Origin of the sequence: Streptomyces verrucosisporus (assembly GCF_017114865.1) — a bacterium.
Taxonomy (GTDB): domain Bacteria; phylum Actinomycetota; class Actinomycetes; order Streptomycetales; family Streptomycetaceae; genus Streptomyces; species Streptomyces fenghuangensis.
In genome coordinates this window covers 393,746-451,416 of the sequence record NZ_JADEYH010000001.1, presented here as the reverse complement: position 1 = coordinate 451,416, position 57,671 = coordinate 393,746, and the positions used below count along the sequence as shown (strand labels likewise).

Annotated in this window: 44 protein-coding genes, 1 tRNA gene and 3 pseudogenes (1 of these 48 cut by a window edge); 19 read left to right on the top strand and 29 right to left on the bottom strand. The window is 72.2% G+C overall.

Features of this window, described 5'->3' with window-relative positions; all coding sequences use genetic code 11:
* Positions 1 to 75: 75 nt before the first annotated feature.
* On the bottom strand, positions 76 to 840 hold the full coding sequence (locus tag IQ279_RS02065) for an HNH endonuclease family protein (protein WP_372445060.1): 765 nt from the start codon (positions 838 to 840) through the stop codon (positions 76 to 78).
* A gap of 168 nt (positions 841 to 1,008) precedes the next feature.
* Between IQ279_RS02065 and IQ279_RS02060 the strand changes: the two genes are divergently transcribed.
* On the top strand, positions 1,009 to 1,797 hold the full coding sequence (locus IQ279_RS02060; RefSeq protein WP_206346492.1) for a hypothetical protein: 789 nt from the start codon (positions 1,009 to 1,011) through the stop codon (positions 1,795 to 1,797).
* A 111-nt stretch (positions 1,798 to 1,908) separates the two neighbouring features.
* On the opposite strand, the gene IQ279_RS02055 is transcribed toward IQ279_RS02060, so the two are convergent.
* From IQ279_RS02055 to rpsA, 4 genes are all read right to left on the bottom strand, one after another.
* Positions 1,909 to 2,280, bottom strand: coding sequence for a tetratricopeptide repeat protein (locus IQ279_RS02055; protein WP_206346491.1), 372 nt, complete (start codon positions 2,278 to 2,280; stop codon positions 1,909 to 1,911).
* A gap of 255 nt (positions 2,281 to 2,535) precedes the next feature.
* Positions 2,536 to 3,141: a dephospho-CoA kinase gene (gene coaE / locus IQ279_RS02050; RefSeq protein WP_206346490.1), complete on the bottom strand. Its 606-nt coding sequence runs from the start codon at positions 3,139 to 3,141 to the stop codon at positions 2,536 to 2,538.
* Positions 3,142 to 3,266: 125 nt separating this feature from the next.
* A complete protein-coding gene (locus IQ279_RS02045; protein ID WP_307792034.1) occupies positions 3,267 to 4,253 on the bottom strand; it encodes a PAC2 family protein in 987 nt (328 codons plus the stop codon).
* A 278-nt stretch (positions 4,254 to 4,531) separates the two neighbouring features.
* Entirely contained in the window at positions 4,532 to 6,037 is a 1,506-nt protein-coding gene (rpsA, locus tag IQ279_RS02040) for a 30S ribosomal protein S1 (protein WP_093655322.1), read from the bottom strand.
* A gap of 423 nt (positions 6,038 to 6,460) precedes the next feature.
* Here rpsA and IQ279_RS02035 point away from each other — a divergent pair, with 423 nt between their 5' ends.
* Positions 6,461 to 7,282 carry a class I SAM-dependent methyltransferase gene (locus tag IQ279_RS02035; RefSeq protein ID WP_206346488.1) on the top strand — a complete coding sequence of 274 codons (822 nt, stop codon included), beginning with the start codon at positions 6,461 to 6,463 and terminating at the stop codon, positions 7,280 to 7,282.
* Positions 7,283 to 7,322: 40 nt separating this feature from the next.
* A complete protein-coding gene (hrpB, locus tag IQ279_RS02030; protein WP_206346487.1) occupies positions 7,323 to 9,872 on the top strand; it encodes an ATP-dependent helicase HrpB in 2,550 nt (849 codons plus the stop codon).
* A 354-nt stretch (positions 9,873 to 10,226) separates the two neighbouring features.
* Here hrpB and IQ279_RS02025 read toward each other — a convergent pair.
* Together IQ279_RS02025 and polA are read right to left on the bottom strand one after the other, a co-directional pair.
* Positions 10,227 to 11,474 (bottom strand): annotated as a pseudogene (locus IQ279_RS02025) (lytic transglycosylase domain-containing protein); the annotation flags it as partial.
* A gap of 329 nt (positions 11,475 to 11,803) precedes the next feature.
* Positions 11,804 to 14,548 carry a DNA polymerase I gene (polA, locus tag IQ279_RS02020; protein ID WP_206346485.1) on the bottom strand — a complete coding sequence of 915 codons (2,745 nt, stop codon included), beginning with the start codon at positions 14,546 to 14,548 and terminating at the stop codon, positions 11,804 to 11,806.
* Between the two features lie 92 nt (positions 14,549 to 14,640).
* Between polA and IQ279_RS02015 the strand changes: the two genes are divergently transcribed.
* On the top strand, positions 14,641 to 16,941 hold the full coding sequence (locus IQ279_RS02015) for an FdhF/YdeP family oxidoreductase (protein ID WP_206346484.1): 2,301 nt from the start codon (positions 14,641 to 14,643) through the stop codon (positions 16,939 to 16,941).
* Between the two features lie 79 nt (positions 16,942 to 17,020).
* A complete protein-coding gene (locus tag IQ279_RS02010) occupies positions 17,021 to 17,494 on the top strand; it encodes a PaaI family thioesterase (protein WP_206346671.1) in 474 nt (157 codons plus the stop codon).
* A gap of 448 nt (positions 17,495 to 17,942) precedes the next feature.
* Here IQ279_RS02010 and IQ279_RS02005 read toward each other — a convergent pair whose 3' ends face one another.
* The 6 genes from IQ279_RS02005 to IQ279_RS01980 all read right to left on the bottom strand — a co-directional run bounded on the left by IQ279_RS02005 (position 17,943) and on the right by IQ279_RS01980 (position 24,466).
* Entirely contained in the window at positions 17,943 to 18,707 is a 765-nt protein-coding gene (locus tag IQ279_RS02005) for an ABC transporter ATP-binding protein (protein WP_206346483.1), read from the bottom strand.
* Positions 18,704 to 19,693, bottom strand: coding sequence for an ABC transporter ATP-binding protein (locus IQ279_RS02000; RefSeq protein ID WP_307792031.1), 990 nt, complete (start codon positions 19,691 to 19,693; stop codon positions 18,704 to 18,706). The genes IQ279_RS02005 and IQ279_RS02000 overlap by 4 nt, the downstream gene beginning before the upstream one ends.
* Complete coding sequence (locus IQ279_RS01995) at positions 19,690 to 21,081, bottom strand: branched-chain amino acid ABC transporter permease (RefSeq protein ID WP_206346669.1); 1,392 nt, start codon at positions 21,079 to 21,081, stop codon at positions 19,690 to 19,692. The genes IQ279_RS02000 and IQ279_RS01995 overlap by 4 nt, the downstream gene beginning before the upstream one ends.
* A gap of 2 nt (positions 21,082 to 21,083) precedes the next feature.
* Positions 21,084 to 22,007, bottom strand: a complete 924-nt coding sequence (locus tag IQ279_RS01990; RefSeq protein ID WP_206346482.1) for a branched-chain amino acid ABC transporter permease — start codon at positions 22,005 to 22,007, stop codon at positions 21,084 to 21,086.
* A gap of 176 nt (positions 22,008 to 22,183) precedes the next feature.
* Positions 22,184 to 23,344 carry a branched-chain amino acid ABC transporter substrate-binding protein gene (locus IQ279_RS01985; protein ID WP_206346481.1) on the bottom strand — a complete coding sequence of 387 codons (1,161 nt, stop codon included), beginning with the start codon at positions 23,342 to 23,344 and terminating at the stop codon, positions 22,184 to 22,186.
* Positions 23,345 to 23,812: 468 nt separating this feature from the next.
* Positions 23,813 to 24,466 carry an ANTAR domain-containing response regulator gene (locus tag IQ279_RS01980; protein WP_206346668.1) on the bottom strand — a complete coding sequence of 218 codons (654 nt, stop codon included), beginning with the start codon at positions 24,464 to 24,466 and terminating at the stop codon, positions 23,813 to 23,815.
* A gap of 123 nt (positions 24,467 to 24,589) precedes the next feature.
* Here IQ279_RS01980 and IQ279_RS01975 point away from each other — a divergent pair.
* Both IQ279_RS01975 and IQ279_RS01970 read left to right on the top strand, forming a co-directional pair.
* A tRNA-Leu gene (locus tag IQ279_RS01975) sits at positions 24,590 to 24,664 on the top strand.
* Positions 24,665 to 24,775: 111 nt separating this feature from the next.
* Positions 24,776 to 25,557: pseudogene (locus tag IQ279_RS01970) on the top strand (transcriptional regulator).
* 97 nt (positions 25,558 to 25,654) lie between these two features.
* On the opposite strand, the gene pyk reads toward IQ279_RS01970, so the two are convergent.
* A complete protein-coding gene (gene pyk, locus IQ279_RS01965; protein WP_206346480.1) occupies positions 25,655 to 27,088 on the bottom strand; it encodes a pyruvate kinase in 1,434 nt (477 codons plus the stop codon).
* Positions 27,089 to 27,331: 243 nt separating this feature from the next.
* On the opposite strand from pyk, the gene IQ279_RS01960 reads away from it, so the two are divergent.
* Genes IQ279_RS01960 through IQ279_RS01950 form a run of 3 tightly spaced genes read left to right on the top strand, consistent with a single transcriptional unit; the run spans position 27,332 to position 30,664 of the window.
* On the top strand, positions 27,332 to 27,787 hold the full coding sequence (locus IQ279_RS01960; RefSeq protein WP_206346479.1) for a hypothetical protein: 456 nt from the start codon (positions 27,332 to 27,334) through the stop codon (positions 27,785 to 27,787).
* A gap of 25 nt (positions 27,788 to 27,812) precedes the next feature.
* Entirely contained in the window at positions 27,813 to 30,131 is a 2,319-nt protein-coding gene (locus tag IQ279_RS01955) for a DUF6571 family protein (RefSeq protein ID WP_206346478.1), read from the top strand.
* Complete coding sequence (locus tag IQ279_RS01950; RefSeq protein WP_206346477.1) at positions 30,128 to 30,664, top strand: hypothetical protein; 537 nt, start codon at positions 30,128 to 30,130, stop codon at positions 30,662 to 30,664. The genes IQ279_RS01955 and IQ279_RS01950 overlap by 4 nt, the downstream gene beginning before the upstream one ends.
* Before the next feature lie 54 nt (positions 30,665 to 30,718).
* On the opposite strand, the gene pepN is transcribed toward IQ279_RS01950, so the two are convergent.
* From pepN to lgt, 6 genes are all read right to left on the bottom strand, one after another.
* Positions 30,719 to 33,235: an aminopeptidase N gene (gene pepN / locus IQ279_RS01945; RefSeq protein WP_206346476.1), complete on the bottom strand. Its 2,517-nt coding sequence runs from the start codon at positions 33,233 to 33,235 to the stop codon at positions 30,719 to 30,721.
* Between the two features lie 115 nt (positions 33,236 to 33,350).
* On the bottom strand, positions 33,351 to 33,656 hold the full coding sequence (locus tag IQ279_RS01940; RefSeq protein ID WP_206346475.1) for a chorismate mutase: 306 nt from the start codon (positions 33,654 to 33,656) through the stop codon (positions 33,351 to 33,353).
* Positions 33,657 to 33,839: 183 nt separating this feature from the next.
* Positions 33,840 to 35,303, bottom strand: coding sequence for a glutamate synthase subunit beta (locus IQ279_RS01935; protein ID WP_206346474.1), 1,464 nt, complete (start codon positions 35,301 to 35,303; stop codon positions 33,840 to 33,842).
* Positions 35,296 to 39,864 carry a glutamate synthase large subunit gene (gene gltB / locus IQ279_RS01930; RefSeq protein ID WP_206346473.1) on the bottom strand — a complete coding sequence of 1,523 codons (4,569 nt, stop codon included), beginning with the start codon at positions 39,862 to 39,864 and terminating at the stop codon, positions 35,296 to 35,298. Before gltB ends, IQ279_RS01935 begins: the two co-directional genes overlap by 8 nt.
* Positions 39,865 to 40,241: 377 nt before the next feature.
* Positions 40,242 to 40,988, bottom strand: a complete 747-nt coding sequence (locus IQ279_RS01925) for a VIT1/CCC1 transporter family protein (RefSeq protein WP_206346667.1) — start codon at positions 40,986 to 40,988, stop codon at positions 40,242 to 40,244.
* A gap of 196 nt (positions 40,989 to 41,184) precedes the next feature.
* Positions 41,185 to 42,168, bottom strand: coding sequence for a prolipoprotein diacylglyceryl transferase (gene lgt, locus IQ279_RS01920; protein WP_206346472.1), 984 nt, complete (start codon positions 42,166 to 42,168; stop codon positions 41,185 to 41,187).
* A 338-nt stretch (positions 42,169 to 42,506) separates the two neighbouring features.
* On the opposite strand from lgt, the gene IQ279_RS01915 reads away from it, so the two are divergent.
* The 6 genes from IQ279_RS01915 to IQ279_RS01890 all read left to right on the top strand — a co-directional run bounded on the left by IQ279_RS01915 (position 42,507) and on the right by IQ279_RS01890 (position 48,569).
* The gene (locus tag IQ279_RS01915) at positions 42,507 to 42,896 is read left to right on the top strand and encodes a DUF485 domain-containing protein (RefSeq protein WP_307792024.1); all 390 of its coding nucleotides are present in this window, start codon (positions 42,507 to 42,509) and stop codon (positions 42,894 to 42,896) included.
* Entirely contained in the window at positions 42,893 to 44,593 is a 1,701-nt protein-coding gene (locus IQ279_RS01910) for a monocarboxylic acid transporter (protein ID WP_206346470.1), read from the top strand. Before IQ279_RS01915 ends, IQ279_RS01910 begins: the two co-directional genes overlap by 4 nt.
* 187 nt (positions 44,594 to 44,780) lie before the next feature.
* Positions 44,781 to 45,887 carry a sensor histidine kinase gene (locus IQ279_RS01905; protein WP_307792022.1) on the top strand — a complete coding sequence of 369 codons (1,107 nt, stop codon included), beginning with the start codon at positions 44,781 to 44,783 and terminating at the stop codon, positions 45,885 to 45,887.
* Entirely contained in the window at positions 45,884 to 46,672 is a 789-nt protein-coding gene (locus IQ279_RS01900; protein WP_206346469.1) for a LytR/AlgR family response regulator transcription factor, read from the top strand. The genes IQ279_RS01905 and IQ279_RS01900 overlap by 4 nt, the downstream gene beginning before the upstream one ends.
* On the top strand, positions 46,669 to 47,100 hold the full coding sequence (locus IQ279_RS01895; RefSeq protein WP_206346468.1) for a hypothetical protein: 432 nt from the start codon (positions 46,669 to 46,671) through the stop codon (positions 47,098 to 47,100). Before IQ279_RS01900 ends, IQ279_RS01895 begins: the two co-directional genes overlap by 4 nt.
* Complete coding sequence (locus IQ279_RS01890; RefSeq protein ID WP_206346467.1) at positions 47,097 to 48,569, top strand: sodium/solute symporter; 1,473 nt, start codon at positions 47,097 to 47,099, stop codon at positions 48,567 to 48,569. The genes IQ279_RS01895 and IQ279_RS01890 overlap by 4 nt, the downstream gene beginning before the upstream one ends.
* Before the next feature lie 119 nt (positions 48,570 to 48,688).
* Here the strand turns inward: IQ279_RS01890 and trpA are convergent, their stop codons facing one another.
* The 8 genes from trpA to hisI all read right to left on the bottom strand — a co-directional run bounded on the left by trpA (position 48,689) and on the right by hisI (position 55,071).
* Positions 48,689 to 49,507 (bottom strand): tryptophan synthase subunit alpha, encoded by an 819-nt coding sequence (gene trpA / locus IQ279_RS01885; protein WP_206346466.1) that lies wholly within the window; start codon positions 49,505 to 49,507, stop codon positions 48,689 to 48,691.
* Positions 49,507 to 50,757: a tryptophan synthase subunit beta gene (gene trpB, locus IQ279_RS01880; protein ID WP_206346465.1), complete on the bottom strand. Its 1,251-nt coding sequence runs from the start codon at positions 50,755 to 50,757 to the stop codon at positions 49,507 to 49,509. The genes trpA and trpB overlap by 1 nt, the downstream gene beginning before the upstream one ends.
* A gap of 218 nt (positions 50,758 to 50,975) precedes the next feature.
* Positions 50,976 to 51,128, bottom strand: a complete 153-nt coding sequence (gene trpM, locus IQ279_RS01875; RefSeq protein ID WP_206346464.1) for a tryptophan biosynthesis modulator TrpM — start codon at positions 51,126 to 51,128, stop codon at positions 50,976 to 50,978.
* A gap of 16 nt (positions 51,129 to 51,144) precedes the next feature.
* Positions 51,145 to 51,951, bottom strand: a complete 807-nt coding sequence (gene trpC, locus IQ279_RS01870) for an indole-3-glycerol phosphate synthase TrpC (RefSeq protein WP_206346463.1) — start codon at positions 51,949 to 51,951, stop codon at positions 51,145 to 51,147.
* Between the two features lie 237 nt (positions 51,952 to 52,188).
* Positions 52,189 to 52,431 carry an HGxxPAAW family protein gene (locus tag IQ279_RS01865; protein ID WP_206346665.1) on the bottom strand — a complete coding sequence of 81 codons (243 nt, stop codon included), beginning with the start codon at positions 52,429 to 52,431 and terminating at the stop codon, positions 52,189 to 52,191.
* Between the two features lie 47 nt (positions 52,432 to 52,478).
* The gene (locus IQ279_RS01860; protein WP_206346462.1) at positions 52,479 to 53,147 is read right to left on the bottom strand and encodes a TIGR02234 family membrane protein; all 669 of its coding nucleotides are present in this window, start codon (positions 53,145 to 53,147) and stop codon (positions 52,479 to 52,481) included.
* On the bottom strand, positions 53,144 to 54,691 hold the full coding sequence (locus IQ279_RS01855; protein WP_206346461.1) for an anthranilate synthase component I: 1,548 nt from the start codon (positions 54,689 to 54,691) through the stop codon (positions 53,144 to 53,146). The genes IQ279_RS01860 and IQ279_RS01855 overlap by 4 nt, the downstream gene beginning before the upstream one ends.
* On the bottom strand, positions 54,688 to 55,071 hold the full coding sequence (hisI, locus tag IQ279_RS01850) for a phosphoribosyl-AMP cyclohydrolase (RefSeq protein ID WP_206346460.1): 384 nt from the start codon (positions 55,069 to 55,071) through the stop codon (positions 54,688 to 54,690). Before hisI ends, IQ279_RS01855 begins: the two co-directional genes overlap by 4 nt.
* A gap of 159 nt (positions 55,072 to 55,230) precedes the next feature.
* Here hisI and IQ279_RS01845 point away from each other — a divergent pair, with 159 nt between their 5' ends.
* The 3 genes and pseudogenes from IQ279_RS01845 (at position 55,231) to IQ279_RS01835 (ending at position 57,584) form a co-directional block, all read left to right on the top strand.
* The gene (locus IQ279_RS01845) at positions 55,231 to 56,073 is read left to right on the top strand and encodes a hypothetical protein (RefSeq protein WP_206346459.1); all 843 of its coding nucleotides are present in this window, start codon (positions 55,231 to 55,233) and stop codon (positions 56,071 to 56,073) included.
* A 51-nt stretch (positions 56,074 to 56,124) separates the two neighbouring features.
* Positions 56,125 to 56,757, top strand: coding sequence for a TIGR03085 family metal-binding protein (locus IQ279_RS01840; RefSeq protein WP_206346458.1), 633 nt, complete (start codon positions 56,125 to 56,127; stop codon positions 56,755 to 56,757).
* A gap of 117 nt (positions 56,758 to 56,874) precedes the next feature.
* Positions 56,875 to 57,584, top strand: a pseudogene (locus tag IQ279_RS01835) (MBL fold metallo-hydrolase).
* 52 nt (positions 57,585 to 57,636) lie between these two features.
* Here the strand turns inward: IQ279_RS01835 and hisF are convergent.
* Positions 57,637 to 57,671: the 3' end of an imidazole glycerol phosphate synthase subunit HisF gene (hisF, locus tag IQ279_RS01830; protein ID WP_206346457.1), read on the bottom strand. The gene runs 736 nt beyond the window's last position; the window shows 35 of its 771 coding nt (coding positions 737-771); its start codon lies off the right edge, out of view; it ends in the stop codon at positions 57,637 to 57,639.

Below are 57,671 nucleotides of genomic sequence, written 5' to 3'. Positions count from 1 at the left end.
CCCATGCTGGGGAAGACCGGCCCTCTCCACCAGACCGCCCTGTCCACCCCGCCGCCCGCCCGGCGCCGGGCGGTCTCAGCCTCCGCACTGCCGCAGCATCGTCTCCTTGTCCGGTCCGGTGACCGGCATCCCGTACTCCAGGGCCACCTGCGCGAAGCGCACCGCGTAGGCACACCGGATCCGCTTGTTCGGCGGCAGCCAGGAGGCCGGGCCGGAGTCGCCCTTGGCCGAGTTGGCGCGGCCCTCGACCGGCAGCAGGTTCAGCGGGTCGTTGGCGAGCCGCTCGCGCTTGTCCTCCGGCCAGCGGGACGCGCCCATCTGCCAGGCGTACGACAGCGGCACCACGTGGTCGATCTGCACCTCGGCGGCGTCCTGCTTCTTCCAGGCGATCTCCTCGCCCGTGTAGGGGTCGGCCAGCGTCATGGCGACCACCACGCAGTCGGAGCCGGAACGGAAGCGCAACTCCTCGCCGTCGCGGGCCAGCAGGTCGTTGCGGGTGTCGCAGCCGTTGCGCGCCAGCGGCACCCCGTCGGCGGTGTCCATCCACGCGTAGCCGAACTCGTCCCGGTCGTAACCCGTTTTGGGCCCGCGTCCCTTGGCCGCCAGTTCCGACACGACCTCGCGGGCCCTCTCTCGGTCGGCCGCGGAGGACACCGGCGCCAGCCCCGGCTCGGTACCCTCCTCGTTCTCCAGCGGGCTGACGGCGCGTCCGGCAGGCGCGCCGGACTCCGTCGCCGGGGGCGGGACTTCGAGGTCGATCGACTCGCAGCCCGTCAGGAACAGGGCGGCGCCCAGCACGAGGGCGGTGGCGGAAACCGGGCGGAGGACTGATATCGGCACGGGCTGTCCAGGGGTCGGGGCGGGTGCGGGCGGCGGACCCGCCGCCGCGGACGGGGCCGGTCCGCCGTCCATCCTTCCCCGGCGCCCGGGGCGAAATCCGATTGCCGCCCCCGGTCGGACGGAGGACGGTAGGTGGCTGTCGAAGCCGATCGATCCCACGGGGGCATCATGACCAGTCACTTCGGAGCCATCGGCCTCAAGGCGGGCAGCAGGCAGGAGTACGGCGAACTGCTGCGGCGACTGTACGCCCTCGGCCGTGCGGAGCCGGTGGACGGGGGTTCGATGCGGGTGGTGTGGACCGGCTCGGGCGGCGCCCGGGTCGAACTGGAGATCGACTGCGAGGGCTCGCTGACGCACGTACTGCCCGCCCTGGTCCCCCGGGGGGCGCCGGTGCCGGTACGCGGCATCGCCCTGGCCCCGGACGGGGTCGCGCACATGGAGCTGCTGGACGGCGTGGGTGGCCGGACACTGTGCCCGCTGCCGGTGGAGCTGACCGACCGCGTGGAGTTGCGTGCGCTGGGAAGGCGGCAGGGCGGCGCGCCCACCGAGGGGTTCGTGCGGCTGAGCGCGCTCGCCGAGCGGATCGACCTGTACGAGGACCGGGCGGCGTACGACGCGGCGCAGCGGGGGCGCGAGCCGGCGTTCGCTCCGGAGTACCTCATCCCCTCCGGGCTGTTCCGCCCCGACGACTCGGGCCGGGATTGGGCGCCCGCGGCGCAGGCCCTGTTCGCGGGCGGTGTGGTGACCGCCGAGCGCGTCGAGAACGAGATCGGCGGCGGGGCCTTCCACCGCCTGAGGGTGCGCACGCTCGGCGGGATCGAGGTGGACGTCGCCGTCTCCGACGCTCAGCTCCCGCACGCCCCGGCACCGGACGGTTGGGCGGGCCGCTGGGTGGAGGGGGCCTTCTTCATGACCGGCTCGCTGGGGCTGGGGACGCCCCGGGGCGCGGCCCGGTGACAGGACGCGGGCCGACCGCCGCGACACCGGGGACCGGGCGCGGCGGTCGGCCCGTGCGCCTTCACGACAGGAAGCCGCCCGGGCGGGCTCGGGGCCGGGGCCGGAGGACTGTCAGGCGGCGCGGTCGCCGAAGCGGGCCGCCTCCCAGAAGTCCGGCCGGGGGTCCAGTGCCGCCGCCAGGCGGAAGTGGCGCAGCGCCTCCTCGTCGCGGCCCGCGCGCTCCAGGGTGCGGCCGAGGGCGAAGTGCGCGAAGGAGTTGTCCGGCTCGCGCTCCAGGACGACCTGGAACTCCTCCTCGGCGGCGCGCAGCTGGGCGCCGAGGAAGAACGCGCGGGCACGCAGCAGTCGGACCGACGTCTTCTCCGGGAAGGCCTCGACGACGGACTCCAGGAGCTTCAGCGCACCCCTGGGGTCGCGGGCGGCCAGCAACTGCTCCGCGGCGCGGTACTGGATGACATGGGTCTCGGGCGTGGTCTCGGGCACGTCGACGCCTCCTCGACCGGGATCGGCCGCGTCGCACTGGCCGCGGGATCACGGGTCCTTCGGGTACGGGGTGTTCACGGGGGCGTCGCGGAACGTCCGGGGACGTCCCGGGACGCCTTGGTGTACCGACACGGCAACGCACCCGTCGCGCGGGCATATTCCCGCTGCCCTTGTGCGGGGATTCTTCCCGGCGCGGGGGGCGGTCAAGCACACCGCCGCGGCCGCGGACGGCCCGCCGCGCCCGGCCGGCCCGCCTCAGGCCCGTCCGCCGGCGCGTTCCCTCAGCCGCCGCCAGACCTCGGCGACCTGGGGCTCCAGCTTCTCCAGGGGGCCGTCGTTGTCGATGACGATGTCCGCGACCGCCAGACGCTGCTCGCGCGTCGCCTGGGCGGCCATCCGGCCCCGGGCGTCGTCCTCGTCCATGCCGCGCAGCCGCACCAGCCGGTCGAGCTGGGTGGCCGGGGAGGCGTCCACGACGACCACCAGGTCGTACAGGGGCGCCAGAGCGTTCTCCGTCAGCAGCGGTACGTCGTGCACGACCACCGCGTCCTCGCCGGCCGCGCGCTGGAGTTCGGCCGAGCGCGCCCCGACCAGTGGGTGGACGATCGCGTTGAGCGCCTTCAGCTTCCCGGGGTCGCCGAAGACGATCGAGCCGAGCTTCGGCCGGTCCAGGGTGCCGTCCGGGGCGAGGACCTCCTCGCCGAACTCGGCGACCACCGCGGCGAGCCCCTCGGTGCCCGGCTCGACGACCTCGCGGGCGATCTTGTCGGCGTCGACGATCACGGCGCCGTACGTGTCGAGCAGCCGCGAGACCTCGCTCTTGCCCGCACCGATTCCGCCCGTCAGCCCCACGGAGAGCATGGCCGCGCCTCCACATGTGTCCGTGCCCGCACCGCGTCCCGCGCCGGGCGGCGGGGCCGCGTGCCGCACACGGGTTCGCCCGCGGCGGCTGCCGCCACCCTACCCAGGAGCGGGCGGGGTCCCGGTCAGGGCAGGGGGCCTCCGGCTTCCCCCGAGCCCCCGTCCCCGGTCCCGCCTCCGCTCTCGCGCTCGGCCAGGAAACGCTCGAAGACCTCTCCCAGCTCCTCCGCCGAGGGCAGTTCGACGGGCTCGGCGACCAGACTGCCGCGGGTCTCGGCCCCGGCCACGGCGTCGTACTGCTGCTCCAGTCCGCGGACGACCGCGACCAGTTCGCCGTCCCCTTCGGCGAGCTGCCGCTCGATCTCCTCCCGTACGCGGTGTGCGTCCGTGCGCAGCGCCCCGGTGATCTCCGGCAGCACCAGCCCGGTGGCCGCGGTGATCGTCTCGACCACGGTCAGGGCGGCCTCGGGGTAGGTGGAGCGGGCCACGTAGTGCGGGACGTGCGCGGCGAAGCCCAGTACGTCGTGGCCGGACTCGGCCAGCCGCAGCTCCAGCAGAGAGGCGGCGCTGCCGGGGACCTGCGCCTCGTCGAAGGGCGTCTGCCGCACGGGGGTGAGGTCCAGGCGGTTGCCGTGCGGGGTGAGGCCGACGGGGCGGGTGTGAGGCACGCCCATGGGGATGCCGTGGAAGCCGACGGACAGCCGTACGCCGAGCCTCTCGACGATCTCGCGCACGGCGGCCGTGAACCGCCCCCACTCGACATCCGGCTCGGGGCCGGCCAGCAGCAGGAAGGGAGTGCCGGTGGCGTCCCTCAGCAGCCGCAGGTCCAGCCGGGGGGTGTCGTAGGACGCCCAGTGGTCGCGCCGGAAGGTCATCACCGGCCGACGGGCGCGGTAGTCGACGAGGCGGTCCACGTCGAAGCGGGCGACGGTCGTGCGCGGACCGCCGTCCAGCAGCCCCTGGACGATCTGCCCACCGGTCTCACCGGCGTCGATGAAGCCCTCGAAGTGGTAGAGCATGACGGGCCCTGCACTGCCCGGCTCGCCGATGACCGCCTCGGCCTCCGCCAGGCCGGTCGGATCCCATGCGTACAAACCCTGCGGGTCCAGCACCTTCGCCGCTCCTCCGTGTCGCTTCCGTCTGTCGGCAACATCCGCCGCCGCGTGCGCATTCCCCTGATCGGGTGATCGGCAGGCCTTTCCGGCAACGCATCGTGCCATCTTCGGCACGGCCCCGGCACCGGGGGGTCGCCCGGCGTCACCCGCGAGGGGCCGGTGCGGGGGCGGGAACACCGCATGGCCCCCTCCCCGGGCGGGGAGGGGGCCATGCCTTGTGCGCTCTACCTCGGGTCACCGTGCGCCGGCCTGCCAGCCGCGGTGGACCCTACGGGTCAGCTCTGGCCGCCCGCGAGCTTCTCGCGAAGGGCCGCCAGGGCCTCGTCCGACGCCAGGGCGCCGGAGTTGTCGCCCGACTCCGAGGAGTACGAGCCGCCGCCACCGCCGGCCCCGCCGCCCTGCGGGGCACCGCCGCCGGCACCCTCGGCCTCGGCCTGGGCGTCGGCCTCGCGGGACTTGAGGACCTGCGCCTGGTGCTGCTCGAAGCGCTGCTGCGCCTCGGCGTACTGGCGCTCCCACTCCTCGCGCTGCTTCTCGTAGCCCGGCAGCCAGTCGTTGGCCTCCGGGTCGAAGCCCTCGGGGTAGATGTAGTTGCCCTGGTCGTCGTAGGACGCGGCCATGCCGTACAGGGTCGGGTCGAACTCGACCGCCATCGGGTCGGCACCGAAGGACTCGTTGGCCTGCTTCAGCGAGAGGCTGATGCGGCGGCGCTCCAGGTCGATGTCGATGACCTTGACGAAGATCTCGTCGTTGACCTGGACGACCTGCTCCGGGATCTCCACGTGGCGCTCGGCCAGCTCGGAGATGTGGACCAGGCCCTCGATGCCCTCGTCGACCCGGACGAACGCGCCGAACGGCACCAGCTTGGTGACCTTGCCGGGCACGACCTGGCCGATCTGGTGGGTCCGGGCGAACTGCTGCCACGGGTCTTCCTGGGTCGCCTTGAGCGACAGGGAGACACGCTCGCGGTCCATGTCGACGTCCAGGACCTCGACCGTGACCTCCTGGCCGACCTCGACGACCTCGGACGGGTGGTCGATGTGCTTCCAGGACAGCTCGGAGACGTGGACCAGACCGTCCACGCCGCCCAGGTCCACGAAGGCGCCGAAGTTGACGATCGAGGAGACGACGCCGGACCGCACCTGGCCCTTCTGGAGGGTGGTGAGGAAGGTCTGGCGGACCTCGGACTGGGTCTGCTCCAGCCAGGCACGGCGGGAGAGGACCACGTTGTTGCGGTTCTTGTCCAGCTCGATGATCTTGGCCTCGAGCTCCTTGCCGACGTACGGCTGGAGGTCGCGGACGCGACGCATCTCGACCAGGGAGGCCGGCAGGAAGCCGCGGAGGCCGATGTCGAGGATGAGACCACCCTTGACGACCTCGATGACGGTACCGGTGACGATGCCGTCCTCTTCCTTGATCTTCTCGATGGTGCCCCAGGCCCGCTCGTACTGGGCACGCTTCTTCGAGAGGATCAGGCGGCCCTCCTTGTCCTCCTTCTGGAGGACAAGGGCCTCGATCTCGTCACCGACGGCGACGACCTCGTTCGGGTCGACATCGTGCTTGATCGACAGCTCTCGGGAAGGGATGACGCCTTCGGTCTTGTAGCCGATGTCGAGCAGGACCTCGTCCCGGTCGACCTTCACGATGACGCCGTCGACGATGTCGCCGTCGTTGAAGTACTTGATCGTCTCGTCGATCGCGGCGAGGAAGGCTTCCTCGGAACCGATGTCGTTAACCGCAACCTGCGGGGTGGTCACGGTGGTCTCGGTGCTGCTCGTCATGTGGAAAAGGGCTCCGGTACGGACATTGAAGTCGTAGGTACTGCTACGCCGAGAGCCCGTATCGCACTGCCGAAGCCGGACAGCCTGAGAGGTGCTTCACCGAAGATCTCCGAGGAAACCACGAGCACCTCGACAACCGAGGGGACATACAACAGATGCGAGCGCGACCTGCTCCGTCCGAGGCGCGCAGGCCCGCAGCGCAACTTGTAGCATACGGGGGCAGCCGGTCAGGGTCAATGCGCGAACGAGGACATACGGGACTTTGGTCCCAAATCCGGCACAAGTCGCCGGTCGCACGTCCCGTTCCCGCCTCCTCCGAGGCCCACCGGCGCCCGGAGGCCGGGGCTCCAGGAGCCCGCACGCACCTCTCCGGCGCTCCCCTCCGGCCGCGTGCCGGAACCGAAGGCTACGACGACGGGCGAGATGAACCAAGAGAGCGAACCAGAGCCGGAGGCCGCCCGCCGCGACGCGGGCGCCGCCGAGAGCAGCCGGGCCAGCCGCGGCTGGTGGGACCGGAACGCCGACGAGTACCAGCGCGAGCACGGCGGCTTCCTCGGCGACGACCGCTTCGTGTGGGGTCCGGAGGGCCTGGACGAGGAGGAGGCCGGTCTGCTGGGCCCGGTGGACCGGCTGGCCGGCCTGCCGGTGCTGGAGGTCGGCGCGGGGGCGGCGCAGTGCTCGCGCTGGCTGGCCGCGCGCGGGGCGCTCCCGGTGGCCCTGGACATCTCGCACCGGCAGCTCCGGCACGCGCTGCGCATCGACGGCGCCGCCCCGGTGTTCCCCCTGGTGCAGGCCGACGCCGGGGCGCTGCCCTTCGCCGACGGCTCCTTCGACCTGGCCTGCTCCGCGTACGGGGCGCTGCCCTTCGTCGCCGACCCGGTGCGGGTGCTGCGCGAAGTGCGCCGCGTCCTGCGGCCGGGCGGCCGGTGGGTGTTCTCCGTGACGCACCCGGTCCGCTGGGCGTTCCCCGACGAACCGGGGACGGAGGGGCTGACGGTCGCCGCCTCCTACTTCGACCGCACGCCCTACGTGGAGCAGGACGAGCGGGGGCGCGCCGTCTACGTCGAGCACCACCGCACCCTCGGCGACCGCGTGCGCGACCTCACCGCCGCCGGGTTCCGCCTGGTGGACCTGGTGGAGCCGGAGTGGCCCGAGTGGAACCGGCAGGAGTGGGGGGGCTGGTCGCCGCTGCGCGGCCGGCTGATCCCGGGCACCGCGATCTTCGTCTGCGAGCGGGACCGGTGATCTCGCGGGGACGCCTTCGGGGCGCTGCGAGGATGGGGGCATGCCCCTGCGGACCGACGCCCTGAGCCGACTTCCCGTACGCACCGTCCTGCCCGCGCTGGAGGAGGCCCTCGAAGCACGCGGGGCGGCCGTGCTGTGCGCCCCGCCGGGCACCGGCAAGACCACCTTGGTGCCGCTCGCCCTGGCCGGGCTCGCCGGTCCGCGGGAGGAGGCCCCGGCGCGGCGCGTGCTGGTCGCCGAACCGCGCCGGATCGCGGTGCGCGCCGCGGCGCGGCGGATGGCCTGGCTGCTGGGCGAACCGGTCGGGGCGAAGGTCGGGTTCACCGTGCGCGGGGAGCGGGCGGTCGGCCCGGGGTGCCTGGTGGAGGTGGTGACCACCGGGGTGCTGCTCCAGCGACTCCAGCGGGACCCGGAACTGCCCGGGGTGGACACGGTGGTGCTGGACGAGTGCCACGAGAGGCATCTGGACGCCGACACCGCCGCCGCCTTCCTGCTGGACGTACGCGCCGCGCTGCGGCCACAGCTGCGTCTGGTCGCCGCCTCGGCCACCACCGACGCCGACGCCTGGGCCCGGCTGCTGGACGCGCCCGTGGTGGAGGCGCCCGGCGCCTCCCATCCGGTGCGGGTGGTGTGGGCGCCTCCGGCCCGCCCGGTGCGCCCCGCCCACGGCACACGGGTCGACCCGGCCCTGCTGGAGCACGTCGCGGACACGGTGCGCCGGGCCCTGCGGGAGGAGGAGGGCGACGTGCTGTGCTTCCTGCCGGGGACCGGGGAGATCGCCCGGGTGGCCGCCCTGCTGGACGGCGGCGCCGGCACCGAGGTGCTCCAGGTGCACGGGCGGGCCCCGGCCGCCGTCCAGGACGCGGTGCTGGCGGGTCCGGCCGGGCGGCGGCGGGTGGTGCTGACCACGTCGGTGGCCGAGTCCAGCCTGACGGTGCCGGGAGTGCGGGTGGTGGTGGACGCCGGACTGTCCCGCGAGCCGCGCACCGACCACGCCCGGGGGCTGAGCGCGCTGGCGACGGTGCGGGCCTCGCGGGCGTCGGCCCGGCAGCGCGCGGGACGGGCCGGGCGCGAGGCGCCGGGGGTGGTCTACCGCTGCTGGCCGGAGGCCGGGCACGAACGGCTGCCGCGCTTCCCCTCCCCCGAGATCGCCGTCGCCGACCTCACCGCCTTCGCGCTGCGGGCGGCCTGCTGGGGTGATCCGGACGCACGCGGGCTGGCGCTGCCCGACGCGCCACCGCAGGGCGCCATGGCCGCGGCCCGCGAGGTGCTGCGGGCGATCGGCGCCGTGGACGCGCGGGGACGGGCCACGGAACGCGGGAGGGAGATGGCCTCGCTGGGCCTTCACCCCCGGCTGGCACGCGCCCTGCTGGACGCCGCTCCCCTGGTGGGAGCGCGGCGAGCGGCCGAGGTGGTGGCGCTGCTGAGCGAGGAACCGCCCCGGGAGTACGGCGACGAGGTGGCGGCGGTGTGGCGCACCGCGCGCCGGGGCCGGGACGCCTACTGCGCCCGCTGGCGCAGGGAGACACGCCGGCTGGAGGGCGCCCTGCCGGGCGGGCACGGCGGGCAGGGCTCCGCCGGAGCGGCCGACGACGCGGCCGCCGCCCTGGTGGTGGCGCTGGCCTTCCCCGAGCGGGTGGCGCGCTCACGCGGCGAACGGGCGTATCTGATGGCCTCCGGCACCCGCGCCGAACTCGCCCCGGGTTCCGGGCTGCACGACGCCCCCTGGCTGGCGGTCGCCGTCGCGGACCGGCCCGCGGGGGCCGCATCCGCCCGTGTACGGCTGGCCGCGGCGGTCGACGAGGAGACGGCTCGGAAAGCGGCCGGGGCGCTGTACTCGAAGGACGAGGAGATCGGCTGGTCCGCCGGGCGGCGCGACGTGGTGGCCCGGCGCGTGGAACGGCTGGGCTCGATCGAGCTGTCCTCCCGCCCCCTGTCCGAACCCGGCCCCGCAGCGGTGCGGGCGGCCCTGCTGGAGGGGCTGCGGCGCGAGGGCGTGGGGCTGCTGCGCTGGACGCGGGAGGCCGTGTCGCTGCGGCAGCGGCTGGCCTTCCTCCACCGGGAGCTGGGCGAGCCGTGGCCGGACGTGTCGGACGAGGCACTGCTGGCGCGTGCGGACGAGTGGCTGGACGGGGTGCTGGGTACGGCGCGGCAGCGGGCCGATCTGGAGCGCGCGGACGCCGGCCGGCTGCTGAACGCGCTGCTGCCCTGGTCCTCCGGGGACGCCGCCCGGCTGGACGAACTGGCGCCGGAGCGGATCGAGGTGCCCTCGGGCTCGCGGATACGGGTGGACTACGGCGGAGAGCGGCCGGTGCTCGCGGTCAAGCTCCAGGAGCTGTTCGGCCGGCAGGAGGCCCCCCGCCTGGCGGACGGCCGGGTGCCGCTGCTGGTCCATCTGCTGTCACCCGCGGGACGGCCGGTGGCCGTGACCGCGGACCTGGCGTCGTTCTGGCGCGACGGCTACCGCTCGGTGCGGGCCGAGCTGCGCGGCCGCTACCCCAGACATCCCTGGCCCGAGGATCCGGCGACCGCCCGGCCGACCGGGCGTACGGCCGCCGCGGCGCGGAGGGCTTCCGGGCGGGGGAGCTGAGCGGCGGCCGCGGGGTCCGGCGCGGCACCGGACCCCGCGGCCGCCGCCGGTTCAGTCCTCCTGGCGGGCCTGGACGGTGGCGCCGGCGGTCGGGGCGGGTGTCTGCTCCCCGTCGTCCTGACGCCCGCTGCCGTCCTCGCCCTCCCCGGGCTCGTCCGTGTCCTCCGGCTCCTCGTCCCCGCAGGGGTCCTGCGGGTCCTCCCCGGGCTCCTCCGGGTCCCCGGGATCCACGGAGTCATCGGGGTCCTCGGAGCCCTCCGGTCCGTCGGAGTCCTCGCCCGGTTCCCCGGCCGGAGTGGGAGAGGGGGAGTCGGCGGGCTCCTCGGTGCTCCCGCCGGGCTCCTCCGGGTCCGTCGGCTCCTCGGGGTCCTCCGGATTCACCGGGCACTCCGGGTCGTCCGGGTCGTCCGGCTCCTCCGGGTCGTCCGGCTCCTCGGGCTTGTCTCCGGGCTCCTCCGGGTCCTCGGGCTCCTCCGGGTCGTCCGGCTCCTCGGGCTTGTCTCCGGGCTCCTCCGGGTCCTCGGGCTCCTCCGGGTCGTCCGGCTCCTCGGGGTTGCCCGGCTTCTCCCCCGGCTCCTCGGAGTCCTCGGGCGGGACAGGGGTGACCGTACCGTCCTCGGAGACGGGCGGCTTCGGCGAGGGCTTCCCGCCCTCGTCCTTCCCACCACCGTCGCCGCCCTTGTCGTCACCGCCCTTGCCGTCGCCTGCCTTGCCGCCCGGACGCCCGGTGGGGTCGCCGGCGGGCTCGCCGCCCGGCCGTGCGGGCCTCGACTCGTTGCCCGCGCCGGGGCTGTCGGGCAGCGTTCCCTCGCCGTCGGGGACCTCGTGGACGCCCTTGCGGTAGAAGTCCAGCCAGGACAGCACCGTCCGCAGGTATTCCCGCGACTGGTTGTAGCTGAGGACGGCCCGTTCCAGATCGGCCGGATCCGACAGGTTCCTGCCGCCCGCGCACAGGTAGCGCCCTGCGGCGAGGGCGGCGTCGTAGATGTTGTTCGGGTCCTTGCGGCCGTCGCCGTTGCCGTCCGCACCCCAGCCGGCCCAGGTGGACGGGATGAACTGCATCGGCCCGACGGCCCGGTCGTAGCGGGTGTCGCCGTCGTACTCGCCGCCGTCGGTGTCCGAGATGTGCGCGAAGCCCACGCCGTTGAGCGCGGGCCCCAGGATCGGCTTGTGGGTGGTGCCCTGGGCGTCCACGGCTCCGCCGCGCGCCTGCCCGGACTCCACCTTGCCTATCGCGGCCAGGAGTTGCCAGGGGAGGTTGCAGCCGGGCCGCTCCTCGCCCAGGGTCCGCTCCGCCCGCTTGTAGGCGGCCAGAACGGTGGCGGGTACGCCGGACTCGGCGGGGCCGGTGACCTCCGGCAGGTCGCTGGAGGATTCGGGCTCGTCCGGCTTGACCAGCGGCGGAAGCTCTGTGTGGTAAGGGGAGTTGCCGTCCGCGGGAAGGTCGGGGGACTCCGGGGAGCCGGCCGCCTCCCTGCCGCCGGGCTGCACCAGTTCCAGGCCGGGCCCCTGGGACGCGGTGAGCGCGGCCATCGCCGCCGCCGCCACCGCGGTGCTGGTAACGCCCCTTCGGACCCTGCCCACGAGCCGCCGAGCCGCCATCTGCCAGACCCTCCACGCTGTCGTCACGCGCTGCCGCGCCGCGCCTGTCGGATGCGGCGCCCCTCAGACGCTCTGTACGGTTGTGTACGCCCTGTGCGTGTCCGGTTCGCCCGGCACCCGCCATCTGCCGCGCTCCGGCCGCACCGCCTCTCCGCGAGGGGTAACGACCGGGACACTACGGCAAGTTCGGCACCCGATCCACCACACCCGAAGAGGACGCGGGAACGCACACGGCCGTTCCACCGGATGTTCACCGCCGTGTGCCGCCCGGGCCGCCGTCCGGCTCCCGGACCGCACACGGGCGGCACACGGCCTTCCGCACGACCGCCTCAGTGGGCGGCGTCCTCCCAGTTCTCACCGGAGCCCACGGAGACGTCCAGCGGCGCCTTCAGGTGGACGGCTCCGGACATCTCCCGGCGCACCAGCTCCTCCACCGCCTCCCGCTCGCCCGGAGCGACCTCCAGCACGATCTCGTCGTGCACCTGGAGCAGCATGCGCGAGCGCAGCTCCGCCTCGCCCAGCGCCCGGTCCACCTTCAGCATCGCGATCTTCACGATGTCCGCGGCGGTGCCCTGGATCGGGGCGTTGAGCGCCATCCGCTCGGCCATCTCGCGGCGCTGGCGGTTGTCGCTGTTGAGGTCTGGCAGGTAGCGGCGGCGGCCCAGGATGGTGGAGGTGTAGCCGGTGGCCCGGGCGTCCTCCACCACCCGGTGCAGGTAGTCGCGCACTCCGCCGAAGCGCTCGAAGTAGGCGTCCATCAGCCTGCGCGCCTCGTCGGCGGTGATGCCGAGCTGCTGCGACAGGCCGAAGGCCGACAGTCCGTAGGCCAGCCCGTACGACATGGCCTTGATCTTGCGGCGCATCTCCGGGTCCACCCGGTCCTTGGGGACCTCGAAGACCTGGGAGGCGGCGGTGGTGTGCAGGTCCTCGCCGGAGGTGAACGCCTCGATCAGACCCTCGTCCTCCGACAGGTGCGCCATCACCCGCAACTCGATCTGGCTGTAGTCGGCCGTCAGCAGCGACTCGTACCCCTCCCCGACCACGAAGCCCCGCCGGATGGCCCGGCCCTCGTCGGTGCGCACCGGGATGTTCTGCAGATTGGGGTCGGTCGAGGACAGCCGGCCGGTGGCGGCGACCGTCTGGTTGAACGTGGTGTGGATGCGTCCGTCGGCGGCGATCGTCTTGATCAGGCCCTCGACGGTGGTGCGCAGCTTGGACTGCTCGCGGTGGCGCAGCATGATCACCGGCAGCTCGTGCTCGGTCTGCGTCGCCAGCCAGGTCAGCGCGTCGGCGTCCGTGGTGTATCCGGTCTTGGTCCGCTTCGTCTTCGGCAGTCCCAGCTCGCCGAAGAGCACCTCCTGCAGCTGCTTGGGCGAGCCGAGGTTGAACTCGTGGCCCACCGCGGTGTGCGCCTCGCGCACCGCCTGCTGGACGGCCGCGGCGAACTGCTGCTCCATACGGCCCAGCCACTCGCGGTCCGCGGCGATGCCCGCCCGCTCCATCCGCGCCAGCAGGCCCGAGGTCGGCAGCTCGATGTCCTGGAGCAGGCCGGACGCGCCGACCTCCGTCAGCCGCCCGGCCAGCGCCCCGCCCAGGTCCAGGACGGTGCGGGCCCGGGCCATCAGCGCGTCCGCCTCGGCCTCCTCCTCCGCGCCCAGCGCCAGCTGCCCGCTGCTCTCGGCGGGCCGGGCCGGCTCCCGGCCCAGGAACTCCACCGACAGCGCCTCAAGGGCGAACGAGCGGCGGCCCGGCTGCACCAGATAGGCGGCCAGCGCGGTGTCCATCGTCACGCCGGCGACGCTCCAGCCGTGCTCGGCGAAGACCCGCATCACCGCCTTGGCGTCGTGCATGACCTTGGGCCGTTCCCCGTCGGCGATCCACTCCGCGAACGCCCGTTCGTCGGCCTCGTCCAGCTGGGCGGGGTCGAACCACACCGCCGGCCCCTGCCCGGTCGCCAGGGCGATCTCGCCGACGCTCCCCGACCCCAGCTTCCAGCTGTCGACGGTGGCCACGCCCAGCGGGCCGGTGCCCGGGGCGGCGTGCCCGGCCAGCCAGGGGGCCAGCTCGCCCGCGCCGGCGACCACCCCGTCGACCTCCACGCCGTCCGCCGGGGCCGCCGCCTCCCTGTCGGCCGCGCCCGGGTCGACCGCGTACAGCCGGTCGCGGAAGCCGGTGTTGCGGAACTCCAGCGCGTCCAGCACAACGTCCAGCGCCCCCCGGTCGTACGGCGCCCGCGCCAGGTCCGCCGGGCCGGCCGGCAGCTCCACGTCGCACACCAGCGCCGTCAGCCGCCGGTTGAGCCGGACGCTGTCGAGGTGGTCGCGCAGCTTCTCCCCGACCTTGCCCTTGACCTCGTCGGCCCGCTCCAGCAGCTCGGAAAGGGAGCCGAACTGCCTGATCCACTTCGCTGCGGTCTTCTCGCCCACCCCGGGGATGCCGGGCAGGTTGTCCGACGGGTCGCCGCGCAGGGCCGCGAAGTCCGGGTACTGCTCCGGGGTCAGGCCGTACTTCTCCTCCACCTTCCCGGGGGTGAAACGGGTCAGCTCCGACACTCCCCGCGTGGGGTACAGCACCGTCGTCGCGTCGTTGACGAGCTGGAGGGAGTCGCGGTCGCCGGTGACGATCGAGACGTGGAAGCCCTCGGCCACCGCCTGTGTGGCCAGGGTGGCGATGATGTCGTCCGCCTCGAAGCCCTCCACCGCGAACCGCCGGATGCCCATCGCGTCCAGCAGTTCGCCGATCAGTTCCACCTGCCCCTTGAAGCCGTCCGGGGACTTGGAGCGGTTCGCCTTGTAGTCGGCGAACTCCTCGGTGCGCCAGGTCGTGCGCGATACGTCGAAGGCGACCGCCAGATGGGTGGGGTCCTCGTCGCGCAGCGTGTTCGCCAGCATCGAGGCGAAGCCGTAGATCGCGTTCGTCGGCTGCCCGGTGGTGGTGGAGAAGTTCTCCTCGGGCAACGCGAAGAACGCCCGGTAGGCGAGGGAGTGCCCGTCCAGCAGGAGCAGGCGCCTGTCCTGGGGCTCTCGCGATTCGGAGGAGTTCGCTGCGGTCGCTTTCGATGCTTTGTTGGCCACGCCCCGATCCTGCCACGCACCACCGACACCGGATCACGGACCGTCCTGGAGCCACTGTCGCGTCCCGGTGGAGCGTGGCAGGATCTGCGGCCATGAGACGCAGGCCGCCCGCCAACGATCCCGTCCAGGACGCCCCCCGGGTCGGCGCACCGCGCCGGAGCGCCGCCGGGCTGCCGGCCGTCGCCCGCTCCCTGCGCATGGCCGGTGAGCAGATGGGGGTGCGGCGCACCGCGCTGACCCTGCTGAGGGTCAACCAGGAGGACGGCTTCGACTGCCCCGGCTGCGCCTGGCCCGAGCCGGAGCGGCGGCACACCGCGGAGTTCTGCGAGAACGGCGCCAAGGCCGTCGCCGAGGAGGCCACGCTGCGGCGGGTGACACCCGCCTTCTTCGCCGGGCACCCCGTGGCCGGCCTGGCCACGCGCTCCGGGTACTGGCTGGGGCAGCAGGGCCGCCTCACCCACCCGATGTACCTGGCCGAGGGCTCCGACCGCTACGAGCCGATCGGCTGGGACGAGGCCTTCGGGATCGTCGCCGGCGAACTGCGCGCCCTGGACTCGCCCGACGAGGCCGTCTTCTACACCTCCGGCCGCACGAGCAACGAGGCCGCCTTCCTCTACCAGCTCCTGGCCCGCTGCCTGGGCACCAACAACCTGCCCGACTGCTCCAACCTGTGCCACGAGTCCTCCGGCGCCGCGCTGACCGAGACCCTCGGCGTCGGCAAGGGCAGCGTGCTGCTGGAGGACCTCCACCGCGCCGACCTGGTCATCGTCGCCGGGCAGAACCCGGGCACCAACCACCCCAGGATGCTCTCCGCGCTGGAGAGGGCCAAGCGGGGCGGAGCGCGGATCATCACCGTCAACCCGCTGCCCGAGGCCGGTCTGGAGCGGTTCGACAACCCGCAGACCCTGCGAGGCCTGGCCGGCTCCGGCACACCGCTGACCGACCTGTTCCTGCAGATCCGCATCGGCGGCGACCAGGCGCTCTTCCGCGAGCTGTGCCGCCGGGTGCTGGAGGCCGACGGCGGGGTGGACCAGGCCTTCGTCCGTGAACACACCCACGGTTACCAGGAGTTCGCCGCCGCGGCCCGCGCCACCGACCCCGCCGACGTGCTGCGCGCCACCGGGCTCGACCCGGCCGACATCGACCGCGCCGCCGAGCTGGTACTGGCCTCGAAGCGCACCGTGGTGTGCTGGGCCATGGGCCTGACCCAGCACCGGCACGCCGTGCCCACCATCCGCGAGATCGTCAACCTCCTGCTGCTGCGCGGCGCCGTCGGCCGCCCCGGGGCCGGGGTCTGCCCGGTGCGCGGCCACAGCAACGTCCAGGGCGACCGCACCATGGGCATCGTCGAGAAGCCCTCCGGCGCCCTGCTGGACGCGCTGGAAGCGGAGTTCGGCGTCCCCATGCCGCGCGAGCACGGTCTGGACGTGGTGAACTCCATCCGCGCCCTGCGCGACGGGCGGGCGAAGGTGTTCTTCGCCCTCGGCGGCAACTTCGTCGCCGCCTCCCCCGACACCGAGGTGACCGAGGCCGCGATGCGGCGGGCCCGGCTGACCGTGCACGTGTCCACCAAGCTCAACCGCTCCCACTGCGTCACCGGCGCCCGCGCCCTGATCCTGCCCGTCCTCGGCCGCACCGAGCGCGACGTGCAGGCCCGTGGCGAGCAGTTCGTCACCGTCGAGGACTCCATGGGCGTCGTCCACGCCTCCCGCGGGCGCCTCGCCCCCGCGAGCGGGCACCTGCTGTCCGAACCGGCCGTCGTCTGCCGGCTGGCCCGCCGCGTCCTGGGCCCCGGCCACCCCGTGCCCTGGGAGGAGTTCGAGGCCGACTACGCCGCGATCCGCGACCGCATCGCCCGCACCGTCCCCGGCTTCGCGGACTTCAACGCCCGCATAGCCGGCCCCGGCGGCTTCACCCTGCCCCACGCCCCGCGCGACGAGCGCCGCTTCCCCACCGCCACCGGGAAGGCCAACTTCACCGCCGCGCCGCTGACCTGGCCGCACCTGCCGCCCGGCCGACTGCTGCTGCAGACCCTGCGCTCCCACGACCAGTACAACACCACCGTCTACGGCCTCGACGACCGCTACCGCGGCATCAAGGGAGGCCGCCGCGTGGTCCTCGTCCACCCCGGCGACGCCGCCGCGCTCGGCCTGGCGGACGGCTCCTACGCCGACCTCACCAGCGAGTGGGACGACGGACGCGAGCGCACCGCGCCCGGCTTCCGCGTCGTCCACTACCCCACCGCCCGCGGCTGCGCGGCCGCCTACTTCCCCGAGACCAACGTCCTGGTCCCCCTCGACGCCACCGCCGAGACCAGCAACACCCCCGCCAGCAAGTCCGTGGTGATCCGCCTCACCCCCGCCACCGGGCCCGCAGGCCCCTCTGATAAGTAAGACGGTGCAGAGCACACCCATCACCCGCCGCACGGCCGTGCCCCGCCGGCCCCGGCACGACGATCGGAGCCACGCGCCCATGGGCGAGCCGACCAGCACCGTCTTCCCCCAGGAGATCATCGACCAGTGGGCCGGGCTCGGCATCGACCTGCCCGCCTTCTTCTCCGCCGGCCGCCTCGGCGAGCGCATGGGGCTGGTCATCACCCACGCCGCCCCCGAGAAGGTCGTCGGCACCCTCCCCGTCGAGGGCAACACCCAGCCCTACGGGCTGCTGCACGGCGGCGCCTCCGCCGTCCTGGCCGAGACCCTCGGCTCCGTCGGCGCCATGCTCCACGGCGGCCCCACCAGGATCGCCGTCGGCGTGGACCTCAACTGCACCCACCACCGCGGGCTGACCTCCGGTACCGTCACCGGCACCGCCACCCCCGTGCACCGCGGCCGGTCCACCACCACCTACGAGATCGCCGTCACCGACGAGCGGGACCGCCGCGTGTGCAGCGCCCGGCTCACCTGCCTGCTGCGCGACGCGCCCGCCGGCGCGTACGGCAACTGACGCCCCTCACCGAAGAACCACAGGTCACGGGGTTTACCGCAAAGCCCGGCCGGTGCGCTTCGATACCGGTCCGGGCCGCCCACCGGGGCGGCCCGGACCGAAAGGGCACCGATCGTGCGGGCCACACGCCTGACATCCCCGAAGCGCGCCACCACCACGGCGGCGGCGTACGAGCGAGGGCCCCCACCTCCCTCAACGCCCTCGACAGGGCGTGGGTGCGCGCGGCCGTGACCGCCCCGCGGGGCAACGGCGGCGCCTGCTGCGCCACGAACGTCGCCCACCGTCTCGACGCACCCGGCGCCCGCGCCTTCCTCGCCCCCTGCACCGCCCCCGCCCCGACCGGCGCACCGTCTCCGGCCGCCCTTGGGCCGAAGACGGAAAACGGCGGTGTCGCGGCGGCCTCCCGGCCGCCGCGACACCGCCGCCGTACCCGGCTCCCAGGGGGCCGTCAGGCGCCCTCGCCCAGATAGGCCGCCCGCACCCGCGGGTCGGACAGCAGCTCGGACGCCTCGCCCTCCATCGCCACCGCACCGGTCTCCAGCACATAGCCGCGGTCGGCCATCCGGAGCGCCTGCGCGGCGTTCTGCTCCACCAGCAGCACCGTGGTGCCCTGCTCGTTGATCTCCTTGACGATCTCGAAGATCTGCTGAACGATCAGCGGCGCCAGGCCCATCGACGGCTCGTCCAGCAGCAGCACCTCCGGCTTGCCCATCAGGGCGCGGCCGATCGCCAGCATCTGCTGCTCACCGCCCGACAGCGTCCCGCCCAGCTGGTTCTTGCGCTCCCCCAGCCGCGGGAACAGCGTGAACACCCGGTCCATGTCGGCCTTGTCCACCGACTTGAACCGGTACGCCCCCATCTGGAGGTTCTCCCGGACCGTCATCCGCGGGAAGACCCCGCGTCCCTCGGGAACGTGGCCGATGCCGAACCGGACCAGATCGTGCGGCTTGATGCCGTCGATCCGCTCCCCGTGCAGCAGCACCTGCCCCTCGCGCGGCGCGATCATCCCCGACGCCGTCCGCAGCGTGGTGGTCTTGCCCGCGCCGTTGGCGCCAAGCAGCGCGACCACCTCTCCACTGCGGACCGTCAGATTGACGCCCTTGAGCGCCTCGATGGCACCGTAGAACACCCGCAGATCGCGCAGCTCCAGCACCACCGGGGCGGCCGGCTCGCCGCCCTGCGGCTCCTTCTTCAGATCCGTGGTGACGCTCACTCGTGCTCCTCGGTGTCCCGCCGCGCTGCCTCGGCCCCGGTCCCGGTACCTGCCCCGGTACCGGCGTCCTCCCGCGTGCCGGCCTTCCGAACGGCCGGGCCGGAGACGTCCTCGGCGACCACCTGGCCCACCGCGGCCTCGTCCTCCTCGGCCACCGCGCCCAGATACGCCTCGATCACCGCCGGGTCCCGCTGCACCTGCGACGGAGATCCCTCGGCGATCTTCTTGCCGAAGTTGAGCACCATCACCCGGTCCGCCACCGACATCACCAGCCGCATGTCGTGCTCGATCAGCAGCACGCTCACACCCAGCTCGGTGTTGATCCGCCGGATCAGCTCCTCCAGCTCCAGCTTCTCCGTCGGGTTGGTGCCCGCCGCCGGCTCGTCCAGCAGCAGCACCTCCGGGTCCGTCGCCAGCGCCCGCGCGATCTCCAGCCGCCGCTGGTCGCCGTAGCTCAGCGACCCCGCCAGCTCGTTCATCTTCCCCAGCAGGCCGACGTACGACAGCACCTCGTGCGCCCGGCGGTCACTGGCCCGCTCGGCCTTCCGCGCGTTCGGCAGCCCCAGCATGATCGACACCGGGCCGGACTTCAGCCGTGTCTCCGCCGCGATCTTGACGTTCTCCAGCGCCGTAAGCGCCCCGAACAGCCTGATGTTCTGGAACGTGCGCGCCAGACCCCACTGGCTGACCACATGCGGCTTGGCGCCCAGCAGCGAGTGCTCACCGCCCTCGCGCGGGCGGAAGACGATCCGCCCCTCCTGCGGCACGTACGCGCCCGTCAGCGAGTTGAACAGCGACGTCTTGCCCGCGCCGTTGGGCCCGATGACCGCCAGCACCTCACCGCGCCGCATCCGCAGCTCGACGTTGTCCAGGCTGGTCAGACCGCCGAACCGCAGCGTCACGCCCGACGTCTCCAGCACCAGCTCACCGGCGCCGGCCGAACCGCCCGCCGGTCCCTGCTCCTTCTTCACCGTCTCGGTGGTCACGGCTGCCTGCCTTCCGCCGGGCCGGTCGCGTCGGCTCCGCCGACCCCCGCCTCCGCCATCCGCAGCTCACGCTTGCGGCGGCGGGAGGGCAGCACGCCCTGCGGCCGGTAGATCATCATGATGACGAGGAGAGCGCCCAGGTACATGTACCGGTCCTTGGGATCCACCCACTCGCGCAGGTACTCCGGCAGCCACACCAGGAACGCGGCGCCGAACAGCACCCCGGGGATCGACCCCATGCCGCCGAAGATGACATAGGCCAGCACCAGGATCGACAGCAGGATCGCGAAGTTCTCCGGGTTGAAGTACCCGACCTTGCTCGCGTACGCCACCCCCGCCACACCCGAGGTCGACGCGCCGATCGCGAACGCCATCAGCTTGTACCGCACCGTGGGCACACCCGTGGCCGCCGCGGCCACCTCGTCCTCGCGGATCGCCGTCCACGCCCGGCCCACCTTGGAGTGCTCCAGCCTGAGGAACAGGAAGATGGCCAGCACGATGAAGACGACCAGCAGCCAGTAGTACGGCATCGGATCCAGCTTCCACTCGTAGGAGAAGAAGCCCAGGTCGATGCTGAACCGGTCGACCTTCACACCGCGCGCGCCCTCGGTCACCCCGTCGGCGTTCTTCGCCATCAGGTAGACGATCTCGTGGAAGCCCAGGGTCACGATCGCCAGGTAGTCGCCCCGCAGCCGCAGCGTCGGAGCGCCCAGGATCACCCCCGCCACCAGACAGGTCAGCACCGCGATCGGCAGCACCAGGAAGTTGTTCAGCGCCACCGGCGGCTGGACCGGCAGCGAACCCGTCCAGTACGCCGCGCTGTACGCGCCGATCGCGAAGAACGCGATGAAGCCCAGGTCCAGCAGACCCGCCCAGCCGATCACCACGTTCAGGCCGATCGCCAGCAGCACGAAGATCGCGATCTGGTCCACCAGCACCTGCTGCCAGTACCGCTCGACCCCCAGCGGCCCGAACACCACCAGCGCCAGCACGGCCGTCAGCACGCCCATACGGACCCGCTTGTCGGCCGACCACACCTGCCGGACCCGCTCCAGCGGGCCGGCGGAGACCTTCTTCGTCCCCTCCACCGCACTGGAGGTCTGATCGGCGAGGAACTCCCGCACCGCCCAGACCGCCACCGCGATCGCCAGCCAGACCCACAGGCCGACACCGGTGAAGTCCTCGCGCAGCGCCAGGAACAGATCCTGGGTGGTGCCCTCCTCGCCCGTCATCAGCCTGAGCGTCACCGCCAGCGCCAGCAGGGCCCCCAGCCGCCGCCAGCGCGGCTCCTGGTACCAGCGCACCCTCCGCAGCCGGGCCGCCGCCGACAGCGGCGCCGTGGTGCTCGGCGAGTCCTGTCCGGCACCCTCCGCGCTCGAGGTCTTGATGCTCACGCCGTCCTCCCCACACGCTCGCCGAGAATGCCGGTCGGACGGACCATCAGCACCAGCACCAGCACCACGAAGGCGCCGACGTACCGCCAGTCGTCACCCCACAGGCCCACCGTCATGGTCTCCACCACGCCCAGCATCAGGCCGCCCAGCATCGCGCCGCGCACATTGCCGATACCGCCCAGCACCGCCGCCGCGAAGGCCGTGATACCGGGCAGGAAGCCCATCGTGTACCAGACCTGGCTGTTGGTGCCGAACAGGAAGCCGGCCGCACCGCCCAGCAGACCGCCGAGCACGAACGTCCGGGACACCACCTTGTCGATGTCCACGCCCATCAGCGACGCGACCTCCGGGTCCTGCGCCACCGCGCGGATACCCGAACCCATCTTCGTGCGGTTCACCACGTAGTCCAGGCCGACCATCATCGCCACCGCCGACACCAGGATCAGCACCTGCGTGATCGTCAGCTCGGCGCCGAAGACGCTAAGCACCTTCTTGTTCTCGTACATCGACGGCATCGGCAGCGGATTGCGGCCGAACAGCTTGCCCGCCAGGTTGTACAGGAAGAACGAGGCGCCGATCGCGGTGATCAGGAACACCAGGCGCGGCGCGCGATGCCTGCGCAACGGCCGGTACGCCACCCGTTCCAGGCCGAAGGCCACCGCACCGCCCAGCGCGGCACCCGCCAGCATGCCGATCAGGACGTAGGCGACCGAGCCCATACCGGAGGGCGTCGACTCGGGAATCAGGGCGGTCAGGGCCAGAAGGCCCCCGTAGCCGCCGAACATGAAGACCTCGCTGTGCGCGAAGTTCAGAAGCTGGAGTACTCCGTACACCAGCGTGTAGCCGATGGCGATGACGGCGTAGAGACTGCCGAGCACCACCCCTAGGACGAGGAAGTCCCAGAACTCACTGAGGGACATCGAACTGTCTTCCTTGTGGGAATGTGCCGCCCGGCCGTGCGTTCAGCACTCGGGGAACGGGCGACGCGAGGATCACGGAGGCGGGCGCCCGGCACGAAGGCGGTACCCGCCGGGTGTCACACCGGCCGGCGCGGGAGCGAACCCACCGCGCCGGCCGGCCGGAAGCGTCGGCCGGCTCAGCCGGCCAGCTCGTCGACGCTGCCCTGGTACTCGATGCCCTCGCCCTTGACCTGGTACAGGTAGATGGTCTGGTTGGTGAACTCGCCCTTGTCGTCGAAGGAGAACTCCTTCGTCAGACCCTTGTACTTCGCCGCGCGCAGAGCGTCCACCAGCGCCTGGCGCTCGACACCGCCGTCCTCGTGGAGCTTCTTGATCTCCTCGATGATCATCATCGCGGCGTCGTACGACTCGGCCGAGTACGTACCCGGAGCCTGCTTGAACTCCTTCTCGTAGTCCGCGGCGAACTTCTTCGTCGCGTCCTCCTTGGTGGCGTCCGTGCACGGGCAGGTCAGCAGCCAGCCGTCCGAGGCGTCGCCCGCCAGCTGGATGAACTGCGCGTCGTTGGTGCCGTCGCCCGACATCGCCACACCGTCGAAGCCCGCCTCCTTGAGCTTCTTGGCGAACGGGCCGGCGTCCTGGTAGTAGCCCGCGTAGACCAGCGCGTCCGGCTTGTTCTTGGTGACGTTCTTCGCCGCGGCGCTGTAGTCCGGGGTCTTCTGCGGCACGCTCTGGCGCACCACCTCGACACCGGCGGCCTTCAGGTCCTTCTCGGCGACGTCCGCCAGGCCTATGCCGTAGTCGGTCTTGTCGTCGACCACCACGACCTTCTCGGCCTTGACCTTGCCCGACAGGTACTTCGCCATCCCGGCGCCCTGGGCGCTGTCGTTGGGCACCGCGCGCAGGAAGGTCTCGTAGCCCTTGGTCGTCAGGTCAGGGCGCGTCGCCGAGGACGACAGCGCCACCAGGCCCGCGGCCCCGTACACCTCGGCGGCGGTGTCCGCCGGACCCGAGAACGCCGGACCGATCACCGCGACGACGCTCTCGTCGTCGATCGCCTTCTGCGCGGCCGCCGTCGCCTTGTCCGGCAGGCCCTGGTCGTCGACCGGCACGTACTCGACCTCGAACCCGAGGTCGCCCCCGGCGTTCGCCTGGTCGATCGCCAGCTTGATGCCGTTCTCCATGTTCTGGCCGAGCTGCACGTTGTCGCCGGAGAGCGGGCCCTGGAAGGCGATCTTGTACGCGTCGCCGCTGCCGCTGTCCCCTCCGCCGCAACCGGTCAGCGCGAGCGCGCCGACGGCCATGGGAATGGCCAGCTTGACGATGGTCTTGTTGAGCACGTGGAACCCCCTGGAGCCTGCTCAGATCACGACGATCGCCGTACCGTTCCGGCGTCGCGGTCCGCACGTACGTACGTGCGGCGTGGCCCGGAATCTATTGCCCCAGAAGCAGACCAGATAGGTGAGAGCGGCAGATGTGATCTCCCTGTGACCTGCGCCATGCGCCGGAAACAGAACACTCCTTACCGAAGAACGGACAGAAAGGGAAAGATCATCAGGGGTCGGACTCGTGAATTCTCCGACCCCGGACCGCAAATGCCCGCCACCACCCCGCGCCTGCGACCGCACACGGCCCGCGCGAGGATCCGGAACCCCCCGTCCCCCGCCGATGCCCCCGACTCACGCCGGGCCGGCGCCGGGGCGCAGGAGGCGGTGCCGTCCGCGGCCCGGCACCGGCGACGCCCCGGCCGGAACCGGGCCATGCCCGGCGGGCCGTGCGGGACCGCCTCACGCGGTCCCGCACGGGCGTCACCGCTGCTGCTTCTTCTCCTCCGCGTCCTGGATCACGGCCTCGGCCACCTGCCGCATCGACAGCCGGCGGTCCATCGAGGTCTTCTGGATCCACCGGAACGCGGCCGGCTCGGTCAGCCCGTACTGCGTCTGCAGCACCCCCTTGGCCCGGTCCACCAGCTTCCGCGTCTCCAGCCGCTGCGCGAGGTCGGCGACCTCCCGGCTGAGCACCTTCAACTCGTTGAACCGCGACACCGCCATCTCGATGGCGGGCACCACATCGCTCTTGCTGAACGGCTTCACCAGATACGCCATCGCACCCGCGTCCCGCGCCCGCTCCACCAGCTCGCGCTGCGAGAAGGCGGTCAGCATCAGCACCGGGGCGATCGACTCCTCGGCGATCCTCTCGGCCGCCGAGATCCCGTCGAGCACGGGCATCTTCACATCCATGATCACCAGATCCGGCCGGTGCTCCCGGGCCAGGTCCACGGCCCGCTGCCCGTCCCCTGCCTCGCCGACGACGGTGTAGCCCTCCTCCTCCAGCATCTCCTTGAGGTCCAGGCGGATCAGCGCCTCGTCCTCCGCGATGACGACCCGCGTCGTCTCCGGAGGCACGTGCGCCCGCTCGCCGGCCGCGCCGGCCGTGCTGTCGGCGCCGCCGTCGGTGCTGATGGGCTCGGGGATGTCCGCGGTGCTCACTGGGCTCCTCGTTTTCCGGCCAGGTGGACCACAAGAGCCTACCTAGTTCCTGTAAGGTGTACCTACGTCGGGAGGCCCTGGCCTTCGATTCACATGGCCCCGGTAGCCCAATTGGCAGCAGGCAATGGATTCAAAACCCATACAGTGTCGGTTCGAATCCGACCCGGGGCACTTTACCTTTGTTTCCAAGGTTGCAAGCAGGGTGGGAAAATTTCACTGATCAGAGGGAACGCCCCTCCGATCCTCATTCCTGAGAACAGTCTCTCGTACACGCTCGCGAGCATGTACGACCTCGCCACGCGGAAGCGCGTCCTCGCCCTCGTCGACCAGGGCCGCAGTCTCAACTCCGTCAGCAAACAGACCGGCATATCCCGCTCCGCGATCCGCGCCCGGCAGACACGCATCCAGCCGCTCCCGAGCATCTCCCGGGAGACGGACTGCTTCCGCTGCGGACCCGAGCCGTCCCTCCCCGCCGACCGGCCCGCCTACGCCTACCTGCTCGGCCTCTACCTGGGCGACGGCTGCGTCAGCGCACGCCCCCGGCGCGACGGCCACTATCTGCGGATCGCCTGTGCTGACGCCTGGCTCGGGCTGATCACCGCGTGCCGCGAGGCGATCACCGCCGTCCTGCCGGACCGGAGCGCCTACCTCGTACAGGCGCAGGGGTGCGCCATGGTCACCTCCTGCAGTCGGCACTGGCCCTGCCTGTTCCCCCAGCACGGGCCGGGCCGGAAGCACGAGCGGCGCATCACTCTGGAGCCCTGGCAGTGCGAGGTCACCGACGAGCACCCCTGGGAACTGGTCCGGGGACTCGTCCACTCCGACGGCTGCCGGATCACCAACTGGACGACACGTCCCGTGGGCGGCGTACGGAAGCGTTACGAGTACCCGCGGTACTTCTTCACCAACACCTCCGGGGACATCGTGCGCATCTACGGCGAGACCCTGGACCGGCTGGGAGTCGAGTGGCGGGCCGTACGCCGCCCCACCGGGGCGTACAACGTCTCCGTCGCCCGCCGGCGTCCGTGGTGCTGATGGACGCGCACATCGGGCCGAAGCACTGAAAGGCGGTACGGGGGAGGCCCCGGCCGCCGCTGGCGCGAGGCGGTGGCCGGGGCCTCCCGGTTCGAGGGGCGGCCGGTCGGGCCGCACGGGGCCGGTTCAGCGGGCGGGGTGCCCGTCGCCGATGCGGTGGACGCGGACCATGTTGGTGGTGCCGGAGATGCCGGGCGGGGAGCCGGCGGTGATGATCACCTTGTCGCCCCTGGCGCAGCGCCCCATCTCCAGCAGCCGCTCGTCGACCTGCTCCACCATCTCGTCGGTGCTGCTCACGGTGGGGCCGAGGAAGGTCTCCACGCCCCAGGTGAGGTTGAGTTGGGCGCGGGTGGCCGGGTCGGGGGTGAAGGCGAGGACGGGGATCGGTGAGCGGTAGCGGGACAGGCGGCGGGCGGTGTCGCCGGACTGGGTGAAGGCGACGAGGCAGTCGGCGCCGAGGAAGTCGCCCATCTCGGCCGCGGCGCGGGCCACGGCGCCGCCCTGGGTGCGGGGTTTGGCGCTCTCTGCGAGCGGGCGCAGGCCCTGGGAGAGCATGTCCTCCTCGGCGGCGGCGACGATGCGGCCCATGGTTCTGACCGTCTCGACCGGGTGGTTGCCGACGCTGGTCTCGCCGGAGAGCATCACGGCGTCGGTGCCGTCCATCACGGCGTTGGCGACGTCGGAGGCCTCGGCGCGGGTGGGCCGGGAGGAGTCGATCATCGAGTCGAGCATCTGGGTGGCGACGATGACCGGTTTGGCGTTGCGCCGGGCGAGGGCGACGGCGCGTTTCTGCACCAGGGGGACGGTTTCCAGGGGCATCTCGACGCCGAGGTCGCCGCGGGCGACCATGAGGCCGTCGAAGGCGTCGACGATCTCGGGGAGGTTCTCCACCGCCTGGGGTTTCTCGATCTTGGCGATGACGGGGAGGTGGCGGTCCTCCTCCTTCATGACGCGGTGGACGTCGGCGATGTCGCGTGCGCTGCGGACGAAGGAGAGGGCTATGAGGTCCACGCCGGTGCGCAGGGCCCAGCGCAGGTCGTCGATGTCCTTGTCGGAGAGGGCGGGCACGGAGACGGCGACGCCGGGGAGGTTGAGGCCCTTGTGGTCGGAGACCATGCCGCCCTCGGCGACCTCGGTGCGTATGCGGGGGCCGTCGACGGCGGTGACCTTCAGGGCGACGCGGCCGTCGTCGACGAGGACGAGTTCGCCGGGTGTGACGTCGTCGGCGAGCCCTTCGTAGGTGGTGCCGCACTGTCCGCGGTCGCCCTCGACGTCCTCGGTGGTGATGGTGAACTCGTCTCCGCGTTCGAGGAGTACGGGGCCTTCGCGGAACCGCCCGAGCCGGATCTTCGGGCCTTGAAGGTCCGCGAGGACGCCGACGCTGCGGCCGGTCTCCTCGGAGGCGCGGCGGACGCGGTGGTAGCGCTCCTCGTGCTCGGCGTGGGCGCCGTGACTGAGGTTGAGGCGGGCGACGTCCATTCCGGCTTCGACGAGCGCTTTGATCTGCTCGTACGAGTCGGTGGCGGGGCCCAGAGTGCAGACGATTTTCGCGCGGCGCATGGCAGTGAGCCTATGACTTACTCGCAGGTAGGGAACTGTGGGAAGGGAACTGTTCAACGGCCGTTTCATATAGGGCCGTTAACAACTTGTGAAATGGGCGCGAGGTTGCTCGGATGAGCATTTCCGTTTTCCGTGGAGGCATATGACGGCGCATACGGGCCTGCGCTCGGGCCGCCACTCGCACCCACTCCCGGATGTTATCGTCTGGTTGCACAGTGTATCGGCCGACTCGGGGGAGGGTGTGTGTCGTTCGACGAGGAGTGGGCCGCTCTGGTGGCGAAGGCCTCGGAGCGGGGTGGTGCCGGGACGCGGCTGAACGAGGTGGCCGACCTCGGTGGCGGCGGGAGCGGCGGGCACGATCTGTCGGCCGTCCAGGACGAGTTGGGGGCCATCGGACACGACGCCCATGTGCTGTTCGGGCGGTTGCGGAAGGACGGCGACCTCGCCCGCGAGTCCAGCGACGATGCCGCCACCGCTCTGAAGAACGCCAACTTCACACTGGGCGAGGAGCTCGGCCTCACCGTCGGGGTGTGGGACTCCCAGCTCAGGACGTTGCTGCAGTCCTGTGCGCACATCTCCAACCATCTCGACTACAGCGCGAAGTCCTACACCGAGCAGGACAGGGAGATCGAGGCGCAGATGCGGCACCGCGACGGCTCGGCCATGTCGGTGTCGGAGATCGAGCGCTACTACAAGTAAGCACGGGGAACGGGGAAACGGCACCATGGCCAAGCTGACCTTCACCGATCTGTACGGCTTCTCCTTCTCCGGCCTGTCGGATGCGGTGTCGGACTGGGATTCGGTGGTCACCGAACTGGGGGAGCTGGCGGACGAGGCCCGCACCGGTATGGCCGCCAAGGCCGAGAAGGCCGACTGGAAGGGCGAGAACGCCACCGTCACCAAGCCGTTCGTCCGCAAGACGGCCAAGGAGTTCGACGATGCGGCGGCCCAGGCCAGGAGCATCAGGAACATTCTCAGGGACGCGCACACGGACCTGAAGTCCGTTCAGGCCGACCTGATCAAGGAGGTCGAGGGAGGCCGTGAGCAGGGCATCCGGGTGAGGGACAACGGTGACGGGACGGTGGGGTTCTCCCTCGACCGCCAGCCGGACAACAGCGCCCCCTCCGAGGAGCAGCGCCGGGCGGGCGGGGACCTGGCGGACCGGATCGACCGGCTGATCGCGCGGGCCGAGGAGATCGACGACCTGGCGGCACGGGCGCTGAAGAGGGTCCACGGCGGCGATCCCTACAACTTCGGGCATGCCCAGTACAGCTCCCTGGACGAGGTCGAGGCCGAGCGCGCCGTGAAGCTGGCTAAGCTGGGCCCGGACATGTCGGATGCCCAGTACCGCGAGTTCAACGGCCTGGTGGGCGCGAACGCCGAGGACCCGGAGTTCTCCACGGCCTTCTACAAGGGGCTGGGCGGCCCCGAGGAGGCCCTGCGGTTCTACGCCCGGATGTCGATCGACGGCACCCTGGGGGACGGGGAGGAGAACGAGGGGCGGCTGGCGCTGTCCCGGGACCTCCAGCGGAACATGGGCATCGCGTTGGCCACCGCCACCGACCCGGACAACAAGACGCACCTGCCCGCCGGCTGGGGAGAGGAGTTCCGCAGGCTCGGCACTCAGCAGATCGATCTGGAGCCGGGCCCGTTCGGCCCGCAGCCGTACGGCTACCAGGTCCTCGGCGGGATCATGCGCTACGGGGAGTACGACGCGGACTTCCTCACCCCGATCGCGGAGCACATCACCCAGCTCCACCACGACGAGCCCACGCGGTTCACCTCGAACAGACCGGTGGGCACGGGCGATGCGGATCTCGGCTACAACCCGTCGGGCAGGGGCGGGGCCGGCTACGACCCGCTGACGAGTGTGCTGGAGGCGCTGGGGCACAGCCCGGAGGCCGCGGAGAGGTTCTTCACGGGTGACCCGACGGTGTATCGGGAGGACGGCACCGTCGACAAGGGAGCGAAGCTGGGCTACCAGTACTTCGACGAGTTCCTCAAGGAGGACTTCGAGTGGCCGCCGGACAGCCTGGCGAAGCCGGGCACGGACGGTTTGAAGGACGCTCTCGAGCACGGGCCGAACGCACTGGGGCACGCGCTGGAGGCGGCGGCGACCGGGCGCGCGTACGACAGTCAGTCGACGGAACCGATCGAGCACACCTCGGAACGTGCGGAGTTCACCGAACGCCTGGTGGCGCACTTCGGCGAGCATCCCGAGCTGATCCGCCACAACGAGAACCTGAAGGACGAGAAGTTCGGGGATCTGAAGTCCGGTCCTCTCCATGTGCTGCGGGACAGTCTGGGGAACATCACGGCGGAGTACATCGGCGACTTCCAGCGGTCGATGTACGGGGACTCCCCGGCCTCGGACAGTTTCCCGGTCAACGGCGTGCCGGCTGTCTTCGAGAACACCAGCCACGTGGTGAGCTTCCTCGGCGAGGTGGGCCAGGATCCGGACGCGTACGGCACGATCACCAGCGCCCAGCAGTCGTACACGACGCTGATGGTGGACAAGGTGTTCGACGGGGTCTTCAGCGGGGAGGACAAGTCGATGGTCTCCCTGGAACAGAAGGTGAGCAGCGCGGTCGCTCCCGGCGCCGTGATGGCGGGCATCATGAGCGATGCCCGTGCCGACGCCGTTCACGACTACAACACGGCGGCCGCCAAGGACTTCAACGAGGCCGCGGGCGACAAGGGAAAGTGGGCCACCCGCACCGTTGAACTGGGAACGTCGCTCATTCCGGAGCGGGTTCCGGTGGTGGGAGAGGTCGTCAACTGGCTGGCCGAGGACATCACGGAGAGCGTGGTGAAGAGCGCCGAGAAGGACGTCGCCGATATCAAGGAAAACGGTAGGCGGGATTATGTCCTGGCTCGCGAGGCAGCTGCCGAATCGGCCAAGGAGGCTGTCTTGCGCGCCTCTGTCAGACATTCCAGCCTAAATAATGAGACAATCGAAGGCATCCAAAGCGCGGCCGCCATTCAGACGGGAAACAGCCACATTGAAGGAGTTGGCATGAGATCGTCTGGTGACGCATCGTGAAGATATCTGGCGGCTATCGCGTGGCCATCCTGCTTCTTGCCACCCTGACCTCGGTGATCGGATGCGGGACTGAGAAGAATGAGCGGGAGTACCGGGAATACACAGTGCCCGAGTCGCTGTGCAGCACGGATATCGATGCAGAAATGATTGAGCCTTTCCTTCCGCCAGGGAAGGAGATCGACCAGACCGAAGAAACTGACCGCATCGACTGGTTCTGCAGGGTCTCGGTGGACGAAAAGAGTGTTTTCATGCTGACCTGGGAATGGTGGGAACCCGACTGGCCGACGGAGCGCTTTGCAGTCCGGCAGGCCTACGCGACCCCGGACAGGAAGTCCGCTGACGGGACCTATGTGCATTCCAAAGAAGACGCGGTGGCTGCGGTGCGCTGCACGGAACAGGGCAAGGACTGGGATATCTTCCTCACAGCCAGGGTGAGGAATGGAGGAGTACCGAACGCCGAGGCCATGGAAAGATTCATCGTCGCGTACCGTGATGAGTTCATGAAAAGCGATCCCTGCGCGGACATGCGATGAGCGGTCCGTGGGTGCCGGGTCCCGTCCGTGGACGGGACCCGGCACCCACGCGCGTCAGTGCGCCGCGCGTACGCGCAGGGCGCGGGCGAGGTCGTCGAGTTCGTCGGCGAGGGGGCGGCGCAGGGCGGGGGTGAGGGAGTCGTCGGCCAGGCACCGCTGTCCCAGGTCCAGGGTGCCGGGATCGGTGAAGGGGCGGGGGAAGCCGTGCCGTCCCAGTGCCTGGGCGATGGCGGGGCCGCGGCGGGCGGCGAGGGCGGGGGCCTGGTCGAAGTAGCGGGGGACGTAGTCGCGCAGCAGGTCGTGCTGCTCTGCGTGCCAGAAGCCCTGGAAGGTGGCTTTGAGCAGGTAGTTGGAGAGGGTGTCGGCCTCTTCGAACAGGGCCTGCCAGGCGGCTTCCTTGGTGGCGGGGTCGGGCAGGGCCGCGCGGCAGCGGGTGGCTCCCTCGGTGCCCGTGGCGCTGGGGTCGGCATCGTGGGCGGCGCCGATGTCGGAGGTGTTCACGGCGCCGAGGACGGCGAGGCGGTGCAGGAGCCGCCAGCGCAGTTCGTGGTCGAGGGGGCGTCCGCCGGGGAGGATGCCGGTGGTCCACCAGTGGTGGAGGTCGCCGGGGGTGGTGGCGCTGTCGATGGCGGCGCGTACGGCGGTCAGCTGTACTCCCCCGTCGCGTCCGCCGCCGGCCGGTTCGCGCTCCAGCAGGGCGCCGGCGAGGTCGGTGAGGATCTCCAGGGCGGCGGTGCGCTGCCCTGGCGGCAGGTAGCGGTCGACGATCTCGTGGCGGGCGAAGTCCAGGACGCCGGCGACGACGGCGTCGTCCCTCTCGTGGGGCAGGTGGGCGCGTGCGGTGTCCAGGTAGTCGGCGGGCGGCAGCAGGCCGTCGCGGACCATGTCGCGGGCGGCGTTCCAGACGGTGGCGCGGGTGAGGGGGTCGGGCAGGTGGGCCAGGGCGCGTCGCACGGTGCGCCAGGAGCCCGTGTCCAGGCGGACCTTGGCGTAGGTGAGGTCGCGGTCGTTGAGGAGGACGAGGTCGGGGCGGGGGCCGTCGGCGGTGAGGGTGTGACCGCTGTCGGCGGAGATGTCGGCGGTGAGTGGTTCGCGGGGGGTCAGGCGGTCCGCCGCTCCGGTGCCGTCGAGGTCGTAGAGGCCGATGGTGAGGCGGTGGGGGCGGTTGCCGGTGTGGGCGGTCTCCAGGTGCCAGCGGCGGCCGTCGGTGGTGAGGTGCGGGGTGAGGGTGTCGACGCCGGTGGTGCGCAGCCAGCGGTCGGCCCAGGCGTGGACGTCGCGGCCGGAGGCGCGGGTGAGGGAGTCGAGGAGGTCGGCGAGGGTGGCGTTGCCGAAGCGATGGCGGGCGAAGTGGTCGTTGATGCCGGCGAGGAAGGCCTTCTCGCCGAGCCGGGCGACCAGTTGACGCAGCGCGGAGGCGCCCTTGGCGTAGGAGATGCCGTCGAAGTTGAGCAGCGCGGTGGCGGTGTCGGGCACCGCTTCGGGTTCGGGGGCGACGGGGTGGGTGGAGGGGCGCTGGTCGGCGTCGTAGCCCCAGGACTTGCGGTCGACGGCGAACTCGGTCCAGGTGGCGGTGAAGCGGGTGGCGTCGGCGAGGACCTGGTAGCCCATGTACTCGGCGAAGGACTCGTTGAGCCAGATGTCGTCCCACCAGCGCAGGGTGACCAGGTCGCCGAACCACATGTGGGCCATCTCGTGGGCGATGGTCACGGCGCGGGTCTGGAGCTGGGTTTCGGTGACGGCGGAGCGGTGGACGTATTCGTCGCGGAAGGTGACCAGCCCGGGGTTCTCCATGGCACCGGCGTTGAACTCGGGGACGAAGGCCTGGTCGTAGGAGTCGAAGGGGTAGGGCTCGTCGAAGATCTCGTGGTAGCGGTCGAAGCAGGCGCGGGTGATGTCGAGCAGTTCCTGCGCGTCGTCGTCGAGGTGGCTGCCTAGGGACTGGCGTACGTGCAAACCGAAGGGGATGCCGGCGTGCTCGGTGCGCACCGAGTGCCAGGGGCCGGCGGCCAGTGCCACGAAGTAGGTGCTCAGCGGTGGGGTGGTGGCGCACTCCCAGCGGCCGGGCTCTCCTTCGACGCGGTGGGCGGTGCCGTTGCCCAGGACGGTCCATTCCTCGGGGGCTGTGGCGGTGACGGTGAAGGGGGCCTTGAGGTCGGGTTGGTCGAAGGCGGCGAAGACGCGGGGGGCTTCGGTCTGGAAGCACATGGTGTAGAGGTAGGTGCGGCCGTCAGCGGGGTCGGTGAAGCGGTGCATGCCCTCGCCGGTGCGCGAGTAGGCCATGTCGGCCTCGATGCGCAGTTCGTGCTCGCCCGCGTTCAGGCCGGTTAGCGGCAGGCGTCCGCCGGTGAGGGAGGCGGTGTCGAGTGCGCGTCCGTCGAGGACGGCCCGGTGGAGGGTGTGGGGCCGTACCTCGACGAAGGTGTCGCCCGCTTCGCGGGTGGTGAAGTGGACGGTGGTGGTGGAGCCGAAGGTCTCTTCGCCCCGGGTCAGGTCCAGGTCGACGGTGTAGTGCCGGACGTCGATGAGCCGGGCTCGGCTCCGCGCCTCTTCATGGGTCAGTGCGGGCATGCCGCTCATGCTGCCGTATCGGCCGTGCGGGGTGCACCGGGCGCCCCCTGCAGCACCTTTCGGCCAGAACCGCGTGGCCGATGCCCTGCGGCCGATACCGCGTGGCCGCCGGTGGTCAGGAGCGGGCGATGGTCTCGTGGTGGCGGATGACCTCGGCGATGATGAAGTTCAGCAGCTTCTCGGCGAAGGCCGGGTCGAGTTTGGCGTTCTCGGCGAGGGAGCGAAGCCGAGCGATCTGCTGGGCCTCACGGGCAGGGTCGGCGGGTGGCAGTCGGTGTTCGGCCTTGAGGCGGCCGACCTGCTGGGTGCACTTGAACCGCTCGGCGAGCATGTGCACCACGGCGGCGTCGATGTTGTCGATGCTGTCGCGCAGCCGGTCGAGTTCTGCCTGCACCGACGGATCGGTCTCGCTGTTCGTCATGGTCACCGACTCTATGCGTTCCGGGCGCTGTCTCCCCGCCCGTTCCGGTGGACGGATACGGGCCGGACGTGCCACGGCGCCGGCCCCCGGTCGGGGAAGGGGCCGGCGCCGCGGGGTGCGCGTCCGTGTCGGTGCGGGCCGGCCGGGGTGGCCGGCCCGCGCCGTACGGACGGTCGGGGTGGGTCAGACGGTCAGTGCGCGGTCGGTCGGCCTGATCGGGGCCGGCAGGGAGCTGGCACCGGTCAGGTAGCGGTCCACGGCCCTGGCCGCGGAGCGGCCTTCGGCGATGGCCCACACGATCAGGGACTGGCCGCGGCCGGCATCGCCGGCGACGTAGACGCCGTCTACGTTGGTGGCGTAGTCGGCGTCGCGGGCGACGTTGCCGCGCTGGTCCAGTTCCAGGCCGAACTGCTCGACCAGGCCGTTGTCCTTGTCGATGCCGGTGAAGCCCATGGCCAGGGTGACGAGCTGGGCCGGGATGCGCTTCTCGGTGCCCGGCCTGGGCGTCGGCCTGCCGTCGACGAACTCGACCTCGACCAGGTGCAGGGCCTGGACGTTGCCGTCCTCGTCGCCCTCGAAGTGGGTGGTGGAGACGGAGTAGACCCTCTCGCCGCCCTCTTCGTGCGCGGAGGTGACCTTGTAGAGCATGGGGAAGGTGGGCCAGGGCTGGCCGACCGGGTCGCGCTCGTCGCCTGGCCGGGGCATGATCTCCAGCTGGGTGACGGAGGCCGCGCCCTGGCGGTGGGCGGTGCCGACGCAGTCGGCGCCGGTGTCGCCGCCGCCGATGACGACGACATGCTTGCCCTCGGCGGTGATCGGCGGGGTGATGTAGTCGCCTTCCTGGACCTTGTTGGCCAGGGGCAGGTACTCCATCGCCTGGTGGACACCGTTCAGTTCGCGGCCGGGCACGGGCAGGTCGCGGGCGGTGGTGGAGCCTGCGGCGATGACGACGGCGTCGTAGCGCCTGCGCAGGCCGGCGGCGTCGATGTCGCGGCCGATCTCCACTCCGGTACGGAACTTGGTGCCCTCCGCTCGCATCTGCTCGATGCGGCGGTTGATGTGGCGCTTCTCCATCTTGAACTCGGGGATGCCGTAGCGCAGCAGTCCGCCGACGCGGTCGGCGCGCTCGTAGACGGCGACCGTGTGGCCGGCGCGGGTGAGCTGCTGGGCGGCGGCCAGGCCGGCGGGGCCGGAGCCGATGACGGCCACGGTCTTGCCCGACAGGCGCTCGGGCGGCTGCGGGGTGACGCCGCCGGCTTCCCATGCCTTGTCGATGATGGTGACCTCGACGTTCTTGATGGTCACCGGGGGCTGGTTGATGCCCAGCACGCAGGCGGACTCGCACGGGGCCGGGCACAGCCGCCCGGTGAACTCGGGGAAGTTGTTGGTCGCGTGCAGCCGCTCGCCGGCGGCCTGCCAGTCCCCGCGCCAGGCGTAGTCGTTCCACTCGGGGATGAGGTTGCCCAGCGGGCAGCCGTTGTGGCAGAAGGGGATGCCGCAGTCCATGCACCGGCCGGCCTGCTTGCCGATGATCGGCAGCAGGGAGCCGGGGACGTAGACCTCGTTCCAGTCCTTGAGGCGCTCGGGTACGGGGCGGGTCTCGGCGACCTCGCGGTCGGTGTTCAGGAAGCCCTTGGGATCAGCCATTGGTCGCCGCCTCCATCATCTTCTCGTGGGTCTCGTCCTGGGAGAGTCCGGCTCGCTCGGCGGCGTCCTTGGCGGCGAGCACTGCCTTGTAGGTACGGGGGATGATCTTGCTGAAGCGGCCGGCGGCGGTCTCCCAGTCCGCGAGCAGCTTCTCCGCGACGGTGGAGCCGGTCTCCTCGTGGTGGCGGCGCACGATGTCGTGCAGCCACTGCCGGTCGGTGTCGTCGAGGGGTTCGACGGCTGCGGCGATGTCGGGGTTGACGTTGTCGGCGTCGAGGTCGACGACGTACGCGGTGCCGCCGGACATGCCGGCGCCGAAGTTGCGGCCGGTGCGGCCCAGGACGACGGCCGTGCCGCCGGTCATGTACTCGCAGCCGTGGTCGCCCACGCCCTCGGAGACCACCAGCGCGCCGGAGTTGCGGACGCAGAAGCGTTCGCCGACGCTGCCGCGCAGGAACATCTCGCCGCCGGTGGCGCCGTAGGCGAGGGTGTTGCCCGCGATGGTGGAGTACTCGGCCAGGTGGGAGGCGCCGCGGTCGGGGCGGACGATGACGCGTCCGCCCGAGAGGCCCTTGCCGACGTAGTCGTTGGCGTCGCCCTCCAGGCGGAGGGTGATACCGCGCGGCAGGAAGGCCCCGAAGGACTGGCCGGCGGATCCGGTGAAGGTGATGTCGATGGTGTCGTCGGGCAGGCCGGCGCCGCCGAACTTCCTTGTCACCTCGTGGCCGAGCATGGTGCCGACCGTGCGGTTGATGTTGCGGATGGGCACCTGGGCGCGCACCGGGCGGGCGTCCTCGGCGGTGTCGGCCGACAGGGCGTCGGCGGCGAGCTTGATGAGCTGGTTGTCCAGCGCCTTGGCCAGGCCGTGGTCCTGGGGCACGACCTGGTGGCGGGCGGCGCCCTCGGGCAGTTCGGGGACGTGCAGCAGCGGGGCCAGGTCGAGTCCCTGGGCCTTCCAGTGGTCGACCGCGCGGCTGACGTCGAGGACCTCGGCGTGGCCGATGGCCTCGTCCAGGCTGCGGAAGCCGAGTTCGGCCAGGAGTTCGCGGACCTCCTCGGCGATGAACTCGAAGAAGTTCACCACGTGGTCGGCCTTGCCGCTGTAGCGGCTGCGCAGCACCGGGTTCTGGGTGGCGATGCCCACGGGGCAGGTGTCCAGGTGGCACACGCGCATCATCACGCAGCCGGAGACGACCAGCGGGGCGGTGGCGAAGCCGTACTCCTCGGCGCCCAGCAGGGCGGCGATGACCACGTCGCGGCCGGTCTTGAGCTGACCGTCGGTCTGGACGACGATGCGGTCGCGCAGGCCGTTGAGCAGCAGGGTCTGCTGGGTCTCGGCCAGGCCCAGCTCCCAGGGGCCGCCCGCGTGCTTGAGGGAGGTGAGCGGGGAGGCGCCGGTGCCGCCGTCGTGGCCGGAGATCAGCACGACGTCGGCGTGGGCCTTGGACACGCCTGCCGCGACCGTGCCGACGCCGACCTCGGAGACCAGCTTCACGTGGATGCGGGCGGCGGGGTTGGCGTTCTTCAGGTCGTGGATGAGCTGGGCGAGGTCCTCGATGGAGTAGATGTCGTGGTGCGGCGGCGGGGAGATGAGCCCGACTCCGGGTGTGGAGTGCCGGGTCCTGGCGACCCACGGGTAGACCTTGTGGCCGGGCAGCTGGCCGCCCTCGCCGGGCTTGGCGCCCTGGGCCATCTTGATCTGGATGTCGTCGGAGTTGACCAGGTACTCGGAGGTGACGCCGAAGCGGCCGGAGGCGACCTGCTTGATCGAGGAGCGGCGGGCCGGGTCGTACAGCCGCTCGGGGTCCTCGCCGCCCTCGCCGGTGTTGGACTTCGCACCCAGCCGGTTCATGGCGATGGCGAGGGTCTCGTGGGCCTCCTGGGAGATGGAGCCGTAGGACATGGCGCCGGTGGAGAACCGCTTGACGATCTCGGAGACGGGCTCGACCTCCTCGACGGGGATCGAGGGCCGCTCGGACTTCAGGCCGAACAGGCCGCGCAGTGTCATCAGGCGTTCGGACTGCTCGTCCACGCGCCGGGTGTACTGCTTGAAGATGTCGTAGCGGCGGGTGCGGGTGGCGTGCTGGAGACGGAAGACCGTGTCCGGGTCGAACAGGTGCGGTTCGCCCTCGCGGCGCCACTGGTACTCGCCGCCGATGTCCAGGTTGCGGTGGGCCGGTGCGATGCCGGAGACCGGGTAGGCCTTGGCGTGCCGGGCGGCGACCTCCTTGGCGACGACGTCCAGGCCGGCGCCGCCGATCTTGGTGGCGGTGCCGTGGAAGTAGGTGTCGACGAAGTCCTGCTCCAGGCCGACGGCCTCGAAGACCTGGGCGCCGCGGTAGGAGGCGACGGTGGAGATGCCCATCTTGGACATGACCTTCAGCACGCCCTTGCCGAGCGCCTTGATCAGGTTGCGGATGGCGGTCTCGGGGTCGGTGCCGGCGGGCAGGAAGGTGCCGGCGCGCACCAGGTCCTCGACGGTCTCCATGGCCAGGTAGGGGTTGACCGCGGCGGCGCCGTAGCCGATGAGCAGGGCGACGTGGTGGACCTCGCGGACGTCTCCGGCCTCGACCAGCAGGCCCACCTGGGTGCGCTGCTTGGTGCGGATGAGGTGGTGGTGGACGGCGGAGGTGAGCAGCAGCGACGGGATCGGCGCGTGCTCGGCGTCGCTGTGGCGGTCGGACAGGACGATCAGGCGGGCGCCGTCGGCGATGGCGGTCTCGGCCTCGGCGCAGATCTCGCCGATCCGCTCGGCCAGGGCCGCTCCCCCGCCGCCGACGCGGTAGAGGCCGGAGAGGGTGACGGTCTTCATGCCCGGCATGTCGCCGTCGGCGTTGATGTGGACGAGCTTGGCGAGTTCGTCGTTGTCGATCACCGGGAAGGGCAGGGTGACGCTGCGGCAGGAGGCCGCGGTGGGCTCCAGCAGGTTGCCCTGGGGGCCGAGGGAGGAGATCAGCGAGGTGACCAGTTCCTCGCGGATGGCGTCCAGCGGCGGGTTGGTGACCTGGGCGAACAGCTGGGTGAAGTAGTCGAAGATCAGCCTGGGGCGTGTGGAGAGCGCGGCGATGGGCGAGTCGGTGCCCATCGAGCCGATCGGCTCGGCGCCGGTGCGGGCCATCGGGGCGAGCAGAACGCGCAGTTCCTCCTCGGTGTAGCCGAAGGTCTGCTGGCGGCGGGTGACCGAGGCGTGGGTGTGGACGATGTGCTCGCGCTCGGGCAGGTCCTCCAGCTCGATGATCCCGGCCTCGAGCCACTCCTGGTAGGGGTGCTCGGCGGCGAGGGAGGCCTTGATCTCGTCGTCCTCGATGATGCGGTGCTCGGCGGTGTCCACCAGGAACATGCGGCCGGGCTGGAGACGGCCCTTGCGGACGACCTTGTCCTGGTCGATGTCCAGGACGCCGACCTCGGAGGAGAGGACGACCAGACCGTCGTCGGTGACCCAGTAGCGGCCCGGGCGCAGTCCGTTGCGGTCCAGGACGGCGCCGACCCGGGTGCCGTCGGTGAAGGTGACGCAGGCCGGTCCGTCCCAGGGCTCCATCATCGTGGAGTGGTACTGGTAGAAGGCGCGGCGGGCGGGGTCCATGGAGGGGTGGTTCTCCCACGCCTCGGGGACCATCATCAGCACCGCGTGGGGCAGGGAGCGGCCGCCGAGGTGGAGCAGTTCCAGGACCTCGTCGAAGGAGGCGGAGTCGGAGGCGTCGGGGGTGCAGACGGGGAAGATCCGCTCGAGGTTCCCGGCGTCCTTGCCGCCGAAGAGGTCGGAGACCAGCTGGGACTCGCGGGCGCGCATCCAGTTGCGGTTGCCGCGGACGGTGTTGATCTCGCCGTTGTGGGCGACGAAGCGGTAGGGGTGGGCCAGCGGCCAGCTGGGGAAGGTGTTGGTGGAGAACCGCGAGTGGACCAGGGCGATGGCGCTGGCGAATCGGCGGTCGGACAGGTCGGGGAAGAAGGGTTCGAGCTGCCCGGTGGTCAGCATGCCCTTGTAGACGATCGTCCGCGCGGACAGCGACGGGAAGTAGGTGCCGGCCTCGCGCTCTGCCCGCTTGCGCAGCACGAACGCCTTGCGGTCCAGGGCCAGGCCGGTGTTGGTCCCGTCGGCGACGAACAGCTGGTGGAAGGCGGGCATGGTGGCTCGGGCGCCGCTGCCCAGCAGCTGGGGGGCGACGGGGACCTCGCGCCAGCCCAGGACGTTCAGGCCCTCCTCGGCGGCGATCGCCTCGATGCGCGCGGTGGCCTCGGCGCCGGCGGTCTCGCCGGTGGGGAGGAAGGCGATGCCCGCGGCGTACGAGCCTGCCTCGGGCAGCTCGAAGCCGGCGGTCTCGCGCAGGAAGGCGTCGGGGATCTGGACCAGGATGCCCGCGCCGTCGCCGGAGTCGGCCTCGGCGCCCGTGGCGCCGCGGTGCTCCAGGTTCCGCAGGACGGTCAGGGCCTGGTCGACCAGCGTGTGGCTCGCCTCACCGGTGAGGGTGGCCACGAAGCCGACGCCGCAGGCGTCGTGCTCGTCGCGCGGGTCGTACATTCCCTGCTTGGCAGGGTAGGCCGTCAGGGGCGCAGCACGCATCGGCTCTCCCGTCGTCATGTGGGGCTTGGTGGCGCCTTCCGGACCGGGTCCGAAGGGCGCCGAGGGACGACGTTGGCCCTCTGCGGAACAAATTTTCGGTGCAGGTTACATGATGAGGTTTCTCCCGAAGGGTGGACACCTCGGTCCATCATGCGGACCTACATTGGGGTCGAATCGGACATACGGCGTACATCCGCCGCGTGGATTCGGGTGACGCCGGCGACACTGCCAGAAGCGCTCATTGTTCATTCCCAACGGTGACACGGTTGAAACCGGCGGGTAATAGACGAGCGGAGAATTCCGGAGTTGAACGGATCACAGCCGGACAGGCCGCACCGGGCGGGCCGGGCCGGGTGCGGGCCCGCGCGGCGGGCTCGTCACCCCACGGCCACTCCGAACAGGGTACCGAGCCCGTAGGTCACCGCGGCGGCCGCGCCCCCCAGGGTGAGCTGCCGCAGCCCGCTGTACCACCACGGGCGCACGGTGATCTTGGAGACCAGCACACCGCACAGGAACAGGCCCAGCAGCGCCACCAGCACCGCGGGCCACAGCGCGGCGGCCCCCAGCAGATAGGGCAGCACGGGTATCAGCGCGCCCACCGCGAAGGCGCCGAAGGAGGACACCGCGGCGACCACGGGCGAGGGCAGCTCGCCCGGGTCCACGCCCAGCTCCTCGCGCGCGTGGATCTCCAGTGCCTGTTCGGGGTCCCTGGACAGCTGCTCGGCGACCTCCGCCGCCAGCTTGGGCTCCACGCCGCGGCCCACGTACAGCTCGGCCAGCTCCCGCTGCTCGTCCTCGGGGTTGCGGCGCAGCTCGCGCCGCTCCACGTCCAGCTCGGCCAGGACCAGCTCGCGCTGGGAGGCCACCGAGGTGTACTCGCCGGCCGCCATGGAGAAGGCTCCGGCCGCCAGTCCGGCCAGACCGCTGATGATGATCACGTTGCGGTCCACGTCACCGCCGGCGACGCCCGTCATCAGGGCGAGGTTGGAGACCAGCCCGTCCATCGCCCCGAAGACGGCCGGACGCAGCCAGCCGCCGGTCACGTCGCGGTGGGTGTGGTTGTCGCGGTGCGCGGAGTTCGGGGCTCCGGGCCGCAGGGTGATCTCGGTCCCGTCTCCGGCCATGGACGACATCCGTCTGCGCCTCCTGTTTCCCCCGTCTGGTGCCCGACGTCTCGACAGTACGTCCATCCCGGGGTGCGATTCCAGCAAGGCAGGCCGAACTTACCTCTCTGACCTGCGCTTTCGCCGTCACACGGAGAAGGCCCCGGCCGCGCCGGAGTGGCGCGGCCGGGGCCTGTGCGGTTCTCCCGCCGCCGGGTCAGCCCGTGGTGGAGGCGGACGTCCCTCCGGCGGGTTCGGCGCGCTCCGGTCCGCCGGCCCGGTCCCCCGCGGCCTTCCCCGTGCCCTCGGCGGAGCCCTCCGCCGTCGCGCCGCCGTCGGTGCCGTCGGTGCCGTCGGGATCATCGGAGGGACCGGCGTCGCCGGCCCCCTCCGCCGCCGGCTCCACCACGTCCTCACGCCCGGGGCGGAGCCTGGCCGAGAGGACGATGTAGGCCACCGCCGCCAGGAAGACGACGATCGAGGTCCAGTTGTTCAGACGCAGGCCCCAGATCTCGTGGGCCTCGTCGATGCGCAGGTACTCGATCCAGAAACGCCCCGCCGTGTAGGCCGCGACGTACAGCGCGAAGGCGCGGCCGTGGCCGAGGCGGAAGCGGTGGTCGGCCCAGATCACCAGCAGGGCCACACCCACGCACCACAGCGACTCGTACAGGAAGGTGGGGTGGAAGGTGCCGGTGTCGACGCCGTTGTCGATCTCCACGGCCCACGGCAGGTCCGTGGGGCGCCCGTACAGCTCCTGGTTGAACCAGTTGCCCCAGCGGCCGATGGCCTGGGCGAGCGCGATGCCGGGCGCGATGGCGTCCGCGTAGGCGGGCAGCGGGATGCCCCTCCTGCGACAGGCGATCCAGGCGCCCACCGCGCCCAGCGCGATCGCTCCCCAGATGCCGAGGCCGCCCTCCCAGATCTTGAAGGCGTCGACCCAGTTGCGGCCCTCGCCGAAGTAGAGCTGGTAGTCGGTGACGACGTGGTAGAGACGGCCGCCGACCAGGCCGAACGGCACCGCCCACACGGCGATGTCGGCGACCGTGCCGGGCTGTCCGCCGCGGGCGACCCAGCGCCTCCCGCCGAGCCAGACCGCGACGAAGACACCGAGGATGATGCAGAACGCGTAGCCCCGCAGCGGGATCGGTCCGATGACGATCTCGCCCGACGACGGGCTGGGGATGAAGGCAAGGGTTTCCATGACGCCACGAACGCTACCGTGCCTCGCCCCCGGGCGCCGCTTCGCCCGGCAACGGGTGCGTAACGCGCCTGCGGACGGTGTGAAGCACGGCGCGTACGGAGGCGGCCCGCGTCCGGGTGTGCGCTCCGCCGCCGCTTCCCCCGCAGGGGTGACCGCTCGGCGCGGAAAGGCGACCGTTCGGCGCACGACAGTCTACCGTTCGGCGCGCGTATCCGGCGTTCGCCGCACACCGCGATCAGCTTCTTCACCGCGAGTGTGACGCACCTTACGTTCCCCGCATTCCTTTTCCGCTCCCGTACGTCGTGTCGTATCGCGTCGTGTCGATGAAGGAGGCGGCAGTGTCCGCAGACCGTCTACAACAAACCCTGGACCCCGCCGGGGACGCGGAGGACCGCATGGTGGCCATGCACAGCGATCCGCGTTTCGACCAGCTCAGGCGGAGCCTGATGAGGTTCGTGCTCCCGGTGAGCGTCGGCTTCCTCGCCTGGTACCTGCTGTACGTGCTGATGTCCGCCTACGCCCGTGACGTGATGTCCACGGTCCTGTTCGGCGACGTCAACGTGGCCCTGGTGTTCGGCGTCCTCCAGTTCGCCAGCACCTTCGGCATCGCGATCATGTACGCGCGCTACGCCGACCGGAAGGTCGACCCGCTCGCGGACGACCTGCGGACCGAGCTGACCGGTGCGGCCGCGGGCGCGTCCGCCGGCCGGACGGGAGGACGGGCATGACGACCACCGCTTCCCACGCGCTCCTGGCGGCCGAGGAGGTCAGCTCCAGCAGCCGCACCCTGACCATCCTGGTGTTCATCGTCATGATCGCCGTGACGCTCGGCGTCACGGTGTGGGCGGGCCGCCAGACGAAGTCCGCGGCCGACTTCCACTCCGGCGGGCGCGAGTTCTCCGGTATGCAGAACGGCTTCGCCATCGGCAGCGACTACATGTCCGCCGCCTCCTTCCTGGGCATCGCGGGCATGATCGCGCTGTTCGGCTACGACGGTTTCCTCTACTCCATCGGCTTCCTCGTCGCCTGGCTGGTGGCCCTGCTGCTGGTCGCCGAGCTGCTGAGGAACTCCGGCCGGTTCACCATGGCGGACGTGCTGTCGTACCGGATGCAGCAGCGCCCGGTGCGCACCGCCGCGGCCGTGTCCACCATCACCGTGTCGATCTTCTACCTGCTGGCCCAGATGGTCGGCGCCGGTGCGGTGGTCGCCCTTCTGCTGGGCATCCAGCCGGGCGAGACGTACCTGGGCATGGACGCCGACACCGCCAAGATCGTGGGCATCGTCGTCGTCGGCATCCTGATGACCCTGTACGTGACCTTCGGCGGCATGAAGGGCACCACCTGGGTGCAGATCATCAAGGCCGGCATGCTGATGGGCGGCACCATCGTCCTGGCCGCCCTGGTGATGGCCATCTACGGCTTCGACTTCGGCGAGCTGATGAGCGACGCCTCGAACGCCAGCGGCGCCGGGCAGTCCTTCCTGGAACCGGGGCTGCGGTTCGGCGTCGAGGTGCCCGGTGACGCCCTGCAGACGATGTGGAACAAGCTCGACCTGATCAGCCTCGGTCTGGCCCTGGTGCTGGGCACCGCGGGTCTGCCGCACATCCTGATCCGCTTCTACACCGTCCCGGACTCCAAGGCCGCCCGCAAGTCCGTCAACTGGGGCATCGGCCTGATCGGCTCGTTCTACCTGATGACCCTGATCCTGGGCTTCGGCGCCGCGGCCCTGGTGGGCAAGGAGGCCATCACCGCCCAGGACGCGGCGGGCAACACCGCCGCGCCGCAGCTGGCCCGGGAGGTCGGTGAGCACTTCGGCGGCGAGTTCTTCGGCTCGGTGATGCTGGCGGTCATCGCGGCCGTCGCCTTCGCGGCGATCCTGTCCACGGTGGCCGGTCTGGTCATCGCCTCCTCCTCGTCCCTGGCGCACGACTTCTACAACAGCGTGGTGCGCAAGGGCCGGGCGTCCGAGCACGAGGAGATCAAGGTCGCCCGTCTGTCGGCCTTCGGCATCGGCGCCGCGTCGATCGTCCTGGCGATCTTCGCCCAGAGCCTCAACGTGGCCTTCCTGGTCGGTCTGGCCTTCGCCATCGCCGCCTCGGCCAACCTGCCGACCCTGCTGCTGAGCCTGTTCTGGAAGAGGTTCAACACCCGGGGCGCGGTCGCCGGCATCTACGGCGGTCTGATCAGCGCGGTCGGTCTGGTGGTCTTCTCGCCGGTGTTCTCCGGCACCGAGAAGGCGCTGCTCCCGGGCATCGACATCGCCTGGTTCCCGCTGACCAACCCGGGCCTGGTGTCCATCCCGCTCGGTCTGCTGTGCGCGATCGTCGGCACGCTGTCCTCGGGCGAGAGCAACCCGCGGCGTTTCGCCGAGCTCCAGGTGCGGGCCCTGACCGGGGCCGGCGCCGAGGGCGCGGCCAAGCACTGACCGCACCCCGGACCGGGCCCGCCCATCCCCCCCGGCGGGCCCTTCGGGCACCCGGTGGCGGGTGCCTCTACACCGGCGTGACCCCCCACATCCTGGCGCCGGTCCCGCCACCGGGCCCCATGGGGAGTCCTTCGAAGCGGGTTCGAAGGACTCCCCATCACCATTTGTCACGTTATACGGTCGCACTGTGGTCAGAGGATCGTGGAGAGGCGCCCGCCGCGGACGGCCGGGCCGGAGTGGCCCGGCCGGGTCCGGCCTGCCCGGGGCCATCGGCGTCCTGCGGGAGGTGCGGCTGATCGGCGCGGACCTCCAGGACGGTCTGCACGGCAGCCGGGCCCTGGCCGCGGTCCGCCGGATCCGGCGGCTGGTGGGCGCCGAGGCCGTCGTACTCGCCGACCTCGACGGGCCCGTCGCCCGGCACGGTGCGCTGCCTCAGGGCACCGACCTGGACGCGGTGCTCGCCCAGGTGTACGAGCACGGCACCGTCTTCCGCAAGCCCCCGCTGTGCGCGGCCCCGCTGCTGGTGGCGGACGAGCTGACCGGCTGCCTGGTGGTCGGCGGTTCCGCGGACGGGCGGGCGCTGGACGAGGCCGAGGTGGCCGAGGTGGCCGAGCTGGTGTCGCAGGCGCTGGACCACACCGAGCTGCGCAGCGCCCGCGCCCGGATCGCGGCGGCGGACCTGCGCACCCTGCGGGCCCAGATATCCCCGCACTTCGTCCACAACTCCCTGGCCGTCATCGCCGCGCACATCCGCACCGATCCCGGCCGCGCCCGCCGCCTGCTCACCGACTTCGCCGACTACCTGCGCTACAGCTTCTCCACGGCCGGCGACTACGTGACGGTCGCCGACGAGCTCCAGGCCACCCAGACGTACCTGGAGCTGCAGCGCGCCCGGTTCGACGACCGGATGGAGATCACCGTCCGGATGGCCCCGGAGATTCTTCCCGTCGCCATACCCTTCCTCGTCGTCCAGCCCATAGTGGAAAATGCCGTGCGCCACGGTCTGGAGAAGAAGGCCGGACCCGGGCACATCGGCGTCTCGGGGTTCGGCGAGGGCCCGCTGTGCGTCATCGAGATCGAGGACGACGGAGTGGGCATGGAGCCGGAACTCGCACGGGCGATCCTCGCCGGAGTCGGCCCTCCCGCCAGGAACGTCGGTCTGGCCAACGTGGACCGGCGGCTCCGTACCGTGTACGGACCGGAGTACGGCCTCGTCATCGAGACCGCGCCCGGCAACGGCACCAAGGTGACCATCAGGGTGCCGCGATTCATGCGAGGAGTGGTTACCGAATGAGCAGCGTGCCGCGGGCCCTTCGGGTCCTCGTCGTCGAGGACGAGACATCCACCCGCGAGGAGCTCGCCGACCTCCTGGCGGACACACCGGAGGTCGGCGAGGTGTACGCCGCCGAGAGCGGCGCCCGGGCGGTGCAGCTGCTGGGTGCGACCGCCTTCGACGCCGTCTTCCTGGACATCTCCATGCCGGGGCTGGACGGCATGGACGTGGCCCGGGTCATCAGCCAGCTCTCGGCACCGCCCTCCATCGTCTTCGTCACCGCCTCGGAGTCCCACGCCATCGAGGCGTTCGGCATCGGGGCGGTGGACTACCTGCTCAAGCCCGTCCGGCCCGAGCGGCTGGCCGAGTCGGTGGCCCGGATCGGCGCCACCGGGCGGGCCGCGGCGGGCGGCGGCGCGGACGAGGTGGGGGGACCGCGCGACGAGCTGGCGGTCGTCCAGATCGACCACGGCCGCCGGACGGTGTTCGTGCGCCGCGACGACGTCCAGTTCGTGGAGGCGCACGGCGACTACATACGGCTGCACACCGGGCAGGGCACTCATCTGATCCGGCTGTCGCTGTCGTATCTGGAGGAGATATGGGCTCCGGCGGGCTTCGTGCGGGTGCACCGCGGCTATCTGGTGGCCGTCGGCTGGGTCCACGACCTGCGGGTCACCAGCTCCTCGGGGCTGGTGGCGTGCACTCCGGCCGGTGACGTGCCGGTCAGCCGCCGCCACGCCCGGAGCCTGAAGGAGCAGTTGCTGGAGGCGGCGCGCAGCGGCCGGCTGGGCAGGGCGGCCCGGTGAAGAGCCCGGTCAAGGGCGGCCAGCTCGGCGGTCCGCGCCGGGTGAAGGTCACCAGCCCGCAGACCCGTATCGCCCTGGCCCGCGGGCACCGCCGCCATCCGCAGCTGCTGCCGCTGCCCGCGCCGGCCGACGCCGAGGCCGCCCGCGCCGTGTTCGCCGCGCAGCGCCGCACCGCGCTGCGGACGGTGACCCTGCTGGGAGCGGTGCTGCTCGGCTCCAGCGGGACGATCGCGGCGCTGCCGGTGCTGGACCGGCTCCACGTGGCGGGCGTGCCGGTGTCGTGGCTGGTGCTGGTGGTGGCCACCTACCCGGTGCTGCTGCTGCTCGCCCTGTGCCATGTGCGCCGTGCCGAGCGCGCGGAGAGCTCCGCGAGCACGGACACGGGTACGGGTGCGGGGGCCGGTACGGGTGCGGGGGCCGGTCCGTGACCGCCGTGACCGCGATCGGCCTGGTCCTGGCCGCCAGCCTGGCCATCGGCCTGTACGGCGTCCACGCGGCCCGCACCAGCCCGGACTTCCTGGTCGCCTCCCGCCGTATCGCCCCCGGCTGGAACGCCATGGCGATCGCCGGGGAGTACGTGTCGGCCGCCTCGGTGCTCGGTCTGGCCGGGCTGATGCTCAAGGACGGCGTCGGGGCGATGTGGTACGCGGTCGGCTTCACCGCCGGGTACGTCGCGGTGGTGGCGCTGGTGGCCGGGCCGATGCGGCGCTCGGGGGCGTTCACGGTGCCCGACTTCGCCGAGTACCGGCTGGGCTCGCCGGCGATCCGCAAGCTGTGCGGGGTGATCGTGCTGGTGATCATGTGGCTCTATCTGGTGCCGCAGTTCAAGGGCGCCGGTGTGGTCCTGAGCCTGGTCAGCGGTACACCGTACTGGGTGGGCGTGGTGCTGGCCGGGCTGGTGGTGAGCGCTTCGATCGCGGTGGGCGGCATGCGGTCGGCCACCTACGTCCAGGCGTTCCACTACCTGGTCAAGCTGGCCTTCATCGCCGTGCCGGCGATCTACCTGATCGTGCACGTCGGCGCGGACACGCGCGCCGAGGCGCTGCGGCCGGTCCGGGAGACGGGTCCGGCCGCCGAGGAGTGGACCCGCCCGCTGATCGACATCCAGGGTGCGGGGATGCCGCTGCTGTCCACCTGGTCGGTGCTGCTGGCCACCACGCTGGGGGCCATCGGGCTGCCCCATGTGATCATGCGCTTCCACACCAGCCCCACCGCCCGGGCCGCCCGCCGGGTGGCCGTGCTGGTGATCGGTCTGCTGGGCCTGTTCTACCTGTTCCCGGCCGTCTACGGGCTGCTGGGGCGGGTGCTGACCCCGCACCTGGTGCACAGCAACGCCACCGACACCGTCTCCGTCGTCCTGCCGGGGGTGGCCGTCCCGGGGACGCTGGGGAGTGTGCTGACGGCGCTGGTGGCCACCGGCGCGTTCGCCGCTTTCCTGTCCACTTCCTCCGGGCTGCTGCTGGCCCTGGCCGGCGGGCTCTCCCACGACCTGTTCGGCGGCGGGGTGACCAGGCTGCGCCTGGCGGTGGCGGCGGGTGCGCTGGTGGCGGTGCTGCTGTCGCTGCCCGCCGCGCACCTGGACATCAACGTGGTGGTCGGCTGGGCGTTCGCGGTGGCGGCCTCCACGTTCTGCCCGCTGCTGGTGCTGGGCATCTGGTGGACGCGGCTGACGGTCGCGGGCGCGGCGGCCGGGCTGGCCACCGGGGTGGTCACGGCGACGGGGGCCGCGGTGCTGTCCGCCCTCACGCAGCCGTCGTCGGCCTGGCTGACCGTGCTGCTGGCGCAGCCCGCCGCCTGGACCGTTCCGCTGGCGTTCCTCACGATGATCGCGGTTTCGCTGCGCGGCGTTCCGGCCGACTGGTCCGAGCGCGCCGTGCTGCGGCTGCACGCCCCCTGACGGGCGCACGGTCTCCCGAGGGGGTACGCGAGCGCCCGGGATATGCGCGGGCCCGGGGGCGCACGGCCGTCCGCCGTACGCCCCCGGGCCCGTTCTCGCGCCTTCGCCCCGGGCCCCGCTCAGCCGCGGCGCCGTACGCCCTCGGCCAGCTCTCCGGCGAGTTCGCGGACCGCGGCCAGGCCGGCCTCCGGGTCGCCCTCGTGGTCCAGCAGCCGCTTGACGAAGGCCGAGCCGACGATGACGCCGTCCGCGAAGGCGGCCACCTCCGCGGCCTGCCGCGCGTTCGAGACGCCCAGTCCGACGCAGACCGGCAGGTCGGTGGTGGCGCGGGTACGGCGCACCAGTTCCTGTGCCTCCTGCCCCACCGACTCGCGGGTGCCGGTGACGCCCATCAGGGAGGCGGCGTAGACGAAGCCGCTGCCGGCCTCGGTGATCCTCGCCAGCCGCTCGTCGCGGCTGCTGGGGGCGACCACGAAGACGGTCGCCAGACCGTGCTGCTCGGCGGCCTTGCGCCACACCTCGGACTCCTCGACCGGCAGGTCGGGCAGGATGCAGCCGGCACCGCCCGCCTCGGCCAGCTCGGCGGCGAACCGCTCGGCGCCGTAGCGGTCGACGGGGTTCCAGTACGTCATGCACAGCACCGGCGCGCCGGTGGCGGCGTGCGTCTCGCGCACGGTGCGCAGCACGTCCGCGATGCGCACCCCGCCGCGCAGGGCGATGTCGTCGGCGGTCTGGATGACCGGCCCGTCCAGCACCGGGTCGCTGTGCGGCAGTCCGACCTCGACGATGTCGCAGCCGCCCTCCAGCAGGGCGGTGCAGGCGGCGATGCCGCCGTCAGCGGTGGGGAAGCCCGCGGGCAGGTAGCCCACCAGGGCGGCCCGCCCCTCGTCCTTCGCCTCCGCCAGGACGCGTCCCAGCAGTTCCGCACGGCCCGCCATCACTCGGCCCCCTTCGCGGTGTCCGCACCGTCGTACAGCCCGAAGTAGCGGGCGGCGGTGTCCATGTCCTTGTCGCCGCGGCCGGAGAGGTTCACCAGCAGCAGCCCCTCCGGGCCCAGCTCGCGGCCGACCTCCAGGGCGCCGGCCAGCGCGTGCGCGCTCTCGATGGCCGGGATGATGCCCTCGGTCTCCGACAGCAGGCGCAGCGCCCGCATCGCCTCGTCGTCGGTGACCGGGCGGTACTCGCCGCGCCCGGTGTCCTTGAGGTAGGAGTGCTCCGGGCCGATGCCGGGGTAGTCCAGTCCGGCGGAGATGGAGTACGGCTCTGTGATCTGGCCCTCGTCGTCCTGCAGGACGTAGGAGCGCGAGCCGTGCAGGATGCCCGGCTCACCGGCCGTCAGGGTGGCCGCGTGCTCGCCGGAGTCCACGCCGTGCCCGGCGGCCTCCAGTCCGATCAGGCGCACGGAGGTGTCGGGGATGAAGGCGTGGAACAGGCCGATGGCGTTGGAGCCGCCGCCGACGCAGGCCAGCGCGGCGTCCGGCAGCCGCCCGGTGCGCTGAAGGATCTGCCGCCGGGCCTCGACTCCGATGACGCGGTGGAAGTCGCGCACCAGGGCCGGGAAGGGGTGGGGGCCGGCGACGGTGCCGAAGAGGTAGTGGGTGCGGTCGACGTTGGCGACCCAGTCGCGGAACGCCTCGTTGATGGCGTCCTTCAGGGTGCGGCTGCCGGAGGTGACGGGGATCACCTCGGCGCCCAGCATCCGCATCCGGGCGACGTTGAGCGCCTGGCGCTGGGTGTCGATCTCGCCCATGTAGACGGTGCACTCCAGGCCGAACAGGGCGCACGCGGTCGCGGTGGCGACGCCGTGCTGGCCCGCGCCGGTCTCGGCGATGACGCGGGTCTTGCCCATGCGCCGGGTCAGCAGCGCCTGCCCCAGCACGTTGTTGATCTTGTGCGAGCCGGTGTGGTTGAGGTCCTCGCGCTTGAGGAAGACCCGGGCGCCACCCGCGTGCTCGGCGAACCGCCGCACCTCGGTCAGCGCGCTGGGCCGGCCGGTGTAGTTGACGAGCAGGTCCTCCAGCTCGGCGGCGAAGGCGGGATCGGCCTTGGCCTTCTCGTACTCGGCGGCGACCTCGTCCACGGCGGCGACGAGCGCCTCCGGGATGAACTTGCCGCCGAAGGCGCCGAAGTAGCCCTCGGCGGTCGGCACCCGGCCCTCGGGGTCGGGAACGAAGAAGTCGGTGGACATCCGACATGCTCCTTGTCGGGGCGCATGCCCCAGAAAGGGGTGGTCACGTGAGGCGGTGTGCCGCACCGGCCCGACGGAGACGGCAAGAGCCCGGAAGAGCGGGTGCGGCGGTGCGGCCGGGCGGGGTGCGCGGCCGGTGGTAGGGCCCGCGCGGGAGCCCGCCGACGGCCCGCGGGCCGTCGGCGGCCCGGCGGTACGGCCGGGGCGGGGTGCGCCGTTCAGCGCCCGGCCCGCTCAGGCCATCGCCTGCCGTTGACCTGCCCCGGCTCGCAGCCGATGTGGTAGCGCACACGCCGCCCCAGCACCCGGCGCGCGGGCGCGCGGCAGCCGCGGGGGCGGCAGCCGGGGGCGAGGCGGGCGGACAGGGCCATCGCGGTCGTTCCCGCCTCAGTTCCCGTGCCGCAGGGCGGGGTGGGCGCCGGCGGCGACCAGGTCGGCCACGGCAGCCCTCGGGTCCTTCCCCGTGACCAGGGACTCGCCGACGAGCACCGCGTCGGCGCCCTCGTTGGCGTAGGCGATCAGGTCGTGCGGGCCGCGTACGCCCGACTCGGCGACCCTCACCACGCCCTCGGGGACCTCGGGGGCGACCCGGGCGAAGGTGCCGCGGTCGACCTCCAGGGTCTTGAGGTTTCGCGCGTTCACGCCGATGACCTTGGCCCCGGCGTCCACCGCGCGCTCGACCTCCTCCTCGTCGTGCACCTCGACCAGCGGGGTCAGCCCGATGGACTCGGCACGCTCCACCAGCGACACCAGCGCGTCCTGGTCGAGGGCGGCGACGATCAGCAGGACGAGGTCGGCGCCGTGGGCCCGGGCCTCCCACAGCTGGTAGGAGGTGACGATGAAGTCCTTGCGCAGCACGGGGACGTCCACCCGTCCGCGCACCGCCTCCAGATCGGCCAGCGATCCCCCGAAGCGCCGCTGCTCGGTCAGCACCGAGATGACCGCGGCGCCGCCCGCCTCGTAGTCGGCGGCCAGGGCGGCCGGGTCCGCGATGGCCGCCAGCGCCCCCTTGGAGGGACTGGAGCGCTTGACCTCGCAGATGACCTTGACGCCCTCGCCCTTGAGGGCCGCCACGCCGTCGCGCGGGCGCGGCGCACGGGCCGCGCGCTCCTTGAGCTCGTCGAGGCCCACACGCGCCTGCCGCTCGGCGAGGTCGGCGCGGACCCCGTCGATGATCTCGTCGAGCACACTCACGCGAGCGGCCCCCTTCCTGGCTGGCTCGGGCCCCTGCGGCGGGCGCGGGGCTTGTCCGGACACACGGTCACGCACTGCGATGGTATCCGGCCCGGGGCGCGGAACCCGCATCCGGGCGGTCTGGTCCCACATACCGGGCGGTGCGGCCGTGCCGCCGCACGGAGCGGCCGGACACGGAGGGAGCGCGGTGCCGCCCGGCCGGCACCGCGCCGGGGTGAGCCGCCCGGGGCGGCCCCGTCAGGCTTCCACCCGCTCCTTGGACTGGTCCAGGCGGCGGCCGTGGGACTCCTCCGGCTGGCCCATGCCCATCGAGCGCATGACCAGGCCCGCGACGCCGCCGAGGAGGGTGATGACCACACCGACCCAGAACCACACCGGCTCGGCCAGCACGGTGAAGACCGAGGCGATGCAGAAGCCGATGAACGCGATGGTGACGCCGGTCCAGGCGGCAGGGGTGTGTCCGTGGTTGTTGCCCGCCATTGAGTGCTCCTCGTAGGTCCGATCTGGCTCGCTCACCAGCCATTGTGTCAGGACCGGTTTCCGCCGCTCCCGGTGGTGGGGTCCTCCCCCCGGTCCAGGGCCTTCCACAGCTCCTCGGGGCGGTCCGGATCGGCAGCCGCCCGGCGGCTCGCCGCCGTTCCGGCGCCGCCCGCGCGCTCGTGCCGGCCCGACATCGCGGGCCAGCGGCTCCCGTGGCGCAGGGCCAGCAGACCGGCGGCCAGCAGACCGGCGCCGCCCAGGGCGGCGACGTAGGGCCACGGGCCGAAGGAGACGGCCTCGACCGTGCCGCGGGTCAGCCCGCTGGCCTCGGCCGCCCTCGCCTCCAGTGCGCTCCGGTCGCCCGCGCCCAGGAGGGCGGCGGCGACGGTGCCCGCGCCGCACAGCGCCAGCAGCGCGGCGACCAGCGCGCGGCCGGTGCGGCGTACGGCGAAGACGGCGACCAGCGCGGCGAGGCCGACCAGCGCCAGGGCGCTGGGCAGCCCGGTCACCTCACCGCCCTCGACCCGGACGGGCACCTCACCGCGGGCCAGGACGGCGGTGCCCTCGCCCCAGACCCGCCCGGCGGCCACGAGCACCGCGGCGGCGCCCAGCGCGCCGGCGGTCAGCGCGGCGCCCAGCGCTCGCCGCGCGCCCGGGGAGGTTCCGGAACGGGGGGCGGGTCCGGGGGAGGAAGGGGGCGTGTGCGGGGAAATCACTCCACCACGCTACCGCCGAGCCGTCCGGCGGTGTGCACCGCCCTGAGCACCGCCGCGGCCTTGTTGCGGCACTCGGTGTCCTCCGCCGCGGGGTCGGAGTCGGCCACCACCCCGGCGCCCGCCTGGACGTACGCCGTCCCGTCGCGCAGCAGCGCGGTGCGGATGGCGATGGCGGTGTCGGCGTCGCCGGCGAAGTCCAGATAGCCCACGCAGCCGCCGTACAGGCCGCGCCGGGTCGGCTCCAGCTCCTCGATGATCTGCATCGCGCGCGGTTTGGGCGCGCCGGAGAGGGTGCCGGCCGGGAAGCAGGCGGTGAGCGCGTCGAAGGCGGTACGCCCCTTGGCCAGCCGCCCGGTGACCGTGGAGACGATGTGCATCACATGGCTGTAGCGCTCGACGGACATGAAGTCCACGACCTCGACGCTGCCGGGCTCGCAGACCCGGCCCAGGTCGTTGCGGCCCAGGTCGACGAGCATCAGGTGCTCGGCGCGCTCCTTGGAGTCGGCCAGCAGCTCCTCGGCCAGGGCCGCGTCCTCCTGCAAGGTCGCCCCGCGCGGGCGGGTACCGGCGATGGGGTGCATCATCGCGTGCCCGTCCTCGACCTTCACCAGGGCCTCGGGACTGGAGCCGACGACATCGAAGCCGTCCAGGCGCAGCAGGTACATGTACGGGCTGGGGTTGGTGGCGCGCAGCACGCGGTAGACGTCCAGCGCGCTCGCCGGGCAGGGCGCCTGGAAGCGCTGCGAGGGCACCACCTGGAACGCCTCGCCCGCGCGGATGCGCTCCTTGATCTCCTCCACGGCCTCCCGGTAGGCCGCCCCGCCCCACAGGGCCGTGTACTCGGGCAGCTCCGGCGCCGGCAGCGGGGCGGCCATGGCGGGTGCGGGCCGGGCCAGGTCGGCGGCCATGGCGTCCAGGCGGCGCACGGCGTCGGCGTGGGCCTCGTCCACTCCGGTGTCGCGGTCGTTGTGGTTGATGGCGTTGGCGATCAGCAGCACCGTGCCGTCACGGTGGTCGAGGACCGCGAGGTCGGAGGTGAGCATCATGGTCAGCTCGGGCAGCCCCAGGTCGTCGCGGGTGCTGTCGCCGATGCGCTCCAGGCGCCGCACGACGTCGTAGCCCAGGTAGCCGACCATGCCGCCGGTGAAGGGCGGCAGGTCGGCGTCGCGGTGCAGGTCGCGGGGGGTGTGCAGGGCCTCGACGGTGGCGCGCAGGACGTCCAGCGGATCCCCGTCGGCGGGGACGCCGACCGGCGGGGCGCCCAGCCAGTGGGCCCGCCCGTCGCGCACGGTGAGAGTGGCGGAGGTGCGCACGCCGACGAAGGAGTAGCGCGACCAGGTGCGGCCGTTCTCGGCCGACTCCAGCAGGAAGGTGCCGGGGCGCTCGGCGGCGAGTTTGCGGTACAGGGCGATGGGGGTGTCGCCGTCGGCCAGCAGGCGCCGGGTGACCGGGATGACGCGGCGGTCCTTGGCCAGCGTGCGGAAGGTCTCCAGGTCCGGGCAGGTGCCGTGGGAGGTGGTCCGGGAAGTGGCCTGGGCGGTCATGCCGGGCTCCCCTCCCGTGCCGCATCGGGGCCGCTCAGCGGCAGCTCACCGGCGTCGAAGCAGGTGCGGTCCCCGGTGTGGCAGGCGGCGCCCACCTGGTCGACCCTCACCAGCACGGTGTCTCCGTCGCAGTCCAGGGCCACGGACTTCACGTGCTGGACGTGTCCGGAGGTGTCGCCCTTGACCCAGTACTCGCCGCGGCTGCGGCTCCAGTAGGTGCAGCGGCCGGTGGTGAGGGTGCGGTGCAGGGCCTCGTCGTCCATCCAGCCGAGCATCAGCACCTCACCGGTGTCGTACTGCTGGGCGATGGCGGGCACCAGGCCGTCGGCGTTGCGCTTGAGGCGGGCGGCGACGGCGGGGTCGAGTGGGGATCGGGGCATGGGGTCATTGTGCCGCCGCCGCGGCGCCCGCCGCGAACCCCGCCCGAGGACCGGGACGGGCACGGCCCGCGAGTGCGCGCCGCGGGCCGCACGGCCCTGTGGCAGTGTTGTGACGCACCCGGGACTTGGCATGTCCGTGTGGTACGGCATCCTTCCGCCATGAGCTATCCACCGCCGCGTGGCGGCGCGCACAATCCCGGTCCAGGCGGCGGTTTCGGTCCGCCGCAGGGCTTCGGTCCGCCCGAGCGGCCCGGCCCACCCGCGGGCGGTTACGGCTACCCGGTTCCGGGAGGGCCTCCCGGACCGCCCGGAGCCCCGGGAGGGCCCGGCGGCTACGGCTATCCGGGCACGCCCGGCGGTCCCGGCGCGCCCGGCCCCTACCCTCCCCCGCCGGGCGGAGGCGGCGGGGGCAGCGGCGGGAAGGTCGCCGCGATCATCATCGCCGCGGTGCTCGTCGCCGGGCTGATCGTCGGGGGCGTGCTGATGGCCGCCGACGGCGGGAGCGGCGAGAAGCGGGCGGAGTCGAGCGGCACGCCCAGCGCCTCCGCCGAGCCCTCCCCCACCTCCGAGGCGAGCGACGAGCCGGCGCGGGAGCCGTCCGCGGAAGCGCCCACGCCCGACGTGACGGCGATGCCCAGCGACCTCGTGCTGTACGTGGTGCTCGACCCGGGCACCTGTTTCGACCACCCGGCGCTGAGCAGCGATGTCACCGGGGTCGAGGAGCGGCCCTGCGACGGGCCCCACGACGGCGAGGTGATAGCCAACGAGACGATCACCGGCGACTTCGACACCCAGGCGGAGCTGCAGAAGGAGGTCATGTCGCTGTGCAAGGCGGACGTGGAGAAGCGGCTGGCCCGGATGCCGCAGGACAGGACCTACTACTACTACGCCATCTATCCGACGCTGCTGACGTACAACCGCGGTGAGGACCAGGTCACCTGCTCCCTGACGCTCAGCAACAAGGTGGACGGCCCGGAGCTGGACGCGCCACTGCCGGGCTGACCCCGGGCGCGGTGCGTGGCATGGGTCGGCACACGGTCGTAGGGTGGCCGTATGTCGACCCACGCCCGGCGCGAACGCCTTCTGCTCGCCGATCTGTTGGAGACCTACGGCCCCGAGGCGCCCACCCTGTGCGAAGGGTGGCGGACCAGGGAGCTGGCGGCCCACGTCGTGGTGCGCGAGCGCCGCGCGGACGCCGCCGGCGGAATACTCGTCAAGGCGCTGCAACCCCGGCTGGAGCGGGTACAGCAGGAGTTCGCGGCCAAGCCGTACGAGGAGCTGATCCAGCTCATCCGCACCGGGCCGCCGAAGATGTCGCCCTTCTCCCTCAAGCAGGTCGACGAGGCGGCCAACACCGTGGAGTTCTTCGTCCACGGCGAGGACGTCCGGCGGGCCCGGCCGGAGTGGACACCGCGCGAGGTCGACCCGGTCCTCGCCGACGCCCTGTGGCGGCGGCTGGAGACCACCGCCCGCGCCTACGGCCGCCGGTGCCCTGTCGGTCTGGTGCTGCGCCGCCCCAACGGCCAGGTGGCGGTGGCCCGCAAGGGCACCCCCGTGGTCACCGTCACCGGCGAGCCCGGTGAGCTGCTCCTCTTCGTCTCCGGCCGGCAGGACTCGGCACGGGTGGAGCTGGAGGGCGACGAGAAGTCCGTGGCGCGCGTCCGGGAGGCGAAGCTCGGCCTCTGAGGTCCTGGCCACCCTGGAACGCCTGGAGACCCTGGAGGGCCCTGGAAGGCTCTCATCCGTTCAAGCCGACGGCGAACGGCACGGCGCGGTGGCGGTCTACGTGTTCGGATGCACGTCATGGAGACCATCCGAGTACTGCCCGGTCTGCACATGCTCGCCTTCGCCGTCGGCCAGGCGTATCTGTGGCGCGACCCCGGTTCGCTGACCCTGGTGGACGCCGGGAGCGCCGGTTCCGGGCCGCCGTCGCCGAGGCCGTCCGGGAACTGGGTCACGAGCCCGGGGACGTCGACCGCATCGTCCTGACCCACTTCCACGAGGACCACGCCGGCGGCGCCGCCGAACTCGCGGAGCTGACCGGCGCGACCGTCATGGCGCACCGGCTGGACGCGCCGTTCGTCCGGGGCGATGCGCCCGGTCCGCCGCCGGACTTCACCGACGCGCCCGGCTGGGAGCGCGAGCTGTACGAGAACCTGCCCCCGCTGCCCGCGGCCCCGCCGTGCCGGGTGGACCGCGAACTGGCCGACGGCGACGTGGTCGACTTCGGCGGCGGGGCCCGGGTGGTGGCCGCGCCCGGTCACACCGACGGCAGCATCGCGATCCATCTGCCCGCGCACGGAGTGCTCTTCACGGGGGACGCGATCGCGAACGTGGAGGGCCGCACCATCCTGGGGGTATTCAACCTCGACCGTGCCCGCGCGATGGAGTCGTTCCGCCGGCTGGCCGCCCTGGAGACGGAGACCGCCTGCTTCGGGCACGGCGACCCGATCCCCCGGGACGCGGGCGCGGCCCTGCGCAGGGCCGCACGGGCCGCGGGTGACGGCGTATGACCCGGACGGTCCGGCGGGCCGCCCGGATCGCCCGGGTCACCCGGTGCGCCGGTCAGCGCACCGGGTGGCCGGCCTCGCGCAGGGCGT

Coding starts and splice junctions, on each gene's coding strand:
- IQ279_RS02060 (WP_206346492.1), top strand. CDS start 1,009: ATGACCAGTCACTTCGGAGCCATCGGCCTCAAGGCGGGCAGCAGGCAG.
- coaE (WP_206346490.1), bottom strand. CDS start 3,141: ATGCTCTCCGTGGGGCTGACGGGCGGAATCGGTGCGGGCAAGAGCGAG.
- rpsA (WP_093655322.1), bottom strand. CDS start 6,037: ATGACGAGCAGCACCGAGACCACCGTGACCACCCCGCAGGTTGCGGTT.
- IQ279_RS02035 (WP_206346488.1), top strand. CDS start 6,461: ATGAACCAAGAGAGCGAACCAGAGCCGGAGGCCGCCCGCCGCGACGCG.
- hrpB (WP_206346487.1), top strand. CDS start 7,323: ATGCCCCTGCGGACCGACGCCCTGAGCCGACTTCCCGTACGCACCGTC.
- IQ279_RS02015 (WP_206346484.1), top strand. CDS start 14,641: ATGAGACGCAGGCCGCCCGCCAACGATCCCGTCCAGGACGCCCCCCGG.
- IQ279_RS02010 (WP_206346671.1), top strand. CDS start 17,021: ATGGGCGAGCCGACCAGCACCGTCTTCCCCCAGGAGATCATCGACCAG.
- IQ279_RS01990 (WP_206346482.1), bottom strand. CDS start 22,007: ATGTCCCTCAGTGAGTTCTGGGACTTCCTCGTCCTAGGGGTGGTGCTC.
- pyk (WP_206346480.1), bottom strand. CDS start 27,088: ATGCGCCGCGCGAAAATCGTCTGCACTCTGGGCCCCGCCACCGACTCG.
- IQ279_RS01955 (WP_206346478.1), top strand. CDS start 27,813: ATGGCCAAGCTGACCTTCACCGATCTGTACGGCTTCTCCTTCTCCGGC.
- pepN (WP_206346476.1), bottom strand. CDS start 33,235: ATGCCCGCACTGACCCATGAAGAGGCGCGGAGCCGAGCCCGGCTCATC.
- IQ279_RS01940 (WP_206346475.1), bottom strand. CDS start 33,656: ATGACGAACAGCGAGACCGATCCGTCGGTGCAGGCAGAACTCGACCGG.
- IQ279_RS01935 (WP_206346474.1), bottom strand. CDS start 35,303: ATGGCTGATCCCAAGGGCTTCCTGAACACCGACCGCGAGGTCGCCGAG.
- gltB (WP_206346473.1), bottom strand. CDS start 39,864: ATGCGTGCTGCGCCCCTGACGGCCTACCCTGCCAAGCAGGGAATGTAC.
- IQ279_RS01925 (WP_206346667.1), bottom strand. CDS start 40,988: ATGGCCGGAGACGGGACCGAGATCACCCTGCGGCCCGGAGCCCCGAAC.
- lgt (WP_206346472.1), bottom strand. CDS start 42,168: ATGGAAACCCTTGCCTTCATCCCCAGCCCGTCGTCGGGCGAGATCGTC.
- IQ279_RS01910 (WP_206346470.1), top strand. CDS start 42,893: ATGACGACCACCGCTTCCCACGCGCTCCTGGCGGCCGAGGAGGTCAGC.
- IQ279_RS01900 (WP_206346469.1), top strand. CDS start 45,884: ATGAGCAGCGTGCCGCGGGCCCTTCGGGTCCTCGTCGTCGAGGACGAG.
- trpA (WP_206346466.1), bottom strand. CDS start 49,507: ATGGCGGGCCGTGCGGAACTGCTGGGACGCGTCCTGGCGGAGGCGAAG.
- trpB (WP_206346465.1), bottom strand. CDS start 50,757: ATGTCCACCGACTTCTTCGTTCCCGACCCCGAGGGCCGGGTGCCGACC.
- trpM (WP_206346464.1), bottom strand. CDS start 51,128: ATGGCCCTGTCCGCCCGCCTCGCCCCCGGCTGCCGCCCCCGCGGCTGC.
- IQ279_RS01865 (WP_206346665.1), bottom strand. CDS start 52,431: ATGGCGGGCAACAACCACGGACACACCCCTGCCGCCTGGACCGGCGTC.
- IQ279_RS01855 (WP_206346461.1), bottom strand. CDS start 54,691: ATGACCGCCCAGGCCACTTCCCGGACCACCTCCCACGGCACCTGCCCG.
- hisI (WP_206346460.1), bottom strand. CDS start 55,071: ATGCCCCGATCCCCACTCGACCCCGCCGTCGCCGCCCGCCTCAAGCGC.
- IQ279_RS01845 (WP_206346459.1), top strand. CDS start 55,231: ATGAGCTATCCACCGCCGCGTGGCGGCGCGCACAATCCCGGTCCAGGC.
- IQ279_RS01840 (WP_206346458.1), top strand. CDS start 56,125: ATGTCGACCCACGCCCGGCGCGAACGCCTTCTGCTCGCCGATCTGTTG.